The sequence below is a fragment of the Shinella sp. genome (genome assembly GCF_035998705.1).
GTDB lineage: Bacteria > Pseudomonadota > Alphaproteobacteria > Rhizobiales > Rhizobiaceae > Shinella.
Genome location: NZ_DASYHH010000008.1, coordinates 453,840 through 509,891 on the forward strand (window position 1 = coordinate 453,840; position 56,052 = coordinate 509,891).

Annotated in this window: 56 protein-coding genes (2 of these 56 running past the window's edge); 20 read left to right on the forward strand and 36 right to left on the reverse strand. The window is 64.9% G+C overall.

Going from position 1 to position 56,052, the window contains the following annotated elements; translation table 11 throughout:
- A protein-coding gene (locus tag VGN93_RS05170) for a hypothetical protein (RefSeq protein WP_319323817.1) crosses the window boundary here: on the forward strand, positions 1-405 show its 3' portion. 192 nt of this gene lie to the left of the window's left edge; only the last 405 of its 597 coding nucleotides appear in the window; the start codon falls outside the window, past its left edge; the stop codon is at positions 403-405.
- Here VGN93_RS05170 and truA read toward each other — a convergent pair.
- Genes truA through def form a run of 3 tightly spaced genes read right to left on the reverse strand, consistent with a single transcriptional unit; the run spans position 402 to position 2,661 of the window.
- Positions 402-1,145, reverse strand: a complete 744-nt coding sequence (gene truA, locus VGN93_RS05175; protein WP_327506612.1) for a tRNA pseudouridine(38-40) synthase TruA — start codon at positions 1,143-1,145, stop codon at positions 402-404. The two genes, VGN93_RS05170 and truA, sit on opposite strands and share 4 nt — an antisense overlap.
- Complete coding sequence (gene fmt, locus VGN93_RS05180) at positions 1,145-2,089, reverse strand: methionyl-tRNA formyltransferase (RefSeq protein WP_327506613.1); 945 nt, start codon at positions 2,087-2,089, stop codon at positions 1,145-1,147. The genes truA and fmt overlap by 1 nt, the downstream gene beginning before the upstream one ends.
- Positions 2,090-2,136: 47 nt before the next feature.
- On the reverse strand, positions 2,137-2,661 hold the full coding sequence (gene def / locus VGN93_RS05185; protein ID WP_327506614.1) for a peptide deformylase: 525 nt from the start codon (positions 2,659-2,661) through the stop codon (positions 2,137-2,139).
- Between the two features lie 123 nt (positions 2,662-2,784).
- Here def and VGN93_RS05190 point away from each other — a divergent pair, with 123 nt between their 5' ends.
- From VGN93_RS05190 to VGN93_RS05200, 3 genes are all read left to right on the forward strand, one after another.
- Positions 2,785-3,978, forward strand: a complete 1,194-nt coding sequence (locus tag VGN93_RS05190) for a DNA recombination protein RmuC (RefSeq protein ID WP_414714021.1) — start codon at positions 2,785-2,787, stop codon at positions 3,976-3,978.
- Positions 3,979-4,022: 44 nt separating this feature from the next.
- Positions 4,023-4,922 (forward strand): ribokinase, encoded by a 900-nt coding sequence (locus VGN93_RS05195; protein WP_327506615.1) that lies wholly within the window; start codon positions 4,023-4,025, stop codon positions 4,920-4,922.
- A 367-nt stretch (positions 4,923-5,289) separates the two neighbouring features.
- The gene (locus VGN93_RS05200) at positions 5,290-7,629 is read left to right on the forward strand and encodes a methyl-accepting chemotaxis protein (RefSeq protein ID WP_327506616.1); all 2,340 of its coding nucleotides are present in this window, start codon (positions 5,290-5,292) and stop codon (positions 7,627-7,629) included.
- Between the two features lie 57 nt (positions 7,630-7,686).
- Here VGN93_RS05200 and VGN93_RS05205 read toward each other — a convergent pair whose 3' ends face one another.
- Both VGN93_RS05205 and VGN93_RS05210 read right to left on the reverse strand, forming a co-directional pair.
- Positions 7,687-8,046: a hypothetical protein gene (locus tag VGN93_RS05205; RefSeq protein WP_327506617.1), complete on the reverse strand. Its 360-nt coding sequence runs from the start codon at positions 8,044-8,046 to the stop codon at positions 7,687-7,689.
- Positions 8,046-8,987, reverse strand: coding sequence for a nucleoside hydrolase (locus VGN93_RS05210; RefSeq protein ID WP_327506618.1), 942 nt, complete (start codon positions 8,985-8,987; stop codon positions 8,046-8,048). Before VGN93_RS05210 ends, VGN93_RS05205 begins: the two co-directional genes overlap by 1 nt.
- Positions 8,988-9,166: 179 nt before the next feature.
- Between VGN93_RS05210 and VGN93_RS05215 the strand changes: the two genes are divergently transcribed.
- Positions 9,167-9,598, forward strand: coding sequence for an Hsp20 family protein (locus VGN93_RS05215; RefSeq protein WP_327506619.1), 432 nt, complete (start codon positions 9,167-9,169; stop codon positions 9,596-9,598).
- Between the two features lie 133 nt (positions 9,599-9,731).
- Positions 9,732-9,989 carry a DUF1150 family protein gene (locus tag VGN93_RS05220; RefSeq protein WP_319323808.1) on the forward strand — a complete coding sequence of 86 codons (258 nt, stop codon included), beginning with the start codon at positions 9,732-9,734 and terminating at the stop codon, positions 9,987-9,989.
- Positions 9,990-10,010: 21 nt separating this feature from the next.
- Here VGN93_RS05220 and trmB read toward each other — a convergent pair whose 3' ends face one another.
- From trmB to trpS, 15 genes are all read right to left on the reverse strand, one after another.
- Positions 10,011-10,712, reverse strand: coding sequence for a tRNA (guanosine(46)-N7)-methyltransferase TrmB (trmB, locus tag VGN93_RS05225; protein ID WP_327506620.1), 702 nt, complete (start codon positions 10,710-10,712; stop codon positions 10,011-10,013).
- Between the two features lie 7 nt (positions 10,713-10,719).
- Positions 10,720-11,958, reverse strand: a complete 1,239-nt coding sequence (gene metK, locus VGN93_RS05230) for a methionine adenosyltransferase (RefSeq protein WP_319323806.1) — start codon at positions 11,956-11,958, stop codon at positions 10,720-10,722.
- Between the two features lie 204 nt (positions 11,959-12,162).
- Entirely contained in the window at positions 12,163-12,582 is a 420-nt protein-coding gene (locus VGN93_RS05235) for a helix-turn-helix domain-containing protein (RefSeq protein ID WP_319323805.1), read from the reverse strand.
- A gap of 152 nt (positions 12,583-12,734) precedes the next feature.
- Complete coding sequence (lnt, locus tag VGN93_RS05240) at positions 12,735-14,318, reverse strand: apolipoprotein N-acyltransferase (RefSeq protein ID WP_327506621.1); 1,584 nt, start codon at positions 14,316-14,318, stop codon at positions 12,735-12,737.
- A gap of 116 nt (positions 14,319-14,434) precedes the next feature.
- The gene (locus VGN93_RS05245; RefSeq protein ID WP_327506622.1) at positions 14,435-15,583 is read right to left on the reverse strand and encodes a hemolysin family protein; all 1,149 of its coding nucleotides are present in this window, start codon (positions 15,581-15,583) and stop codon (positions 14,435-14,437) included.
- Between the two features lie 9 nt (positions 15,584-15,592).
- Complete coding sequence (ybeY, locus tag VGN93_RS05250) at positions 15,593-16,102, reverse strand: rRNA maturation RNase YbeY (RefSeq protein ID WP_319323802.1); 510 nt, start codon at positions 16,100-16,102, stop codon at positions 15,593-15,595.
- Positions 16,103-16,119: 17 nt separating this feature from the next.
- Entirely contained in the window at positions 16,120-17,172 is a 1,053-nt protein-coding gene (locus VGN93_RS05255) for a PhoH family protein (RefSeq protein WP_319323801.1), read from the reverse strand.
- Complete coding sequence (gene miaB / locus VGN93_RS05260) at positions 17,169-18,581, reverse strand: tRNA (N6-isopentenyl adenosine(37)-C2)-methylthiotransferase MiaB (RefSeq protein ID WP_327506623.1); 1,413 nt, start codon at positions 18,579-18,581, stop codon at positions 17,169-17,171. The genes VGN93_RS05255 and miaB overlap by 4 nt, the downstream gene beginning before the upstream one ends.
- A gap of 42 nt (positions 18,582-18,623) precedes the next feature.
- The gene (locus VGN93_RS05265; RefSeq protein WP_327506624.1) at positions 18,624-19,412 is read right to left on the reverse strand and encodes a lysophospholipid acyltransferase family protein; all 789 of its coding nucleotides are present in this window, start codon (positions 19,410-19,412) and stop codon (positions 18,624-18,626) included.
- 250 nt (positions 19,413-19,662) lie between these two features.
- Positions 19,663-20,088, reverse strand: coding sequence for a Fur family transcriptional regulator (locus tag VGN93_RS05270; RefSeq protein ID WP_319323798.1), 426 nt, complete (start codon positions 20,086-20,088; stop codon positions 19,663-19,665).
- 38 nt (positions 20,089-20,126) lie between these two features.
- Positions 20,127-20,621, reverse strand: coding sequence for a GNAT family N-acetyltransferase (locus tag VGN93_RS05275; RefSeq protein WP_256118071.1), 495 nt, complete (start codon positions 20,619-20,621; stop codon positions 20,127-20,129).
- A 3-nt stretch (positions 20,622-20,624) separates the two neighbouring features.
- Entirely contained in the window at positions 20,625-21,272 is a 648-nt protein-coding gene (gene tsaB, locus VGN93_RS05280) for a tRNA (adenosine(37)-N6)-threonylcarbamoyltransferase complex dimerization subunit type 1 TsaB (protein WP_327506625.1), read from the reverse strand.
- Between the two features lie 30 nt (positions 21,273-21,302).
- Positions 21,303-21,875: a NifU family protein gene (locus VGN93_RS05285; RefSeq protein ID WP_256118075.1), complete on the reverse strand. Its 573-nt coding sequence runs from the start codon at positions 21,873-21,875 to the stop codon at positions 21,303-21,305.
- A gap of 98 nt (positions 21,876-21,973) precedes the next feature.
- Positions 21,974-22,465, reverse strand: coding sequence for a universal stress protein (locus VGN93_RS05290; RefSeq protein WP_256118076.1), 492 nt, complete (start codon positions 22,463-22,465; stop codon positions 21,974-21,976).
- Positions 22,466-22,556: 91 nt separating this feature from the next.
- A complete protein-coding gene (trpS, locus tag VGN93_RS05295) occupies positions 22,557-23,624 on the reverse strand; it encodes a tryptophan--tRNA ligase (protein ID WP_319323795.1) in 1,068 nt (355 codons plus the stop codon).
- 228 nt (positions 23,625-23,852) lie between these two features.
- Between trpS and VGN93_RS05300 the strand changes: the two genes are divergently transcribed.
- On the forward strand, positions 23,853-24,329 hold the full coding sequence (locus VGN93_RS05300) for a YcbK family protein (protein ID WP_319323794.1): 477 nt from the start codon (positions 23,853-23,855) through the stop codon (positions 24,327-24,329).
- Here the strand turns inward: VGN93_RS05300 and murJ are convergent, their stop codons facing one another.
- The 3 genes from murJ to mutS form a co-directional block, all read right to left on the reverse strand.
- On the reverse strand, positions 24,330-25,925 hold the full coding sequence (murJ, locus tag VGN93_RS05305) for a murein biosynthesis integral membrane protein MurJ (RefSeq protein WP_327506626.1): 1,596 nt from the start codon (positions 25,923-25,925) through the stop codon (positions 24,330-24,332).
- A complete protein-coding gene (locus VGN93_RS05310; RefSeq protein WP_319323822.1) occupies positions 25,922-28,768 on the reverse strand; it encodes a [protein-PII] uridylyltransferase in 2,847 nt (948 codons plus the stop codon). Before VGN93_RS05310 ends, murJ begins: the two co-directional genes overlap by 4 nt.
- A 95-nt stretch (positions 28,769-28,863) precedes the next feature.
- The gene (gene mutS, locus VGN93_RS05315) at positions 28,864-31,602 is read right to left on the reverse strand and encodes a DNA mismatch repair protein MutS (protein ID WP_327506627.1); all 2,739 of its coding nucleotides are present in this window, start codon (positions 31,600-31,602) and stop codon (positions 28,864-28,866) included.
- A 113-nt stretch (positions 31,603-31,715) separates the two neighbouring features.
- Between mutS and VGN93_RS05320 the strand changes: the two genes are divergently transcribed.
- The gene (locus VGN93_RS05320; protein ID WP_327506628.1) at positions 31,716-34,001 is read left to right on the forward strand and encodes an NADP-dependent malic enzyme; all 2,286 of its coding nucleotides are present in this window, start codon (positions 31,716-31,718) and stop codon (positions 33,999-34,001) included.
- Positions 34,002-34,081: 80 nt separating this feature from the next.
- On the opposite strand, the gene VGN93_RS05325 is transcribed toward VGN93_RS05320, so the two are convergent.
- The 5 genes from VGN93_RS05325 to VGN93_RS05345 form a co-directional block, all read right to left on the reverse strand.
- Positions 34,082-34,960 (reverse strand): GNAT family N-acetyltransferase, encoded by an 879-nt coding sequence (locus VGN93_RS05325; protein ID WP_327506629.1) that lies wholly within the window; start codon positions 34,958-34,960, stop codon positions 34,082-34,084.
- A gap of 106 nt (positions 34,961-35,066) precedes the next feature.
- Positions 35,067-37,352, reverse strand: coding sequence for a hybrid sensor histidine kinase/response regulator (locus VGN93_RS05330; protein WP_327506630.1), 2,286 nt, complete (start codon positions 37,350-37,352; stop codon positions 35,067-35,069).
- A 56-nt stretch (positions 37,353-37,408) separates the two neighbouring features.
- Positions 37,409-37,903: a signal peptidase II gene (lspA, locus tag VGN93_RS05335; RefSeq protein WP_327506631.1), complete on the reverse strand. Its 495-nt coding sequence runs from the start codon at positions 37,901-37,903 to the stop codon at positions 37,409-37,411.
- Positions 37,900-38,754 (reverse strand): RNA methyltransferase, encoded by an 855-nt coding sequence (locus tag VGN93_RS05340; protein ID WP_327506632.1) that lies wholly within the window; start codon positions 38,752-38,754, stop codon positions 37,900-37,902. Before VGN93_RS05340 ends, lspA begins: the two co-directional genes overlap by 4 nt.
- A complete protein-coding gene (locus tag VGN93_RS05345; protein ID WP_327506633.1) occupies positions 38,751-39,803 on the reverse strand; it encodes a class I SAM-dependent rRNA methyltransferase in 1,053 nt (350 codons plus the stop codon). The genes VGN93_RS05340 and VGN93_RS05345 overlap by 4 nt, the downstream gene beginning before the upstream one ends.
- A gap of 135 nt (positions 39,804-39,938) precedes the next feature.
- Between VGN93_RS05345 and VGN93_RS05350 the strand changes: the two genes are divergently transcribed.
- Entirely contained in the window at positions 39,939-40,388 is a 450-nt protein-coding gene (locus VGN93_RS05350; protein ID WP_327506634.1) for a carbon monoxide dehydrogenase subunit G, read from the forward strand.
- 4 nt (positions 40,389-40,392) lie between these two features.
- Here the strand turns inward: VGN93_RS05350 and VGN93_RS05355 are convergent, their stop codons facing one another.
- The 3 genes from VGN93_RS05355 to sppA form a co-directional block, all read right to left on the reverse strand.
- Positions 40,393-40,725, reverse strand: a complete 333-nt coding sequence (locus tag VGN93_RS05355; RefSeq protein WP_256118092.1) for a DUF1049 domain-containing protein — start codon at positions 40,723-40,725, stop codon at positions 40,393-40,395.
- 106 nt (positions 40,726-40,831) lie between these two features.
- Complete coding sequence (locus VGN93_RS05360; protein WP_162911428.1) at positions 40,832-41,149, reverse strand: integration host factor subunit beta; 318 nt, start codon at positions 41,147-41,149, stop codon at positions 40,832-40,834.
- A 9-nt stretch (positions 41,150-41,158) separates the two neighbouring features.
- A complete protein-coding gene (gene sppA / locus VGN93_RS05365; RefSeq protein WP_327506635.1) occupies positions 41,159-42,109 on the reverse strand; it encodes a signal peptide peptidase SppA in 951 nt (316 codons plus the stop codon).
- A 211-nt stretch (positions 42,110-42,320) separates the two neighbouring features.
- Here sppA and lptC point away from each other — a divergent pair, with 211 nt between their 5' ends.
- From lptC to ptsN, 6 genes are all read left to right on the forward strand, one after another.
- A complete protein-coding gene (gene lptC, locus VGN93_RS05370; RefSeq protein WP_327506636.1) occupies positions 42,321-42,989 on the forward strand; it encodes an LPS export ABC transporter periplasmic protein LptC in 669 nt (222 codons plus the stop codon).
- A gap of 7 nt (positions 42,990-42,996) precedes the next feature.
- A complete protein-coding gene (locus VGN93_RS05375) occupies positions 42,997-43,560 on the forward strand; it encodes an LptA/OstA family protein (protein WP_319323783.1) in 564 nt (187 codons plus the stop codon).
- A 27-nt stretch (positions 43,561-43,587) separates the two neighbouring features.
- Positions 43,588-44,385: an LPS export ABC transporter ATP-binding protein gene (gene lptB, locus VGN93_RS05380; RefSeq protein WP_413818721.1), complete on the forward strand. Its 798-nt coding sequence runs from the start codon at positions 43,588-43,590 to the stop codon at positions 44,383-44,385.
- Positions 44,386-44,514: 129 nt separating this feature from the next.
- Positions 44,515-46,074, forward strand: a complete 1,560-nt coding sequence (gene rpoN, locus VGN93_RS05385; RefSeq protein WP_327506637.1) for an RNA polymerase factor sigma-54 — start codon at positions 44,515-44,517, stop codon at positions 46,072-46,074.
- 249 nt (positions 46,075-46,323) lie between these two features.
- Complete coding sequence (gene hpf / locus VGN93_RS05390; RefSeq protein ID WP_319323781.1) at positions 46,324-46,899, forward strand: ribosome hibernation-promoting factor, HPF/YfiA family; 576 nt, start codon at positions 46,324-46,326, stop codon at positions 46,897-46,899.
- A 74-nt stretch (positions 46,900-46,973) separates the two neighbouring features.
- Positions 46,974-47,438, forward strand: a complete 465-nt coding sequence (gene ptsN, locus VGN93_RS05395) for a PTS IIA-like nitrogen regulatory protein PtsN (RefSeq protein WP_319323780.1) — start codon at positions 46,974-46,976, stop codon at positions 47,436-47,438.
- A 71-nt stretch (positions 47,439-47,509) separates the two neighbouring features.
- On the opposite strand, the gene grpE is transcribed toward ptsN, so the two are convergent.
- On the reverse strand, positions 47,510-48,133 hold the full coding sequence (grpE, locus tag VGN93_RS05400) for a nucleotide exchange factor GrpE (RefSeq protein ID WP_319323779.1): 624 nt from the start codon (positions 48,131-48,133) through the stop codon (positions 47,510-47,512).
- A 143-nt stretch (positions 48,134-48,276) separates the two neighbouring features.
- A complete protein-coding gene (hrcA, locus tag VGN93_RS05405) occupies positions 48,277-49,353 on the reverse strand; it encodes a heat-inducible transcriptional repressor HrcA (RefSeq protein ID WP_319323778.1) in 1,077 nt (358 codons plus the stop codon).
- A 157-nt stretch (positions 49,354-49,510) separates the two neighbouring features.
- Between hrcA and rph the strand changes: the two genes are divergently transcribed.
- The 4 genes from rph to hemW are packed head-to-tail and all read left to right on the forward strand — an operon-like array spanning position 49,511 to position 52,509.
- Complete coding sequence (rph, locus tag VGN93_RS05410; RefSeq protein WP_327506638.1) at positions 49,511-50,227, forward strand: ribonuclease PH; 717 nt, start codon at positions 49,511-49,513, stop codon at positions 50,225-50,227.
- 13 nt (positions 50,228-50,240) lie between these two features.
- Positions 50,241-50,657, forward strand: coding sequence for a VOC family protein (locus tag VGN93_RS05415; RefSeq protein ID WP_327506639.1), 417 nt, complete (start codon positions 50,241-50,243; stop codon positions 50,655-50,657).
- 7 nt (positions 50,658-50,664) lie between these two features.
- Positions 50,665-51,309 (forward strand): RdgB/HAM1 family non-canonical purine NTP pyrophosphatase, encoded by a 645-nt coding sequence (gene rdgB / locus VGN93_RS05420; RefSeq protein WP_327506640.1) that lies wholly within the window; start codon positions 50,665-50,667, stop codon positions 51,307-51,309.
- Positions 51,310-51,315: 6 nt separating this feature from the next.
- Positions 51,316-52,509: a radical SAM family heme chaperone HemW gene (hemW, locus tag VGN93_RS05425; RefSeq protein WP_327506641.1), complete on the forward strand. Its 1,194-nt coding sequence runs from the start codon at positions 51,316-51,318 to the stop codon at positions 52,507-52,509.
- Here hemW and VGN93_RS05430 read toward each other — a convergent pair whose 3' ends face one another.
- A complete protein-coding gene (locus VGN93_RS05430) occupies positions 52,510-53,451 on the reverse strand; it encodes a DMT family transporter (protein WP_327506642.1) in 942 nt (313 codons plus the stop codon).
- A gap of 136 nt (positions 53,452-53,587) precedes the next feature.
- Between VGN93_RS05430 and gcvA the strand changes: the two genes are divergently transcribed.
- Positions 53,588-54,481 (forward strand): transcriptional regulator GcvA, encoded by an 894-nt coding sequence (gene gcvA / locus VGN93_RS05435; protein ID WP_319323772.1) that lies wholly within the window; start codon positions 53,588-53,590, stop codon positions 54,479-54,481.
- Between the two features lie 9 nt (positions 54,482-54,490).
- On the opposite strand, the gene VGN93_RS05440 is transcribed toward gcvA, so the two are convergent.
- Together VGN93_RS05440 and dnaA are read right to left on the reverse strand one after the other, a co-directional pair.
- Positions 54,491-54,991, reverse strand: coding sequence for a GNAT family N-acetyltransferase (locus VGN93_RS05440; RefSeq protein ID WP_327506643.1), 501 nt, complete (start codon positions 54,989-54,991; stop codon positions 54,491-54,493).
- A 97-nt stretch (positions 54,992-55,088) separates the two neighbouring features.
- Positions 55,089-56,052 carry the 3' portion of a chromosomal replication initiator protein DnaA gene (dnaA, locus tag VGN93_RS05445; protein ID WP_414714025.1) on the reverse strand. Its footprint extends 485 nt past the window's final position, so 964 of the gene's 1,449 nt are visible here — the last part of the coding sequence; its start codon lies off the right edge, out of view; its stop codon occupies positions 55,089-55,091.

Sequence of the window (56,052 nt, forward strand, 5' to 3'; positions counted from 1 at the left end):
CCCGGGGGAACGCCGGCGGGCGTCGCCTTCTTCGTCAAGCTGATGGTGATCGACCTCGTGGGCTGGCTGCTGCCGCTAGTGGTGCTCGCAGCCCTCGCCCGTCCGCTCGGCTACGGCAAACATCTCGGCGTCGTGGTGACGGCGAGCAACTGGATCGCCGTACCCTTCGCCTATGCCGCCGCCGTCCCCTTCGCACTGACGCTTGTGCTGCCGGACAGCGCGCCCTTTGCCGGCCTGCTGCTCTATGCCGTGTTCGGCGCGAGCGTCGTGCTGCAATTCCGCCTCGTCTGGATGTGCGTGGGCAAACAGACGCTGCTCGCCGCCGCGATGACGGCGCTCTTCGTGCTGCCGCCGATGATCGTCGGGCAGGAGCTTCAGCGCATCTTAGGAACGCTGCCGGCTTAGTAGTCCACGGCCATGAAATAGAGCCCGTCCGGCGGCGCCACGGGGCCGCAGGCCTTGCGGTCGCGCGCTTCGAGCGCTGCGCGCACATCGTCCACCGACCACTTGCCCTCGCCGACGAGCTTCAGCGTGCCGGCGAAGGAGCGGATCTGGTTGTGCAGGAAGCTCTGCGCCGAGACACGCATTTCGATGAGCTCGCCGGTGCGCGTCACGTCCAGCCGGTCGATCGTGCGCACCGGGCTGTTCGCCTGGCACTTGATCGCCCGGAAGGTGGTGAAGTCGTGCCGCCCGACCAGCACCTGCCCTGCAGCATGCATTGCCGCATGGTCGAGTTCCCGGGTGACGAACCACGCCCTGTTCGCCTCCAGCGCCAGCGGCGCGCGGCGCGAAATGATGCGGTAGAGATAGTGCCGCTTGGTGGCCGAGAAGCGGGCGTTGAAATCGTCCGGCACCTGCGCCGCATCGAGGATCACCACCCGTTCCCGGGCCGTGCCCAGATAAGCGTTGAGGGCATTCCTCAGCGTATGCGCCGGCCATGCACGCGAAAGGTCCGTATGGGCGACCTGGCCCATGGCATGCACGCCCGAATCCGTGCGCCCCGCACCGTGAACCGAGGCGCTCTCGCCGGTCAGCGACAGGATCGCGGCCTCGATGGCACCCTGCACGGAATGACCGTTCGTCTGCCGCTGCCAGCCGACATAGGGCGTGCCGTCATATTCGACCAGGAGCCGGAAGCGCGGCATCAGGCAATGACCTGGCCGGCGGCGACCGCCGTGCCGCGCAGGAAATCGGCCGCATCGAGCGGCTTGCCGCCCGCCTTCTGCAGGCGCACGAGCCGCACCGCGCCGCCATCGCCGCAAACGATCGTCAGCCGGTCGTCAAACACCGTACCGGCGGCCTCGGTGGAGGTTTCGTCCGCCCGCTCGCTCGCCAGAACCTTGACGCGCTCCGGCTTGCCGGCAACGGGCAGCTCGAACCAGGCGCCGGGAAACGGCGAGAGGCCGCGGATGTGGTTGTGCACCTCGCGCGCGGCGCGCGAAAAATCGACGCGCGTCTCGGCCTTGTCGATCTTGGCGGCATAGAGCACGCCATTCTCCGCCTGCGGCGTCAAAGGCAGGTCGCCGGCTTCCAGCTTCGCCATGGCTTCGGCCATCAGCGCCCCGCCCGCCTTCATCAGCGCATCGTGCAATTCGCCGGCGGTCATCGTGTCGCCGATCGCGATACGGGCGGTCAGCGCGACAGGGCCGGTATCGAGGCCCTTGTCCATCTTCATGACCATCATGCCGGTCTCGTCGTCACCCGCCATGATCGCGCGCTGGATGGGGGCCGCACCCCGCCAGCGCGGCAGCAGCGAGGCATGGCCGTTGTAGCAGCCGAGCCGCGTGCCGTTGAGGATCGCCTCCGGCAGCAGCAGACCATAGGCGACGACGACGGCCACATCCGCATTCAGCGCGCGAAAAGCAGCGCGATCGGCCTCCTCGCGAAAATTGACCGGCGTGAACACGGGGATGCCGAGCCGTTCGGCGGCCTGATGGACAGGCGACTTCACCAGTTCGAGGCCGCGGCGGCCCGCGGGGCGTGGCGGTTGCGAATAGACGGCGACGATCTCGTGGCCGGCTTCCGCCAGCGCCTCGAGCGTGGCGACGGAGAAACCCGGCGTGCCCATGAAAATGATGCGTAGGGCCATCGGTCAGCCTCCGTGAGAAATGGTGCGGACCGGACCGGTTTGCCCGGTCAGATCGCCTTGCTGCCGCGCAGTTTCGCCGCCTTGGTGAACCTGCGGATCACGATCTCGCGCTTCAGCTTGGAAATATGATCGATGAACAGCACGCCGTTCAGGTGGTCGATCTCGTGTTGCAGGCAGGTGGCGAGCAGGCCGTCCGCCTCCACGATCTGCTGTTTGCCGTCCCGGTCGAGATATTTCACGGTGATCGCCGCGGGGCGCTCGACCTCGGCATAATAATCCGGGATCGACAGGCAGCCTTCCTCGTAGACCGAGCGCGCGTCGGAGGCGGAAACGACTTCCGGATTGATGAAGACGAGCGGCTGCTTGTCCTCGCCGTCCTTCGACACGTCCAGCACGAGCATGCGGCGCGCGACGCCGATCTGGATGGCGGCAAGCCCGATGCCCGGTGCATCGTACATGGTCTCCAGCATGTCGTCGGCGAGCTTCTTCACCTCGCTGTCCACTGTCTCGATAGGCTTCGAGACCTGGCGGAGGATCGGATCGGGGAGGATAATCAGCGGCTTGATGGTCATGCGCCTCCTTAGCGCGGTTTTTTTGCGCTTTCAATCGGATTTGGTCCCCTGTACGCGCGCGACGCCGCCAATTTGTTCACGGTATGATCTGGTTTTCGCCGGAAAGCATGCTATGGTCCGGGCATGATCGACCCCGCCTTTGACACGATGCTGACCTCCTTCCTTGCCCGGCTCGGCGGCCCTGGGCCGGCGCTCGTGCTGCTGGCAGCGGTTCTTCTCGCCGTCTTCGGCCTCGTCTCAGCCCGCCGCAGCCAGGCGCGCCAGCGGGAAGCGGCGGTGATGGCGGAGTTGCGCTTCGCAGAACTCATGAAGGCCCAGACGGAGATGCAGGGCCGCGTGGCGGCCATGGCGGAAGTCTTCGGCAGCAAGCAGTCCGAGACGAACCAGGCGATCAATACCCGCCTCGACGGGCTGACGCAGCGCCTCGGCCAGTCGATTTCCGAACAGACGCGGTCGACCCATGAAAACCTGCGGCGCCTGCAGGAGCGCCTCGCCGTCATCGACACGGCGCAGACCAACATCCAGTCGCTCGCCAAGGACGTGGTCGGCCTGCAGGCGATCCTCTCCAACAAGCAGACGCGCGGCGCCTTCGGCCAGTCGCGCATGGAGACGATCGTCGCGGACGCCATGCCGCTCGGCGCCTACCAGTTCCAGGCGCAGCTTTCCAACGGCATGCGCCCGGACTGCGCCATCCGCATGCCGAACGGCCAGCCGCCGCTCGTCGTCGATGCGAAATTCCCGCTTGAAGCCTGGAACGCCATGTCGGACGGACGACCGCCGGAGGCGGCGAAGATCGCCGCCCAGCAGTTTCGCCGGGACATGGAAACCCATATCCGCGATATCGCCGAAAAATACCTCGTCGCCGGCGAGACTCAGGACACGGCCTTCCTCTTCGTGCCGTCGGAATCGATCTTTGCCGGCATCCACGAGAATTTCGAGGGCGTCGTGCAGCGGGCGCACCGCGCGCGCATCGTCATCGTCTCGCCGTCGCTTCTCATGCTCTCCGTGCAGGTGCTCCAGGCACTCCTCAAGGACCAGCGCATGCGCGAGCAGGCCCATGTCATCCAGGGCGAGGTCGTCCGCCTGATGGACGACCTGACGCGGCTCGACGACCGGGTGCGCAAGCTGCATGGCCACTTCACCTCCGCCCAGAAGGATGTCGACCTGATCCTCACCTCGACGGAGAAGCTCGCGCGGCGCGGCGCCCGCATCGGCGAGATGGAGTTCGAGGCGGTTTCGACCGTTTCCCAGCCGGCGGAGAAGACTGTCGAGAGCCGAACGGGGCAACTGCGCCTGAGAGTAGTTGACGAGGACTGACCGCCTCGGGCAGTGTCCGGCGGAAACGATAAGGGGCACCTCTCATGATCACCGTCTTCGGCTCCATCAACATGGACCTCATCGCCACACCGGACCGCCTGCCGAAGCCCGGCGAGACGGTGATGGGCTCGAGCTTCACCACGGCGGCCGGCGGCAAGGGCGCCAACCAGGCACTCGCCGCACGGCGCGCCGGCGCCATCGTGCGCATGGCCGGCGCCATCGGCGACGACCGGCTGGCGAGCCAGGCGCTCGCACTGCTCGCCGATGCCGCGGTGGACCTCAACGGCGTGCGCTCCGCCGCGGAAGCGACCGGCACGGCCCATATCCTGGTTGCCGCCGATGGCGAGAACGTCATCGTCGTCGTGCCCGGCGCCAACGGCACGGTCAGTGGCGAGGACGCCAAGCGGACGATCGGCGCCATGTCGCGCGGCGATTACCTGATGCTGCAATTCGAGATCCCCAATGCCGCCATCGAGGCGGCACTCGTCAGCGCCAGGCAGAAGGGCGTCACCTCGGTCGTCAACATCGCGCCCTTCAGCGCCGAGGCACGACGCCTTGGCGCGATGGCGGATATCCTCGTCGCCAACGAAACGGAATTCGACCTTTTCGTCGGCAAGGGCGAACTTTCCGACGACGACCGCGAGGCCATGATGCGGGCGCTGCACGCAGAAAGCGGCCAGACGATCATCGTCACGCTCGGCGCCGACGGCGTCATCGCCATCCGCAAGAACGATATTTTTCGCGCGCACGGGCTCAAGATCGAGCCCGTCGATACGGTCGGTGCGGGCGATACGTTCTGCGGCTATCTCGCAGCCTCGCTCGATGCCGGGCTCGGCTTCAAGGAGGCGCTGCGCCGCGCGGCGGTCGCCGGCTCGCTGGCCTGCCTGAAACCCGGCGCGCAGCCGTCCATTCCCTTCGCCGGCGCCGTCGACGCGGTGATCTAGGGCTTGTCAGGGAAAAGTGGGAACCGGTTTTCCCGAAAAGACAAACGAAAGCAAAAGAAACCAGAGCATGTCTGGTTCAGTCGGAACCAGACATGCTCCAGGGCGGAATTTCGCAAATGGGAAAGCAGGCGTCGCATCCTGGCGATGCCTGCAAATTCAGCCGGTTGAGCCGATTTGTAGCGGCGAAACTTGGCTCTTTATTAATGTTTTACGGGTTACTGAAATCTTAGACATCGTGCCTTGAAAGGGCCCGGTCCGTCTGTGGCGCTGGTGTCGCGCCCCGCCCTCCATGATGGAGACCACCCCGCTTCGAATGTGCCCCTTCGCGGCCGCCCACGCCGCGGACGTTTCTGCTCGTGAGGATTTCATGTTCAAGTTCAAGGCCAAGTCGCTCGCGACCAAGCTCATCGCCGTCACCGGCGGCACCATTGCCCTGGTGATGCTCGCCTCCAACACCGTGCTCATCAGCGAGACCCAGAGCCGCGTCGCCGCTCTCGTCTATTCCGAAGCCGACACCCAGGCAAAGGCGATCGCCGCCGACATCGCGAGCGATATCGGCCAGCTTGCGAGTGCTGCACGCTCTATGGCCGGTGTCATCGAACAGGGGCATTCCGGCGGCCATTTCGACCGCAAGGAAGTGGTCGACATCATCAAGGCGAATGCCGAGAAGAACAGCTTCGCGCTTGGCAGCTGGTTTGCGGAAGAGCCGAACGCGTTTGACGGCAAGTCACGCGAAACGGCCGAGCAGCTGGAAACCGGCACCTTCAAGGACGGCTCGTTCAATCCCTACTGGACGAAGCGCAAGGACGGCTCGATCGGGCTCTCCACCTTCGAATCCGACTACAAGGCGGAGTGGTACGCACTCGCCGCCGACAGCGGCAAGGGCGCCATGAGCCAGCCCTACAAGGAAAGCTCGACCGGCGAAGGCTTCACCATGGCCTCGATCGCCTATCCCGTCATCTCCGGCGGCAAGCGCATCGGCGTCACCGGCGTCGACGTTTCGCTGAAGACGCTCTACGAAAAGCTGAGCCAGTTGAAGCCCTTCGGCGAAGGCCGCGTCATGCTGCTGTCACAGACCGGCAACTGGATCGTCGCACCCAACGCCGATCTGCTCATGAAGCCCTATGACGGCGAGGGCGCCGAAATCGTCAAGGAGGCCCTTGCCACCGGCAAGGTCGGCCGCATCGAGAACCTCTCCTTCGACGAACTCGCTTCCTTCGACCGCCTGGTCTACCCGTTCGCGCTTCCCGACATCAACACGACCTGGCTCGTGTTGCTCGACGTGCCCCGCGCGGCGATCAATGCGCCGGTCAACGACCAGACCTACATGATGATCCTCGGTGGCCTGATCGTTCTGGGCGCCGTGCTGCTCGGCCTCTACTTCGCCGTCCGCCTCTTCGTGCAGAAGCCGCTTGCCGGCCTCGTCTCGGACGTCGCGACGCTCAGCAACGGCATCTATACGCAGCCGATCACCGGTCAGGACCGCTCGGACGAAACCGGTTCCGTCGCCAAGGCGCTCGAAGGGTTCCGTCATCAGCTCGCCGATACCAAGCGCCTCGAGGCGGAAGCCGACAGCCAGCGCCAGCTGACGGAAGCCGAGCGCGGCCGTTCGGAAGCCGAGCGCGCCGAATCGAGCGCTCTCCAGCGCGAAATCGTCGCCCGCCTCGCCGATGGCCTCGCCCAGCTTTCGTCGGGCAACCTCAACTTCCGCCTCTCCGGCGATTTCCCGGGCGAGTACGGCAAGCTCAAGACCGACTTCAACTCGGCGATCGCCAGCCTCGAAGAGACGATCCAGACGGTCAACGCCTCGGTCGGCAATATCGGCGGCGGCACCAGCGAAATCTCCAAGGGCGCAGGTGATCTCTCGCAGCGCACGGAGCAGCAGGCGGCAAGCCTGGAGGAAACCGCAGCGGCGCTCGACCAGCTCACCTCGCAGGTCAATTCGAGTGCTGAAAACGCCCGCGTGGCCGCAAAGTCGGTCGAAACCGCGAGCAGCGACGCCAACAAGTCCGGCGAGGTCGTCCAGAAGGCCATCGACGCCATGCGCGGCATCGAAAAGTCCTCGACGGAGATTTCCAACATCATCGGCGTCATCGACGACATCGCCTTCCAGACCAACCTGCTGGCGCTGAACGCAGGCGTGGAAGCGGCGCGCGCCGGTGAAGCCGGCAAGGGTTTTGCCGTCGTCGCCCAGGAAGTGCGCGAGCTCGCCCAGCGCTCGGCCAATGCGGCCAAGGAGATCAAGACGCTGATCAATACCTCCGAGGTACAGGTCCGCGAGGGTGTCGATCTCGTCGGCAAGGCCGGCGGTGCCCTTGAAAACATCGCCGAGCAGGTCATCCAGATCAACGGCCTCATCCGCCAGATCTCGCAGTCCGCCTCCGAACAGGCCGTCGGCCTCAAGGAGATCAACTCAGCCGTCAACCAGATGGACCAGGTGACCCAGCAGAACGCCGCGATGGTGGAAGAGACCACGGCCGCCAGCATGGCGCTGAACGACGAGGCCCAGACGCTGAAGTCGCTCGTCGCGCGCTTCCGTGCCGGCAACGGCGGCATGGCCGCCAGCCAGCCAGCGCAGCAGCCTTCGGTCCGACGCGACGGCCAGCCGCAGCGTGCCGCCTACCAGGCCCCGCGCACGACGGGTCGCGCGATCCCGCAGGTCGCCGGCAACACGGCGCTTGCCAAGGACAACTGGGAAGAATTCTGAGGCTTGCGACAGTCAGTAAAAGGCCGGCGGAGACGCCGGCCTTTTTCGTTCAGGGACCTATTTTCGCTCCGTCGGCTGCGCTTGCAGCCTTCCGCGGGACCGCGAGCGGCTGGCGCTTGCGAGGCGCTGCGTGGCTTCCTTGAGTTCCAGCTCGGAAAAGAGGCCCTGGTATTCCGGCCGCAGCATCATCGCCTCCATCGAGAGCTCCGCCTTGCCGGCATCGAGCAGGCGCTCCAGACCGGTCGTGCCGGGCTTGAAGACGAGCTCCTTCGCCGCCGCCACGCCGCCGTTGAGCAGCACGAAGCGGCGCAGCAGCACCGGGCGGAAGCCTAGATCGGCGAAGCGGTCGTAGAGGCCCATCATCTCCTTGTGGAAACGACCCTCGGCACCCGGCGCCGCATTGCGGGGGCCGGGCATCAGAGGCGACCGACGCGCTCGGCCAGAAGCGTGAAGAAGCCATCGGCATCGACATCCTTCATGACCCGGGCATTGTGCTTGCGGCCGGTGACCTGCCACCAGTCCACGACGGTCATGCCGACGGTCAAGGGCGAGGCCGTTTCCACCTCGACATTGCAGTCGCGGCCGGAGAACAGGTCCGGCTTCAAGAGATAGGCGACGACCGTCGGATCGTGCAGCGGGCCGCCGTCGGAGCCGTATTTCTCGACGTCGAAGCGCTCGAAGAAATCGAGCATCTCGACCAGGGCTACGGCCGGACGACTGCCGATGGCGCGCAGTTTCGCCACCCGGCTCTTCAGCGTCAGCACCTTGTGGGTCACGTCGAGCGGCATCATGACGATCGGAATGCCGGATTTGAAGACCGCAGCGGCCGCTTCCGGATCGACATAGATGTTGAACTCGGCAGCCGGCGTGATGTTGCCGCCCTCGAAGAAGCCACCGCCCATCATGACAAGTTCGCGCACGCGGCCGGCGATCTCCGGCGCCCGCTCAAGCGCGGTCGCGATGTTCGTCAGCGGCCCGAGCGTGCAGAGCGTCACGGAGCCTGCGGGCTCGCGCTTCAGCGTCTCGATGAGGAAGTCGACGGCATGCTGGTCCTGCAGCGGCATTTGCGGCTCGTGCAGTTCCGGGCCGTCGAGGCCGGTCTTGCCATGCACGTGCTCGGCGGTGACGAGCGGGCGGGCGATCGGCTTGTCGGCGCCGGCGAAAACCTTGATGTCGGTGCGCGCGCAGAATTCAAGGATGATACGGGCATTGGCGGAGGTCCGCGACAGCGGCACGTTGCCGGCGACGGTGGTAATGCCGAGAATCTCGAGTTCGGGGCTGCCGAGCGCCAGCATGATCGCGGCGGCATCGTCCTGGCCGGGATCCGTGTCGATGATGATTTTGCGTGGCTCAGACATGCCCTTGCGTTCCTTGTTTCCTACCTTGCCGCCGACGTTCGGCGGGCGAAGCGGCGACTATATTTGCGAAATCGCCGATCGCAAGCGTCTTGCGCCCCCGCGCCGCAATCACCATATTGCACCCGAAGGGATGCCGAGGTCGGGTCCCCTCACGGTCGCTTGAAGCCAAGGACTAGACGATGTCACGCATGACCCCTTTCACGAGCCCGCTGCTGTTGGGTTTCGACGCCATGGAAAAGACCCTGGAGCGTATCGCCAAGGGTAACGATGGCTATCCCCCCTACAATATCGAGCGGCTGCGGCCGAACGGCGACACGGGCGCGCCCGAACTGCTGCGCATCACGCTCGCCGTCGCGGGTTTTTCGGAAGAAGAGCTCGACGTGACGACGGAGGAAAACCAGCTCGTCATCCGCGGCCGCCAGGTCGACAGCGGCGAGCGGGATTATCTTTACCGCGGCATTGCGGCCCGCCAGTTCCAGCGCACCTTCGTGCTTGCCGATGGCATGCGCGTTTCGGGCGCCGAGCTGAAGAACGGCCTGCTCTCGGTCGATCTCGTGCGGCCGGAACCTATACGAATGGTAAAGAAAATTAACATTTCCGTATCAGACTAGATCATGAGCCGTTCCCGCGGGAACACCCGCCGGATCGTCTCGAGCGTAACCTGATCGCCTGACGCACCGATGGGCCATTGTGGCCGTGGGCGTCCGGTGGCCGGCAAGTGCCGGTATTGCCATGGAGGCAAAGATGGGACTGAAGACTGTAACCCCCAGTGTTTCGAAGGCAGATCTTGCGCATCTCGGCGCAGGCGAAGTCGGCTATATCCGCAAGATGAAGGCGGACGAAGTGTCGCGCGTCTTCCCGGAAGCCCCCGAAATCGACCCGAGCCTTGACCTCTGGGCGCTGTTCGGCGCCGACGGCACGCCGATCCTCTTGACCGACAACCGTTCGAGCACCTTCTACAAGGCGGCCGAGGACGACCTGCGCACCGTCAGCCTGCACTGATACCGGGATTGAAACCTTCCGTCAGGACCGACGGAAGGTGAGATAGGCCGATCCGCGGCCCTCGCGCTTGGCTTTCGCCTCGTAGCGCGTGCCCGGCCAGCCGACAAACGGCGTCAGCCAGTCGACCGCGTTTTCGGCGGTCCATGCGAAAGCGGAATGCGCCCCGCAATGCATCAGCGTCCAGTTGACATAGGTGTCGATGTCGGACGCGAAGCAGAAGAGCCCGCCGGGTTTCAGCACCCGGGCAAAGCGGTCCAGATTGACCCTGGACACGAAGCGCCGCTTCCAATGTTTCTTCTTCGGCCACGGGTCCGGATAGAGCAGGTCGATCTGGTCGATCGAGGCCGCCGGCAGCCAATCCAGAAGCACCGTCGCATCGTCATCATAGAGCCGGATGTTTTTCGCGCCCGTGTCCTCGACGCGGCCGATCAGCTTGGCCATGGAATTGACGAAGGGCTCGACGCCGATGAAGCCCGTCTCCGGCTGCTCCTGCGCGCGACGGATGAGGTGCTCCCCGCCACCGAAACCGATTTCGAGGCGCATGCGGGTCGGCTTGAAATCGTAAAGCGTCGTGATGTCCGCCGGAGCCGGGGTCGAAAGATCGACCTTCAGCTCCGGCAGCAATGTTTCGAGATGCTGCGCCTGCCGCTCCCGCAACGGTTTGCCCTTGCGGCGACCGAAGAAGGCTTCGCTCGCGCGGCTGGGGCGCTCTGCATCGCTCATGGTCGCCTCAGTGCTTCAGCGCGTCCTTGAGGGCCTTGACGAGGTCGAGGCGCTCCCAGGAGAAGGAACCGTCGCGGCCGGCCTTGCGGCCGAAATGCCCATAGGCCGACGTGCGGGCGTAGATCGGCTTGTTGAGGTCGAGATGACGGCGGATGCCCGACGGCGACAGGTCCATGACCTTGCGGATCGCGTCCTCGACGGCGTCTTCGCTGATCTTGCCCGTGCCGTGCAGGTCGACATAGACCGAGAGCGGCTGGGCGACGCCGATGGCATAGGACAGCTGGATCGTGCAGCGATCGGCAAGGCCGGCGGCAACGACGTTCTTGGCGAGGTAGCGTGCGGCATAGGCGGCCGAACGGTCGACCTTGGTCGTGTCCTTGCCGGAAAAGGCGCCGCCGCCGTGGGGTGCCGCACCGCCATAGGTGTCGACGATGATCTTGCGGCCGGTGAGACCGGCGTCGCCATCCGGGCCGCCGATGACGAATTTTCCCGTCGGGTTGATGTACCAGACGCAATCGTCGGCAATCTTCAGGTCGTGCAGCGCTTCGCGGATATAGGGTTCGACGACCGCGCGCACCTTCTTCGAATCCCAGCTTTCATCGAGATGCTGGGTGGACAGAACGATGGAGGCGACGTCGGCCGGCTTGCCGTCGACGTAACGCACGGTCACCTGGCTCTTGGCGTCCGGGCCGAGCTTGGCGGCATCGCCCTCGCCCTTCTTGCGGGCGGTCGCGAGAAGCTGGAGGATGCGGTGCGAATAATAGAGCGGCGCCGGCATCAGTTCCGACGTTTCGCGGCAGGCGTAGCCGAACATGATGCCCTGGTCGCCGGCACCCTCGTCGCCCTGCCTGTCGGAAGCGTTGTCGACGCCCTGGGCGATGTCGGCGGACTGGGAGTGCAGCAGCACCTCGATCTTCGCCGTCTTCCAGTGGAAGCCGTCCTGCTCGTAGCCGATGTCGCGGATCGCCTTGCGGGCGGCCGACTTGAACTTCGAGGGATTGATGACGTCGTTGCCGTCCTTGTCCTTCTTGAGCAGGCTCGGCGGCAGGCGCACTTCGCCGGCGATCACCACGCGGTTGGTCGTCGCAAGCGTCTCGCAGGCAATGCGGACCGACCACGGATCGACCTTCGACTTCACGGCTTCGCGGTAGACCAGATCGACGATTTCGTCGGAGATACGGTCGCACACCTTGTCCGGATGCCCCTCGGCGACGGACTCGCTGGTGAACAGATAGCTGCTGCGCATGCGGGAATTCCCCTCAAAGAAAATGGACTTCGATGTTGTTATTCAGTTCGCGGGGGAAAAACAAGCACAGAAGGACATAAGAATATGTTTATGTCCTTAGCTTTTCGGCGTTTTTACGCCCTTTTCACCACAATAAGAGGGATATGCGCATGCAAAAAGCGGCCCCAGAGGACCGCTCTTTCATCCGTCGCCAGGAAGGATGGACTATTCGATTTCGGCTTCGGCGGCGAGCGCCTTGACGAGATCGACAAGCTTGCGGCGCACCTTGGGATCGCCGATCTTGACGAAGGCCCGGTTGAGCTGCAGGCCCTCGGAGGACGACAGGAAGTCGACCACGTAGTTGGAACTCGAGGCTTCGGCAAAGCCGACCTGCGTGTTCGCGTGATCGCCCGGCGCATCCTCGAAGAAGAACGCGACCGGCACGTTGAGGATGCTGGAAATGTTCTGCAGGCGGCTGGCGCCGACCCGGTTCGTGCCCTTCTCGTATTTCTGGATCTGCTGGAAGGTGATGCCGAGGCTTTCGCCCAGCTTCTCCTGGCTCATGCCGAGCATGGTCCTGCGAAGCCTGATCCGGCTGCCGACATGAATATCGATCGGATTCGGCTTCTTTTTGTTTTCCATCATCACTGTGTGTCCTAACGCGCGGAAATGGCCCCACCCCTTGCCGGCAACCTTAACGAAAACTTAACGTCACGTTGTATGCGCAACCCCTGAAGGTCGCCACAATACAGGAAAACCGCCGGCGGCGTGCACTATGCTATTTTAGGGGTTTTGGGTCAATTCACCCTATTTCTAAAACCAATGCGAGAAATGCTCGCCGCCGCAAAGAGAATAGCCATCACAACCAGAAACCACCAGTTCTGCCACTTTGCCCCCTCGCCGGCGGCAAACCTGCCCGGCAAAGTTGCGTCGACGAAGCCCGGGATATCATGGGCCAGGCCCGAAAGCACCTGCCCCTTGGCATCGACGACGGCCGAAATGCCGTTATTGGCGGCGCGAATCAGTGGCAGCCCCCGCTCGACGGCGCGAAGACGGGCCTGGTGAAAATGCTGGTAAGGGCCCGGCGAGTTACCGAACCAGCCGTCATTCGTGACGTTGAGCAGGGCGGCGGCCATATCGGCCGAGCCGTTGATCTCCGACGGGAAGATCGCCTCGTAGCAGATCAGCGGATAAAAACCCTTGCCGAGCGCGTTCAGAAGCGGGTGCTCGCGAGCGGCGGAAAAGCCGCCCGGCATGGCGACGGCACTCACGCCGAGGCTTTCGAAAAACGCGGCATAGGGCATGTACTCGCCGAAGGGCACGAGATGCACCTTGTCGGCCGCGCCGATGATCTGCCCCTTGCCGTCGATCGTGTAGATGGAATTGTAGTAGCGCGGCGCCTTGCCCGTACCGGCACTTTCCGTGCGCACCGCACCGGCGATCAGCACCTGGTCGTCTGCCAGCACATCGGCGATGCGCACCAGCGCGTCCGGATTGTCCGTCAGGATGAAAGGGATCGAGGTTTCGGGCCAGACGATGATGTCGGGCCGCTTGCCGTCTCCCTCGGGTGCCGCGGCACTCAGCGACAGATGGCGCTCGAAGATTTGCGCGCGTGCCGAATCATCGAGCTTCATCGCCTGGTCGATCACCGGCTGGACGAGGCGGATGACGGTCGTCTCGCTCTCCGGCGTCGGCACCAGGTTGAGGGCGTAGTAGCCATAGCCGACATGGGCCGTGAAGAGCAGCGTGGCGAGCGTCAGGCCGACGCCGCGGCCACGACGGGTGCCGATGAGCGCCGGGGCGGCGAAGACGAAGACGGCGAGCGCATTGATGCCCGCGATGCCGAGCACACCGGCGGACTGCATGAGGAGCGGCACGGGCATGGCGCCATAACCGACGGCGTTCCAGGGAAAGCCGGTGAAGAGCGTGCCGCGCAGCCACTCGCCGATGCCGAAGGCGAAGGCGAGTGCCGCGATGCGACCCATGCCGTCCGACCAGAACAGCCGGGCGAGCGCCGTGGCGAAACCGTAATAGAGCGCGAGGAAGGCCGGCAGGCCGAAGACTGCGAGCGGCAGGGCCCAGGCGAAATCGTCCGCCTCGACGAGCAGCGCATTGCCGAGCCACCACAGGCCGCCGACGAAATAGCCGAAGCCGAAGAACCAGCCGATGCGGAAGGCGGGCGCGAGCCGCCGCAGGAAGCCTGCGCCGGGGGCCGCGGTCGCGCCATCGAGCAGCCAGACGAGCAGCGTGAAGGACACGAAAAGGGCGGCGAAGAAACCGAAGGGCGGCAGCGCCAGAACCCCGATCAAGCCCGCAAGAAATGCCGCAAGCGCCCGTCTCGTTCCAGACAGGAGCATGACCGTGCCCGCGAGCCGCTCCATGCCGTCCCCTTTTTTCCCCGAATCAGCCGGCGCCAGTCTTCCAAAAAACCAACGCCTTGTCCCGCTTTACGGCGGAGCAAGGCGTGGGTCACTTCAAAAGACAGGATCGGGGCGGCCTATTCGGCATTCGCCCCGTCATTTTGTTGCTCCGGCACCTTCGGCCGATCGGCGGCAAGGCCGGGCGCTTCGCCTTCCGCCTTGCGCTCGCGGCGGCGGACGGAGCCGGCGCGCTTGCGCGTGACGCGCACCCGCTTGACGCGGCGCGGATCGGCATCGAGCACGTGGAATTCGAAGCCCGGCACCGCCTGCACCACCTCGCCGCGCACCGGAATACGCCCCAGCGAGGCGAAGATCAGGCCGCCCAGCGTATCGGCATCCTCAAGCTGGTCGCGGATGTCGAAATCCGGGCCGATCACCTCGGCAAGCTCTTCGAGCTCGACACGGGCATCGGCGATGAAAACATCGTCGCTGACGCGCTGGATCATCGCCTCGTCGTCGTCGTGTTCGTCCTCGATATCGCCGACGACCATCTCGACGATGTCCTCCAGCGAGGCGAGGCCATCCGTGCCGCCATATTCGTCGATGACCAGCGCCATCTGCGTGCGATCGGCCTGCATGCGCGCCATCAGGTCGGCGGCGAGCATGGAGGGCGGCACGAAGAGAACCTGGCGGATGATGCCGGCCTCGGCAACCGTCTTCGACAGATCGACGCGGCCGAGGTCGAATTCCGCCTTCGGCGCACGCGCCGGCTTTTCGCCATTGGCGGGAGCAGCCTTCGCGCTGGTGCGGCGCTTGTTGCGGGCCTGTTTGGTGACATAGGCGAGGAGGTCGCGGATATGGACCATGCCGCGCGGATCGTCGAGGCTCTCATTGTAGACCGGCATGCGCGAGCGGCCGGAATCCTCGAAGATCACCATCAGTTCGGCGATCGTGATGTCCTGGTCGACGGCCTCGATATCGGCACGCGGCACCATGACGTCCTCGACCCGCACCTCGCGGAAACGAAGAATGTTGTGCAGCATCGCGCGCTCTTCGGGCGCGAAGGCAGGCTCGCCGCCCTCGTCCTCCGTCATCAGGGCCGCTGCAAGGTCCTTGCGCAGGCTGGAGGCGCCCGTCATGCGCCAAAGGCGGGCGGCGCGGGACCATAAGGATGATCGGCCCCCGCTTTCCTGCCTCGACGCGCTGCTACTACTGCCCGCCTCGTCACTTGAGGCGTCAGCCTCGCTCTTTTCCGTCGCTACCGACTGGTTTCTGAAGTCGCTCATTGGTCCAAACTATTCATCGGGGCCATCCCCGTACGGGTCAGATAGGCCAAGCTCGGCAAGAATGCGAGTCTCGAGCCCCTCCATTTTTTCCGCTTCGTCGTCTTCCATGTGATCATAGCCGAAGAGATGCAGAAATCCATGCACCAGGAGATGCGTGAGATGATCGTCGAAAGATTTGCCGAGTTCGACCGCCTCGCGGCTCAGCGTCTCCTGCGCAAAGATGATATCACCGAGCATCGGTCCCGGCATTTTGCCGGGCGTCAGCGGGAAGGCAGGGAAGGACAAAACGTTGGTCGGCTTGTCCTGGCTGCGCCATTCGGCATTGACGCCGCGGATTTCGGCGTCGCTGGTGAAGACCAGCGAGACTTCCGGCGCGCCCGCCTTCGGGAAAGGCTGCTTTTCCTCGCGCACGAGAAATTTCGCCGCAGCGCCGAGAACCTGCTCGCTCAACGCGCGCAAAACCTCTTCAGAGGGCCATGTGCCCTCTTCTATGGAAATCTGGATGTCGAGTTCGCTCATCGGACTTTTGAACCGCCTCAGCGGTCCATCTGCTCGCTTTCGTCGTGCACGGCCGTCTGGGCTTCATAGGCCCGGACGATGCGCGCGACCATCGGATGGCGCACGACATCGGCATCCTTGAAGCGGACAACCGAGACACCCTCGACATCCTTGAGGATCTGCAGGGCCTCGACGAGGCCGGACTTGACGCCGCGCGGCAGGTCGACCTGGCTCGGATCGCCGGTGACGATCATGCGGCCGTTTTCGCCGAGACGCGTCAGGAACATCTTCATCTGCATCGCGGTCGTGTTCTGCGCCTCGTCGAGGATGACCGCTGCATTGGCGAGCGTGCGGCCGCGCATGAAGGCGAGCGGCGCGATTTCGATGACGCCGGCGGTGATGGCGCGCTCGACCTTGTCGCCCGGCATCATGTCGTAGAGCGCGTCGTAGAGCGGCCTCAGATACGGATCGACCTTCTCCTTCATGTCGCCAGGCAGGAAGCCGAGGCGCTCGCCGGCTTCGACGGCCGGACGGGAGAGGACGATGCGGTCGACGGCGCCGCGCTCCAGAAGCTGGGCGGCATGCGCCACGGCGAGATAGGTCTTGCCGGTGCCGGCCGGGCCGACGCCGAAGACCAGCTCCGACCGCTCCAGCGCGCGGATATAGGCATCCTGCATCGGCGTGCGGGCGGCGATCGTCTTCTTGCGGGTGGAAATCTGCGCCATGGTCAGCTTGGCCTTGCGCTCCATGGTGGGCAGCGAAAGCTGGTCGTCGGCTGCGATCGCCATGCGGATCGCGCCTTCGACATCGGAAAGCTCGATCGAACCGCCGCCTTGCAGGCGTCCGTAGAGGTAATCGAGCGCGCGGCGGGCCTGGCTGGTCGCCACCACGTCGCCGGAGATCGAGACGGAATTGCCGCGGGCGCGGGCATCGATGCCGAGGCGCTGCTCGATGAGCTTGAGATGCTGGTCGAACTGGCCGAAGAGCTCGCTTGCGTATCGGTTGTTCTCGAAAGTCAGCACGAAGTGATTGGCGTCGGTCTGGGTCTTCGACTGGCGCGGCGATGACGTCATCAACTCGTGTCCGTTCAAGCGGTCGTGCTCCTTGCGGTTAAGCCCGTCACCTCGATCGCTTCGGCGAAGAGGCTGTTGGGGCCGGCATCCGTGATTCGTACCCTGATAATGTCACCGATTTCCGACGCTTTTGCATCAACATTCACAGGCTGCAGCCAGGGCGACCGGCCGACGAGCTGTCCGGGCATGCGTCCGGGCTTCTCCAGGAGCAGGTCGATCTCCTTGCCGATGCAGGTGCGCGCGAATTCGCGTTGCTGGCGAAACAGCAAAGCCTGCAATCTTTCAAGGCGTTCCGACTTCACATCCTCCGCGACATGCCCGTCCATCTCCGCACCCGGCGTGCCGGGACGGATCGAATATTTGAACGAAAATGCCTGTGCATAACCGACCGTCTCGATGAGGCGCATCGTGTCTTCGAAGTCCTGGTCGGTCTCGCCGGGGAAGCCGACGATGAAATCGCCCGAGATCGCAAGCTCCGGCTGGATGGCGCGGATGCGTTCGATGAGGGCGATGTATTCGGCCGCCGTGTGCCGCCGGTTCATGGCTTTGAGGATGCGGTCGGAGCCGGACTGCACCGGCAGATGCAGGTAGGGCATCAGCTTCGGCAGGTCGCGGTGCGCCTCGACGAGGCGGTCATCCATGTCGCGCGGGTGGCTGGTCGTATAGCGCAGGCGCGCGAGGCCCTCGATTTCGGCGAGGCGATAGAGCAGGTCGCCAAGCCCCCATTCAGCGCCGTCCGGGCCGAGGCCGTGCCAGGCATTGACGTTCTGGCCGAGCAGCGTGATTTCGCGCACGCCGCCATCCACCAGCCGTTCGGCTTCCGCGACGATCTGCGAAACGGGGCGGGAGACTTCGGAGCCGCGCGTATAGGGCACCACGCAGAAGGTACAGAACTTGTCGCAGCCCTCCTGCACGGTGAGGAAGGCGGTGACGCCGCGGGCGCGGGTCTTGGCCTTTTCCGGTGCCGGCAGGTGCTCGAACTTGTCCTCGATCGCATAATCCGTCTCGACGACGCGTTCGCCGCCCTTGGCGCGGCGTAGCGCGTCCGGCAGGCGGTGATAGGTCTGCGGCCCGATGACGAGATCGACGGCGGGCGCGCGGCGCAGGATTTCCTTGCCCTCGGCCTGGGCGACGCAGCCGGTGACGCCGATCACCATCTCGCGGCCGTCCTTGGCGCGCGCCTTCTTCATGTCGCGCAGGCGGCCGAGCTCGGAATAGACCTTTTCCGCCGCCTTCTCGCGGATATGACAGGTGTTGAGGAGGATGAGGTCCGCCTCCTCCAGCACGTCCGTCGCCTCGTAGCCGTCCTTCGAGAGCGCATCCGTCATGCGCTCGCTGTCATAGACGTTCATCTGACAGCCATAGGTCTTCACGAAGACCTTGCGGGTGTTGCTCATGACAGGCGGGGAAAGGGTTTGTTCGCTCATGGCCGCTTCCATAGGGCAAAAAGCCCGGAAAATGAAGCCCCGTTAGCGACCACGCAGGCGCGCGCCCAGCATGGAGCGGATGCGCGCCTCGACGTCGCGGCTGACCTGCTTGCGGTTGCTTGCGCGTGTGTAGTCGACGCGCTCGCCGAAATCGACATCGACGTCCACCGCGCCTTCCCGCGCCACGCCGAGCAGATGCGGCAGGAGCTCGATATCGCCCGGCCAGGCGGCGAGCGGCCGGTGGAAGCGGCCCATCGCCATGCCGTGCACGCCGGTATAGGCGATGGAGACGGGCTGGATATGCACGACGCCATCGGGTGCATGGGGCACGGCGGAGGCGGCGGCGCCGAACAGCGAGGTCTTGATCTCCATCAGCCGATTGCCGTCCGAAGTCGTGCCCTCCGGGAAGAGCACGACGATTTCGCCATCCGTCAGGCGGCGGGCGATCTCGTTCACCTGGTCGCCGGTCTTCTGGCGCTGCTCGCGCTCGACGAAGATCGTCGCCTGAAGGCGCGCGAGCACGCCGAAGACCGGCCAGTCGCGCACTTCGGCTTTCGCGATATAGACGACGTCGGCGACCGAACCGAGCACCATGATGTCCTTCCACGAGGCGTGGTTTGCGGCGATCAGCAGCGGACGGCTGGGCTCCATCACACCATGAACCCGGACCTTCAGACCGAGCACACGGCAGGCGACGCGATGCCAGAGGCGCGGGATGCGGCGGCGGATCTTCAGGTTGAAGCGCAGGCCGACGAGCTGGATCGGCAGCAGGACCAGCGTGACCACGACAAGGGTGACAAGCGCGATGGCGAGGCGGAGCCAGGTGATCAAAGGATCACCGGCGGGTGGACGAAAATCTCGCCTGGCGCAAGACGGCTACCCCTCTCTGCCCTGCCGGGCATCTCCCCCTCAAGGGGGGAGATTGCGTGGAGCAGCGTTCCACGCATCTTGAACGATTCAGGTTTGTCGAGGTTCTGGCGCCTTGCCGATCTCCCCCCTTGAGGGGGAGATGCCCGGCAGGGCAGAGGGGGGTGCAGCGGCACGGAACGAAGCGACCCGGGACGAGTGGTTAGGGCTCGCCTCACTCGCCCTCCTTGAGAGGAACGCCGTAGAGTTCCAGGCGGTGATCGACGAGGCGGAAACCGTGCTCGCGCGCGATGCGCTCCTGCAAGGCCTCGATTTCCGGCGAATGGAACTCGATCACCTGGCCATTCTTGAGGTCGATCAGGTGGTCGTGGTGTTCGTCCGGCACCGTCTCGTAGCGCGAGCGGCCATCACGAAAATCATGCCGCTCGATGATGCCGGCATCCTCGAACAGCTTCACCGTGCGGTAGACGGTCGAGATGGAGATGCGTGCATCGACCGCGGACGAGCGGCGATACAGCTCTTCCACATCCGGATGGTCGGCCGAGCCCTCGAGCACGCGCGCGATGACGCGGCGCTGCTCGGTCATGCGCATGCCGCGCTCGACACAAAGGTCTTCCAGCGATTTCTCGACTTCCGTCATCGGACCCGCCCTCGTTCGTTCAGCCGTCGATACGGGAACTAGCGAAGATCGCGCCGCAAGACAAGCGCCGTGGACCGGCGGCCATCGGCCGCGGCATAATAGGCCTTGCGCTCGCCGACCTTGGCGAAGCCGAGCTTGGCATAGAGCCCGCGGGCAGCGACATTGCCCTCGTCGACCTCCAGGAAAATATCCTCCGCGCCGCGCATCTTCGCCTCGCGCAGCGCCGCCTGCATCAGCCGCCAGCCGAGCCCGGCGCGCTCGAAGCGCTGGTCGACGCCGATGGTCAGGATTTCCGCCTCGCCGGCCGTGGCGCGCACCAGCACGAAGCCTCCGGCCACGCGGCCGAGCGCGCCTTCCTTCAGCGCCAGGAAGCCGAAGACCGGCTCCTGCGACAGCAGGGAATGGAACTCGCCATCATTCCACGGCTGGGAAAACCGGGCGCGGTGCAGCACCGCGGCAAGGCCGGCATCGGCCGTTTCCAGCGGAAAGATATCGAAGGCAGGCTTGCGGGTGAAATAGTCGGTGAGCGCCATGGCTCACGCCCTCCGGATCGCGAAGCCCGCCTGCGGCTTGGCATCGGGACCGCGCAGATAAAGTGGCTTCGGCAGGTGTTCCGCCGGGTCGAGACGGGCGCCGAGCCGGGCAACGGTGGCGATGGACACGCTGTCGGTCCCCTGCTCGGCGCCGTCGCGCAGCAGGGCGGCGGCGGAGCCGACAATCGCGCCGTCATGGCCGACCGCCAGGCGACGCGCCTCCTCCACGGAGGCGATCGACGGCGGCGACAGCGCGGCGCCGTCGGCGGCGAAGGCTTGCCAGTAGACCTCGTCGCGCTTGGCATCCATCGCGACCAGCAGGGGCGTTCCCGCTCCCCGGTCGGCGGCAAGCGCCGCAAGGGTCGAGACGCCGACCGCAGGCACGCCGAGCGCCAGCGCCAGGCCGCGCGCGGCGGCGACACCGACGCGGATGCCGGTGAAGGAGCCGGGGCCGACGGTGACTGCGATCCGGTCGATGTCCTGCAAGGTGATGCCGGCGGCATCGAGCGTCGTATCGACGAAATCCATCAGCCGCTCGGCATGGCCGCGGCCGATATCGGCGCCGGCGGCGCCGAGGATCCTGTCCTCATCGGAATGATAAAGCGCCGCGTAACAACCGGTGCCCGCCGTATCGATCGCCAGAACGATCATGCCGGGCATCCAGGATTCGCGGGGCAGGCCTTACATGACGGCTTCAACTTCCTGCACTTCCGGTACGAAATGGCGGAGAAGGTTCTGCACGCCGTGCTTCAACGTCGCCGTCGATGACGGGCAACCCGAGCAGGCACCCTTCATGTTGAGGTAGACGACGCCATCGCGGAAGCCCTTGAAGGTGATGTCGCCGCCATCCTGCGCCACGGCCGGGCGCACGCGGGTGTCGAGCAGTTCCTTGATCGTCGCGACGATCGTCTCGTCGCCCGCCTCGAAGAACTCGCCCTCTTCCGGATCATCGCTGGCACCGAGCGCGCCGCTCGCCACGACCGGCTGGCCGGACATGAAATGTTCCATGATGTTGCCGAGGATGGCCGGCTTCATATGCTGCCAGTCGGCGTCGTCCTTGGTGACGGTGATGAAATCATAGCCGAGGAACACGCCCTTGACGCCCGGAACGCCGAACAGCCGGGCGGCAAGCGGCGACGCGGCGCGCGCTTCCGTCTCGTCGCGGAACTCGGCCGTGCCGCTCTCCAGCACCACCTTGCCCGGCAGAAACTTCAGGGTCGACGGGTTCGGCGTCGCTTCGGTCTGGATGAACATCTTTCTCTCCGTGCGGCCAGGCACTTCGGTCGGCCAGAATACTTAGAATGGTTCAAAAGAAGATAGGCGTTTCCACGCCACTCTTCAAGACCAAAGGATCAGCTCAAAGCGTCCAGTTCCTCGTCGGAAAGCTGGTCCGGGATGACCGTTACCGGGATCGGGAAAGCCTGTCCGCGGCTTGCCAGCGACGAGACCAGCGGCCCCGGCCCTTCCTTGGCGGATCCTGCGGCCAGAACGAGGATCGCTATGTCGCGGTCCTCCTCGATCAGCCCGTTGATGGCTTCGCTCGCGACACCCTCGCGAATAACCATTTCCGGCTCGATGCCGATCGATTCGCGCAGCGCCTGCGCCGCCTTGGTGAGGACAGATTCCGCTTCCTCGCGCGCTTCCGCCCGCATGATCTCCTCGACACCCAGCCATTGCTGGAAGTCGCCGTTGGCGATCACATAGAGCAGGACCACGCCGCCATTGGAATTCTTCGCCCGGCTTCCCGCATAGTGGACGGCGCGCTGGCATTCCGGCGTGTCGTCGATGACCGCCAGAAACTTCCGGCGGTGGCCTTCAAGGCGGGAAAGTCGTCGAGAAACCATGCGGCCCCTATTCTTTGATTCCTACGCAATTCCGGACGCAAAACCGCTTCACACTTTTGCTGGAATTGCTTCACGACGTTTCAGGGCGACCTTACTGCACAAAACCGATGATGTCGCGAACTTCCTTCATCGTCTTTTCGGCGCGCGCACGGGCCCGTTCGCCGCCATCGCGCAGGATGCCGTCGATATGGGTCGTGTCGTCCATCAGGCGGCGCATCTCGTCGGTGATCGGCGAGAGCACGGCGACCGAGAGATCGATGAGCGCCGGCTTGAAAACGGAAAACTGCTGGCCGCCATACTCGGCAAGCACGTCCGCCTTGCTCTTGTCGGAGAGCGCGGCATAGATGCCGACGAGGTTGTCCGCCTCCGGGCGGCCCTTCAGGCCTTCGACCTCGCTTGGAAGCGCGTCCGGGTCGGTCTTCGCCTTGCGGACCTTCTTGGTGATCGTGTCGGCATCGTCGGTGAGGTTGATGCGCGAGAGATCGGAGGCATCCGACTTCGACATCTTCTTCGTGCCGTCGCGCAGGCTCATGACGCGGGGCGCGGGGCCACCGATCAGGGGCTCGACCATCGGGAAATAGGCGTGCACCGGCTCGTCGCCGACGAGGGTGTCGACACCGGTGCCGGCCCGGCGGATATGGTCGCCGAAGTCGATGTTGAACTTTTGGGCGATGTCGCGAGTCAGTTCCAGGTGCTGCTTCTGGTCGTCGCCGACAGGCACATGAGTGGCGCGGTAGACGAGGATGTCGGCGGCCATCAGGCTCGGATAGGCGAGCAGGCCGAGCGAGACCTGTTCGGCATTCTTGCCGCCGGTCTTGTCCTTGAACTGCGTCATGCGCTCCATCCAGCCGATGCGCGCCACGCAGTTGAAGATCCAGGCGAGTTCGGAATGCTGCGGCACGGCCGACTGGTTGAAGACGATGTGCTTCGTCGGGTCGATGCCGGACGCGATGAAGGCGGCGGCGATCGAGCGGATCTGGCCGCGCATGTCCTCATGCACGAGCTGCGCCGTCAGCGCATGCAGGTCGACGACGCAGTAGATGCAGTCGTTATCGGCCTGCAGCGCCACGAACTTGCGGATCGCGCCAAGATAGTTGCCGAGGTGGAGATTGCCGGTCGGCTGGACGCCGGAGAAGACGAGAGGCTTGAATGCGCTCATGACGGTGTTCCTTCAGGCGGGTGGAGGGCCTGATCCTGTTGCTGATCTGGTGGCGCTTATGCACGCCACCGCGGCATGGATCAAGAGGGGGAAAGCCGCGCGCCCGCGCTCATCAGAAAGTCCTTATAAAAGACATGTTCCGGTCGTTCTGTCCCTGCGGGGATTTGAGGGGAGGCCGGTCCCGACCGGCCGTTTTGTGACGAAGGGGCGCAAAACGGGGAGAGCACCGTGCAAAAGAACGGTTCCATTCTGCTTGCCTGCGTGGTCGCGCTGACATCGATCTTCGCGACCGAGACCCTGGCCAGCCGCATCCAGAAACATGTCCTGCGAAACGACAAGGGGAGCGTGGCGAAGATCTACACGGTCCAGACCACGCGCGTGCGGCACCGATGTTTTCCAGGCAAGCTGAGAGCGGTTCTATCCCATATCGCCCGCCAGGTCGGACGACGGCCGCTCGTCACGTCAGGCCACCGTTCGAACGGGCGCCGCGGCTCCTATCATCGCAAGTGCCTCGCCGCCGATATCCGCGTCCCCGGTGTCTCCGTGAAACGGATCATCGCCGCCGCACGGTCGGCGCCGGCCATCGGCGGCATCGGCACCTATTGCAACGGCATCGTCCATGTCGACGTGGGACCGCGGCGCAGCTGGCACTATTGCGGCGGGCTCGCGCGGCTCACGAAACGGGCGCGGCTCGCCGTGCGCTGATTATTCCGGCGAGCTTTCTTCCGGCGGTGCGGCTTTCGCCTTGCGCTTGAGATTGCGCCGAAGCATGCCGAGATCCGCGCCGCCGATCAGGAAGGCGACCGAGAAATAGACCACCATGGCAAAGACCACGAGCAGGCCGAGCGCCGAAACCTGCTCGTAGAGCGGCGAGGCCGGCGCAAGGCGGTCGGCGAGATAGAGCGAGGCGTAGTTGAGCGCGACCGCCATGACGACGGTGGCGATCAGCAGCCGCGCGATGCGCCAGGCGAGCGCCTTTTCCAGCGGCCAGTGGCCGCGGCGCACCAGCGTCACGAAGAGCAGCAGCGCGGTCACCCAGCCGGAGACGGCTTCCGCGGTGGCGATGCCGCGCTCGTGGAACAGCGGAAAGAGCGTGACGGCGAGGATGCAGTTGAGCACGACCGAAAACAGCGTGATGCGCATCGGCGTCTTGGTGTCCTCGCGGGCGAAGAAGCCGGGGTTCAGCGCCTTGATCATCACGAAGCCCGGCAGGCCGAGGCCGTAGATGGCGAGCGTACCCGCCACGATCGCCGTCGTCTCGGTGCCGAAGGCGCCGCGCTCGTAGAGCACGCGCACGATCTCGTCGGAAATCACCCAGATGGCGCCGGCGGCCGGCAGCGTCAGGAACAGCACGAATTCCATCGAGCGGTTCTGCAGGTTACCCGCCTCGCGCTCCTGCCCGCCCTTCAGCGCGCGCGCCAGTTCCGGCAGCAGCACCACGCCGACGGCGATGCCGACGACGCCGAGGGGCAGCTGGTAGACGCGGTCGGCATATTGCAGCACGGAGATCGCGCCATCCTTGGTGGAGGCGATCATCTGGCCGATGATCTGGTTGATCTGGGTGATGCCGCCCGTTACCGCCGCGGGAAAGGCGAGCCACAGCAGGCGCTTGACGTTGGGCGTCATGCGGGGGCGGCGAAAGCCGATCCTGATGCCGGCGTGACGCACACCGGCATAGAGCACGGCCATCTGAAGGAGGCCCGCGCCCAGCACGCCCCAGGAGAGATACCACGCCGTATCAAGCGGCGAGGCGCCCTGCCAGAGCGCGAGCCCCAGCGCGCCGATCAGCATGACATTGAGGAAGACGGGCGCCACGGCGGCGGCGAAATAGTGGTGCAGCGAGTTCAGCATGCCCGACAGCATCGCCGTCAGCGACATACACATGAGATAGGGGAACATGACGACGGCAAGCTTGACCGTGACGTCGAATTTTTCCGCGTCGCCGACGAAACCCGGTGCGATAACCCAGGCGACGATGAGCGGCATCAGGAGCTCCATCGCGATGGTCAGCAAAAGCAGCACGGAGAACAGCACGCCGAAAACTTCTTCGGAGAAGCGCTTGGCGCCCTCGATGCCGCCGGCCTCGATCTCCTTGGCGAAGAGCGGCACGAAGGCGGCGTTGAAGGCGCCCTCGGCGAAGAGCCGGCGAAACAGGTTCGGGAAGCGGAAGGCGGCGTAGAAGGCATCGGCCATCGGCCCGGTGCCCAATGCGGCCGCCATCAGCGTTTCACGGGCGAAACCGAGCACGCGGCTGCCGAGCGTCGCGCCGCCCACGGTCGCGAATTTCCTGACGAGACTCATTGTTCTGCCCTGATCCTTTTCGGCGTGGCCGCGGCGGCGGGCGCGATCATGCCGGGCGGCATGCGATCGCGCACTTCATCCGCCTCGTCGGCCATCACGGCCTTCAGCCGCGCGGCGACATTGGCATGCCGGTTGTCATTGGTGACCTTCTGGCCAACCAGGTCGGTGACGTAGAAGGTGTCGATGACCTTCTCGCCGAAGGTGGTGATATGCGCCGAGGCGATGTCGAGCGAGAGGTCGGAAAGCACCGCCGTCACCTCGGAGAGCAGGCCCGGACGGTCGAGGCACTCGATCTCGATGACGGTGAACTTGTTCGACAGCGTGTTGGAGATGGTGACGGCCGGCGACACGGTGAAGGTGCGGTTGCGCTTGCGGCTCTTGGTCCGCGTGGCGATGACTTCCGGCAGGCGCTTGCGGCCGGACAGCACGTCCTCGATCATCCGGCCGATCGTGCCGGCGCGTCGCGTCTCGTCCGCGTCGTTCGGGAATTCGCGGGTGACGAGGATGGTGTCGAGCGCGCGGCCGTCCGAGGTGGTGAAGATCTGCGCGTCGACGATGTTGGCGCCGGCTGCGGCACAGGCGCCGGCAATCACCGTCAAAAGGCGCGGATGGTCGGGCGAGAGCACGGTGATTTCGGTGATGGCGTGGAAGGAGTGCGTGCGCACCATGGTGGCGAGCGGCTGCCCGGCCTTGTCCGCCTCTCGGATGAAGGCCGCATGGCGCACCTGATCCTCCAGCGACACCGTCAGCAGGTAGGGGTCATAGTGCAGCTTGGTGGAGGCCTTGCGGTCCTTCTGGCTCCATTCGGCGGGCAGCGCGTTGAACAGGATGTCGCGCGCCGCCTGGGCGCGCTCCTTGCGCGACAGTTCGGAGAAGCCGCCGGAGATCAGCAGTTCGGTCTCATAGTACAGCGTGCGCAGCAGCTGGCCCTTCCAGCCGTTCCACACGCCGGGGCCGACGGCGCGGATATCGCAGACCGTCAGCACCAGAAGCATCTTCAGCCGTTCCATCGACTGCACCTTCTCGGCGAAATCGACGATGGTCTTGCGGTCGTTGAGGTCGCGGGTCTGGGCGACCATCGACATGGTGAGATGTTCCTCGATCAGCCAGACGACAAGCTCCGTCTGCTTCGGCGAAAGGCCGAAGCGCGGGCAGAGTTTTCGCGCAACCTTGGCGCCTGCCTCGGAATGGTCCTCCGGCCGGCCCTTGGCGATATCGTGCAGCAGCACCGCGACATAGAGCGGGATGCGGTCCTCGATGCCCGGCATGATCTGGTAGCTCAGCGGGTGGGCGTCCTTCTCGCGGCCCTGGTCGATATTCGCGAGAACGCCCACGGCGCGGATCAGGTGTTCGTCGACCGTGTAGTGATGATACATGTTGAACTGCATCATCGCGACGATCTTGCCGAATTCCGGGATGAAGCGGCCGAGCACGCCCGCCTCGTTCATGCGGCGCAGAATCAGCGCCGGGTCGCGCGGCGAGGTCAGGATCGACAGGAAAAGCCGGTTCGCTTCCTCGTTTTCACGCAGCGCCGCATTGATCAGCTTCAGCGAGCGCGTCACCTGCTTCAGCGCGTCGGGATGGAATTCCAGGCCATTGATATCGGCGATGTGGAAGAGCCGGATGAGGTTCACCGGATCGCGCTTGAACACATCCGGATCGGCAATGGTGATGCGGCCCCGGTCTTCGAGAAAATCCAGCGTGCCGGCGATCTTGCGGGTGCGGCGGGTGAAGCGGCTGATGACGGCGGAAATGCCCGGCGCTTCCTTGGCCTGCTGGTCCTCCAGCGTGGCGCAGAAGATGCGCGTCAGGTCGCCGACATCCTTCGCGACGAGGAAATAGTGCTTCATGAAGCGTTCGACGGCGGAGAGGCCGGGATGCGGCTGGTAGCCGAGGCATTCGGCGATTTCGCGCTGGATGTCGAAGGACAGCCGCTCCTCCGCCTTGCCCGTCAGGAAGTGCATGTGGCAGCGCACGGCCCAGAGAAAATCGTCCGCCTTCTGGAACAGCTTGTATTCCTGGCGCGACAGCACGCCGAGCTTCACCAGTTCGGCCGGGTCGCGGATGTGGTAGAAATATTTGGCGATCCAGAACAGCGTGTGCAGGTCGCGAAGCCCGCCCTTGCCTTCCTTGACGTTCGGCTCGACGAGGTAGCGCGTGTCGCCCGCCTTGCGGTGGCGCTCGTCGCGCTCGGCAAGTTTCGCGGCAATGAATTCCGGGCCGGTGCCGCGAACGATCTCGCGGTCGAAGCGCACCGCGAGTTCCTCGAACAGCGCGACCGAGCCGCAGATATAGCGCGCCTCGAGGATCGCCGTGCGGATGGTCATGTCGCCCTTGGAGAGCTGGATGCACTCTTCCAGATTGCGGGTCGCGTGGCCGACCTTGAAGCCGAGATCCCACAGGATGTAGAGCATGAACTCGATGGCCGGCTCGCTCCAGGCCGCCGGTTTTGCCGGCAGCAGGAAGAGCAGGTCGATATCCGAGCCCGGCGCCAGCGTGCCACGGCCATAACCGCCGACGGCCGTCACCGTAATGCGGGCACCGGGCGGCGCCTGGCCGGCGCTGAAGACGTGGTTCAGCGCAAAATCGTGCAGCACGGCGATGAGCTGGTCCTGCAGCCAGGAAATGCGCGCGGCGCATTGCAGGCCGCTGCCATCGGCAAAGAGCAGTTCGCGGGCGCGTTCGCGACCGGCGGCATTGGCCGCCTTGAACTCGGCGAGCAGCGCGCCGCGCAGGCGATCGCGGTAATCGGCATTGGTGCTGGCGATGAATTCGCATTTGGCGCGCAACGCCGGCACGTCGAGAAGGCCGGAATCGGCCGGTGCCAAAAGCTTGTGTTCCATCGGATGCCGGCCTGCGTCCCGCTTGTCCTCGATCGCCCGTTCGGTTCGCATGCGCTATAGACCCTTTCAGCGCGAGAAGACAGCCATCCTACACGCTAGCGATTGCCAAGTTCTTTCTTCAGCGCGTAGAGCGCATCGAGCGCCTCGCGCGGTGTCATATCGTCCGGGTTGAGGTCCTTCACAAGCCCCTCGACCTTCGACGGGGCGGCGCTGCGCTGGACCTCCTCGCGGCGCACCGCGACCTGGAAGAGCGGCAGATCATCTATCAGCTGGCTTGCCGGATTCTTGCGGTCCGCATCCTCCAGCTTGGCAAGCACGTCTTTTGCACGCGCCACCACCGAGGCCGGCAGGCCGGCGAGCCGCGCCACCTGGATGCCGTAGGAGCGATCCGCAGCCCCGGGGCCGACCTCGTGCAGGAAGATCACGTCGCCGTCCCACTCCTTGACGCGCATTGTGGCGTTGGAAAGGCGGCCGAGCTTCTCCGAAAGCACCGTCAATTCATGGAAATGCGTGGCGAAAAGCCCGCGGCAGCGGTTGGCCTCATGCAGGTGCTCGACGGCGGCCCAGGCAATGGAAAGGCCGTCAAAGGTCGCGGTGCCGCGGCCGATTTCGTCGAGAATGACGAGCGAGCGTTCGGTCGCCTGGTTGAGGATCGCCGCCGTCTCGACCATCTCGACCATGAAGGTGGAGCGGCCGCGGGCGAGATCGTCCGACGCGCCGACACGGGAGAACAGCCGGTCGACGATGCCGATATGCGCGCTTTCGGCGGGCACATAGGCGCCCATCTGCGCGAGGATGGCGATGAGGGCGTTCTGGCGCAGGAAGGTCGACTTACCGCCCATGTTCGGGCCGGTGAGCAGCCAGATCGCGCCATGGCCTTTGCCGTCCGCCGGCGAGAGATCGCAGGAATTGGCGACGAAGGCGGCGGCCTGCTGGCGGCGCAGCGCCTGTTCGACGACCGGATGCCGCCCGCCGACGATGGCGAACATGGTCGAGCGGTCGACGATCGGCCGGCAATAGGCCTGTTCCTCTGCAAGCGCCGCAAGCCCGACCGACACATCGACCACCGCGAGCGCCCGTGCGGCGGCCTTGATGGGCTCGGCTTCCGCCACGACCGCCTCGACAAGGTCGTCGAAGGCGGCAAGCTCGATGGCGAGCGCCCGGTCGGCGGCGTTGGCGATCTTGGTTTCCAGCTCGGACAGCACCGTCGTGGTGAAGCGCATGGCGCCAGCCATGGTCTGGCGGTGGATGAAGCGCGCCTTCGCCTCGTCGCCCTCGGTCAGCGCAGCGGCGTTGATGGCTGAAACCTCGATGAAATAGCCGAGCACGTTGTTGTGCTTGATCTTCAGCGACTTGACGCCCGTTTCCTCGGCATATTGCAGCTGGAGCCCGGCGATGACGCGGCGAGACTGGTCGCGCAGCGCCCGCATCTCGTCGAGTTCGGCATTCGCCCCCTCGCGGATGAAGCCGCCGTCGCGCTTCAAGAGCGGCAGTTCGTCGGCGAGCATGACGGCGAGGCGGTGCGAGAGATCGAGCGGCAGGTCGGCAACGGCCGTGCGGGCGGTGGCAAGTTCGCCGTCGAGTTCCTCCACCGCCATCGTCCGGGCGATTTCCGCGGAGGTGGACAGGCCTTGCAGGATCGCGCCGAGATCGCGCGGGCCGCCGCGGCCGAGCGCAATACGCGACAGCGCGCGCGGCATGTCGGGAAGCCGCTTCAGCGTGGAGCGGAGGTCCTCGCAAAAGGATGGGCGGCCGGCGAGCGTCGCAATCGAATCGAGCCGGGCGTTGATCGTGTCCGGATCGGTCAGCGGCGACATCAGCCGTTCGGCAAGCAGCCGCGCACCGCCGCTCGTCACCGTGCGGTCGATGGCCTTCAGCAGCGTGCCGCTGCGCTCGCCGGACAGCGTGCGCACCAGTTCGAGATTGGCGCGGGTGGCGGGGTCGATGAAGAGGGTGGAGGCGGAGCTCTCGCGCTCCGGCCGGCCGAGCGGCGGGCGTTCGGCGATCTGCGTCTTTTCCACATAGGCGACGGCGGCGGAGGCCGCCGCCAGTTCGGCGCGTGAAAACGTACCGAAGCCATCGAGCGTCGAGACGCCGAAATAGCGGGCGATGCGGCCTTCCGCCGTCGCACTGTCGAACAGCACCGCCGGCTGCGGCACCGCCACACGGCCGACGACATCCAATACAGGCCGGAATTCCGGATCGTGGAACAGCGTGTCCGGCACGATCAGCTCGCGCGGATCTATGCGCAGGATATCGGCGAGAAGCTGGCCCTGGGCGGTCTCCGAAAGACGGAAAATGCCGGTCGAAATATCGATCCAGGCGAGTGCCATGGCGGGCTCCGCTCCGCCACGGATGCGGGCGACGGCCATCAGGTAATTGGCGTCCGACGGCGAGAGCAGCTTTTCTTCCGTCAGCGTGCCGGGCGTCACCAGCCGCACGACATCGCGCCGCACGACGGATTTGGAGCCGCGCTTCTTCGCCTCGGCCGGATCCTCGACCTGCTCGCAGACGGCGACGCGGAAGCCGAGTGCGATCAGCCGTTGCAGGTAGTCGTCGGCAGCGTGGACCGGCACGCCGCACATGGGGATATCGAACCCCATATGCTGGCCGCGCTTGGTCAGCGTAATGCCCAGCGCGCGGGATGCTTCCACGGCGTCCTGGAAGAACAGCTCGTAGAAATCGCCCATGCGATAGAACAGCACGCTGTCGGGGTTGGCCGCCTTGATTTCGATATACTGCTCCATCATCGGCGTGGCCGATGCGCGGCTTTGGTCGGTGGCAAGGTCGGCCGTCGACAGGATATCGTTCTGGCGCGCGATCTGATCGTTCACGGAGAGTCTGTTCTTCCTAAAAAAGAGGTGTCACCCTAGCCATGCAGCGATATAGAAAACAACAGCTGTGAGCAGCTATGGGTCTATCGCCCACAGGAGTGTAAGGGGGGAGCATGCCGGGTACCGACAAAACCGATCGCCAGAGGGCAAGTGTCACGGACCAGGAGGCACTGGATTTCCACTCGTCCGGACGTCCGGGCAAGCTGGAAATCACGCCGACCAAGCCGATGGCGACGCAACGCGACCTTTCGCTCGCCTATTCGCCCGGCGTCGCGGTGCCGGTGAAGGCCATCGCCGCCGATCCCTCGACCGCCTATGACTATACGACGCGCGGCAACATGGTCGCCGTGATCTCGAACGGCACCGCCATCCTCGGCCTCGGCAATCTGGGCGCACTCGCCTCCAAGCCGGTGATGGAAGGCAAGTCCGTGCTCTTCAAGCGCTTCGCCGACGTCGATTCGATCGATCTCGAAGTCGACACGGAAAATGTCGACGAATTCATCAACTGCGTGCGCTACCTCGGCCCCTCCTTCGGCGGCATCAACCTCGAGGACATCAAGGCGCCCGACTGTTTCATCATCGAAAGCCGCCTGCGCGAGCTGATGGACATTCCCGTCTTCCACGACGACCAGCACGGCACCGCCATCATCGCCGCCGCCGGCCTGATCAACGCGCTGGCGCTGACGGGCCGCGACTTCAAGACGACCAAGCTCGTCTGCAATGGTGCCGGTGCCGCCGCCATCGCCTGCATCGAGCTCATCAAGTCGATGGGCTTTTCACCGGAAAACGTCATCCTCTGCGACACCAAGGGCGTCATCTTCCAGGGCCGCGAGGAGGGCATGAACCAGTGGAAATCGGCCCACGCGGTGAAGACCGACCGCCGCACGCTGACCGAGGCGATGGACGGCGCCGACGTGGTCTTCGGCCTTTCGGCCAAGGGCGCGCTTTCGGAAGAGATGATCCGCTCCATGGCGCCGCGGCCGATCATCTTCGCCATGGCCAATCCCGATCCGGAAATCACCCCGGAAGAGGTCGCCCGCATCCGTGACGATGCGATCGTCGCGACCGGCCGTTCGGACTATCCGAACCAGGTCAACAACGTGCTCGGCTTCCCCTATATCTTCCGCGGCGCGCTCGACGTGCGGGCCTCGACGATCAACGACGCGATGAAGATCGCGGCGGCCGAAGCGCTCGCTCACCTCGCCAAGGAAGACGTGCCGGACGACGTGGCGGCCGCCTATCAGGGCGTGCGCCCACGCTTCGGCGCGCAATACATCATCCCCGTACCGTTCGATCCGCGGCTGATCTCGGCGATCCCGGTCGCCGTCGCCAAGGCGGCGATGGAGACGGGCGTCGCGCGCAAGCAGATTCCGGATCTCGACGCCTATGCCCGCGATCTTCGCGCCCGCCGCGACCCGATCGCCTCGACGCTCCAGCAGATCTATGCCCGGGTGCGCCGCCAGCCGAAGCGCGTCGTCTTCGCCGAGGGCGAAGAAGAGCAGATGATGCGCGCCGCCGTTTCCTACGCCAACCAGCAGCTCGGCACCGCCATCCTGCTCGGCCGCGAGGAAACCATCCGCGAAACGGCGGAACGGGCCGGCATCGACATCGATCGCGCCGGCATCGAGGTGCTGAATGCCCGCATCTCGAAGCGCAACAACGTCTATATCGACTATCTCTACGCCCGGCTTCAGCGGAAGGGTTTCCTCTTCCGCGACGCCCAGCGCCTGATCCACAACGACCGCAACCACTTTGCGGCCTGCATGGTGGCGCTCGGCGATGCGGACGGCATGGTGACGGGTCTGACCCGCAACTATTCCACCGCGCTGGAAGACGTGCGCCGCTGCATCGACGCCAAGCCCGGCCACCGGGTCATCGGCGCCTCGCTGGCGCTCTGCCGCGGCCGCGCCGTGCTGGTCGCCGATACCGCCGTGCACGACATGCCCTCCTCGGAGGAACTGGCGGATATCGCCGAAGAAGCGGCCGGCCTTGCGCGGCGCCTCGGCTACGAGCCGCGCGTCGCCATGCTCGCCTATTCGACCTTCGGCCATCCCTCGGGCGAGCGCTCCGAGCGGGTGCGCGAAGCGGTCAAGATCCTCGACCGCCGCCGTGTCGATTTCGAATATGACGGCGAGATGGCTGCCGATGTGGCGCTCAACCCCCGCATCATGGAGCAATATCCGTTCTGCCGCCTTTCCGGCCCCGGCAACGTGCTCGTCATGCCGGCCTTCCACTCGGCCGCGATCTCGACCAAGATGCTGCAGGAACTTGGCGGCGCCATGGTCATCGGCCCGCTGCTCGTCGGCCTCGACAAGTCGGTGCAGATCGTCTCGATGGGCGCGAAGGATTCCGACATCGTCAACATGGCGGCCCTCGCCGCCTACAATTCCGGCGTCTGACCGGAACGTGAAAAAGCCGCCCGTCCCGGAGGTCGGGAACGGGCGGCAAATCAGACTATGCTGATCTTCATCAAAATTGTTTAGCTGGCGAAACGCCCCGCATCCGCACCGTAGTAGTTGAGGTAGCGGCCGGAAATCTTGCCGATCGGCAGCACGATCAGCACGTCCGTCGTGTTGAAGCCGTGATCGACGACGGCGCCCTCGCCGACCGTCGCACCGAGGCGCAGGTAACCCTTGATCAGCGGCGGCATGGCGGAAAGCGCCTTGCGCGCATCGATGCCTTCCGACGGCATCAGGTCCATGGTGCGGAACAGTTCCGGCCGGGCGAGCACGCTCCACTCCTCCTTCGCCAGCACATTGTGGTGCAGGAAGGAAAGGGCCAGCGCATGTTCCTCCGGCACCGTGCCATGGAACGAGGCGCAGCCGAACATCACGTCGATGCGATGCCTCAGCGAATAGGCCCAGTTGCCCTGCCAGAGCAGCTCCACCGTGCGCTTGGTGCGGTAGGCGGGCAGCACGCAGGAGCGGCCGAGCTCCATGAAGCGTTTACCGGGATGACGGGCGATCAGCGAATCGACGTCGAACTCCGACTGGGAATAGAAGCCGCCCGAGACGGCGGCGACATCCTGGCGCAGCAGGCGGTAGGTGCCGACGATCTGCTCTTCCGCATCGCCCTCGATCGCGGTGTCGAGCACGAGAAGGTGGTCGCAGACCATGTCCCAGGCATCGATATCGCGCTTGCGGCGCACGGCATCCGGCGAGAGCTTGGCGTTCATCTCTTCCGCGAAGACCCGGTAGCGCACGGCCTGCGCCGCGTCGATTTCGGTGACCGAGCGGGCGATGCGCGTCTCGAGATTGCCGATGCGGCCGAGTATGTCCGTTCCCGAGCGACCGGCGACTGTCACGGTCTTCTGCGGGATCTCTGCCGGAGTGATGGTCTGGGCGAGGTCGAGCGTCATGGCAGCGTATCCGTTAGCGAAACTTCTGGGTTTTAACCACGATTCTGCAACAGGATAATGACGTAAGGCCCGCTTGGATAGATACCCGGGCCGCGGCACGGTGACGTTAAGCGGGCGCGCTCAGCGCAAGCCGGGCGATTTCCGCAATCAGAACAACGGGATCGGCAGGTTTCGCCAGAACCGCGTCGGCACCGGCCGAAAGCAGCTCCTCGCGCAGGCCGGTGCGGCTGTCGGCGGTCAATACGACGACCGGCAGGCGGGCATTGCCATAGTCGCGCTGGACGATGCGGGCGATCATCTCCCGTCCGTCGCCGCCGGGCATGCCGAGGTCGGTGACGAGGAGATCGGCCGCGAAGGGTCCGGCATCCGTGGCGCCGGATAGCGCGGAAACGAGGCTCGGATAATCGTGCACATGGCGCACCGTATGGCCCGCGCGCTCCAGCACGGAACGCACCAGCATGGCATTCACCGGGTCATCTTCGGCGAGCAGAATGCGCGCACCCGTCGCGGCGGCCGGCGTCGGCTCGGAGGCTGGCTGCGGTGGTTCTTTTAGGATCGGGCGGTTGTCGTTGATCGCGTCGCGCACTTCGATGCCCTTCATGCGGCCGCGCAGCACCTCGACCAGCGAGCGCTCGCGCAGCGGCCGGATAAGCCAGGAATCATAGCCTTCGCCATTGCCGATCGCCCTGCCGCTGCGCTCTTCCGGATTGACGAGATAGATGCGGCGCGCACGGCTGTCGCGGAAATAACCGAGATCGGCGAGTTCACGGCGGAAGATGCCCGCGAGACGGTTGTCGACGATGATGTCGGTGAGTTCGGCCTTGCGGCCGGCGAGCCCCTGCGCGAGATCGAGCGCTTCGTCCACGGAGGTCGCGAGATGGCAAGCGCCGCCCAGGGCATCGATGGTGCGCACCAGCGCCTTCGATGCCGGGCCGGCCGGCGCCAGCAGGAAGACGAGGCTGCCCTTCAGCACGCCCTTGCGCGAGCCGCCATTGCCCGCCGTCTTGCGCGGATCGCCCGGCATGCGGATGGTGAATGTGCTGCCCTTGCCCTGCGTGCTTTCGAGCGTCAGCCCGCCGCCGGCCTCGTTGAGGATGCGGGCGGAGATGGCAAGGCCGAGGCCGGTGCCGCCGCTGCGCTGTGCCGCGCTGCCCGTCTGTTCGAATTCCTGGAAGATGCGCGCCTGTTCTTCCGCGTTCATGCCGGGCCCGCTATCGGTGACGCGGATGACGATGGCACCGCGATCCATCGTGGTTTCCAGCGAGACGCCGCCCGTATGGGTGAATTTCACGGCATTGCCGACGACATTGTAGAGCACCTGGCGCAGGCGCGGCGCATCGTAGAGCATCAGGCCCGGCACGTCCGGCGAGACGAAGGAGCCGATCTCGATGCCCTTTTCGTGCGCGCGCGGCGAGAGCATTTCGACGACGCTTTCCAGCATCGGCCGCACCGGCTCCTCCGAGGGGCGCAGCTGGAAGCGGCCGGCCTCGATGGTCGAGAAATCGAGCAGGTCGTCGACGAGCTGCACCAGCGCATGGCCGGACTGGCGCATGCCCGAGAGATAGTTCTTCTGCTCGGCCGTCAGCCGCGTCTGGCCGATCAGGTGCGACATGCCGAGAATGCCGGAGAGCGGCGTGCGGATCTCGTGGCTGACGGTGGCGAGCAGGCGGGATTTGGCCGCACTCGCCTCCTCGGCGCGCAGCCGGGCGCGCTCGCGCTCGCCTTCGGCGCGGCGCTCTTCCGTCACGTCGCGGGCGATGGAATGCACCACGAGTTCGCCGGAGGCCGGATCACGCACGGTGACGTCGTGCCAGGAATAGATGCGCTTGCCCGCCGGGCGCTCCACATCGACATCGTAGCGATGCGCCATCGCCTGCGAGCGGAAGGTGAGGCCGAGCGCCTCGCAGGTCCTGCCTTCGACATCGTCGACGCCGGTCAACTCGCCGAGCACGGCATTGGCGCGCAGGATGCGGCCGTCGAGCGCGCGCATCACGACGATGTCGCCGAGCACGTCGTGGATGGCGGAGAGGATTTCGGAGGTCTCGCTGCGCTCCCAGCTGCGGTCGCGATCGGCCTCGATGCCGGACGCCGGACGGCGCGACCAGAGGAGGAAGGCAGCACCCGCAATGCCGGCAAGGCCGAGGCCGATGGCGGCGATATAGAACCCGGCCGCAATGCCCGTCGCCAGCACCAGCGCGCCCAGGAGCAGGCCGACACCGCCGATCACGCTGCGGATCATCGCGTGGTTTTCCGGCTCGGCGCGCGGTGCGGGGGCCTCCGGCCGAAGAAGATCGTGCGCCGCGTCCCCATCAGAACGGGCGTCGGCGGACCGGCGCGGGGCATCGGCAAATTCGGCCTTGAGCCGATCTTGTAGCTTGACGGGTTCGCTCATGAGGAACCGCTTACCACACGGACCGTTCAAATCGGCTTCAGCAAGTCGTTCGAATTTTAACGTTTCGCGCGGCGCAGCAGCAGGAGCTCGTCCAGGATGACCAAAGCGGCGCCGATGGTGATGAAACTGTCGGCGAGGTTGAACACCGCGAAGGACCAGGTCTCCGTATAGAACAGGACATAGTCGATCACGTAGCCGAAGAGCGCCCGGTCGATGAGGTTGCCGAAGGCGCCGGCGATGATGAAGGCGTAACCGGCATGGGCGAAGCCGCGCGCCTTGGGCGTCTGCCGCCAAAGCCAGACGACGAAGCCGACGACGAAGAGCCGGAGCGTGACGATGAACCAGCCCTCCATGCCCGACAGCATGGAGAAGGCAACGCCGTAATTGTAGGTGCGGTAGAGCGCCAGCATCGGCACGACCGGCACCGCCTCCTGGAAGGGCAACCACGCCTCGACGGCGAATTTCACCGCCTGGTCGAGTAGCAGCGCCAGCACGATGACGACAATCACCGGCACAGGCCGGGACATCAGCGGAATGCGTTCTTCATTCATGCGCGCGCGTCCAGCGTCAGCAGATGGCGGCGCGCCTCGAAGAGCATCACGCCCGTGGCAATGGCGAGATTCAGCGAGTCGGCGCGGCCGGCCTGCGGGATGCGGGCAAGCGCATCGGCCTCGCGGGCAAGCTCTTCCGGCAGGCCGGATTGCTCGTTGCCCATCAGGAGCACGACGGGTTTCTTCTTGTAATCGATGGTGCGGTAGTCGACGGCGCCGGCCAGATGGGTCGCGACGACCTGGACGCCGGCCGTCTTCTTCCAGGCGAGGAAATCGGCCGGGCTGGCTTTCACCAGCGGCACGGCGAAGACCGAGCCCATGGTCGCCCGCACGGTTTCCATCGAGAAGGGATCGGTGCTCTCGCCGACGAGGATGACGCCGCTGGCGCCGGCCGCATCCGCCGTGCGGATGATCGTGCCGAGATTGCCGGGGTCGCGCACCCGGTCGAGCGCGATATAGGTCTCGCCGCTCTGCGGCTTCAGGTCGCGCAGGCTCGTCCAGCGCTGGGTGAAGATGCCGACGACCATCTGCGGATTGTCGCGTCTTGTGATCGAGGACAGCACCTTTTCGCTGACTTCCAGCACCAGCCCGCCGCGTGTCACCGTCTTCGACGCGACCTGCACGACCTGCGGCTTGTCCTTGACGTTCTTGGCATAGACCAGCGTCTTGATCTCGAAGCCGAGCTCCAGCGCGTCGATGACGAGTTTCAGGCCTTCCGCCATGAAGCTCCGCGTTTCGTCGCGGTCCTTCTTGTTGGCGAGCGCCTTGATGTCCTTGATGATCGGGTTTGCGAGGCTCGTGACCTCCTTCACCTGCCCGACGCGGCGCGTTCCATGCTGTTCGTGGCTCATGCGCTGATCCATCGGCTGAAAAGGGAGGTGGAGAGCGCGCGGCCGTCGATCTTGCCGTCCGTGCCGCTCTCGCGGATGACGAGTTCGCCGGATTCCACCGTGCCGCCGGCGCCGCGCATCGTCTCGCGCATCAGCTCGTGGATGGAATAGAAACTCGCGCGGATCGAATAGGCGGTCAGGACGAGGCCGATCGCCCTGGGGGAGAGGATCTCGCGGCAGACGTCGAGCATCAGCGGCAGGTGGTCGAAGAGATGCCAGACCTCGCCGTTCGGGCCGCGGCCGAACTTCGGCGGATCCGTCAGGATCATGTCGTATTTGCTGCCGCGGCGCTCCTCGCGCTGGATGAACTTCATCGCGTCTTCGCAGATCCAGCGGATCGGCAGCTTTTCCATGCGCCCGAGCGCCTGGTTTTCCCGCCCCCAGCCGATCGCCTTCTTCGATGCGTCGACATGGGTGACTTCCGCGCCGGCGCTCGCGGCAATCAGCGAGGCGACGCCGGTATAGCCGAAGAGGTTCAGCACCTTCACCGGCCGGCCGGCTTTCTCGACCTTCTCCTTCATCCAGCTCCAGTGGGCGAGCTGTTCCGGAAAGACGCCGACATGGCGGAAGGCGGTGAAGCGGCCGTGGAAATCGACGTCGAGCAGCTTCATCGGCCAGGTCTCGCCGAGTGCTGCCTTGGGGAACCTCCAGCGCCCCATGCCGTCCTCCTCCGTGTCGCCGGTAAAGAGCGCGTCGGCCTTGTCCCATACGCTGTCCGGAAGACTGCGCTGCCAGAGCGCCTGCGCTTCCGGCCGCACGATGCGGTAGGGGCCGTATTGTTCGAGCTTTTCGCCGGTACCACTGTCGATCAGGCGGTACTGGTCGGAGCCCGCGGTCTCCAGGATGACGGGCAGGCGCTCGGCCGGCTTCTCGCCCTCGCGGCGCATCAACGGGCGCGCGGGTGCTTCCGGTGCCGGGCGCGGCTCTTTCTTCGGGGCCGAGGCCCTTTGCGCCTGCACCTTGACGGGCGCGGCGGAGCCGATCTTCGGCCGGCGGTGTCTGTCCTTCACGATGGATCGTCCGTCGTCGGTTGATTACTTGCCGGCAGCGCCGGAAAACGAGCGGTCCCCATACCATCCCTCCCCCACTTGGCAAAGCGCTTTCCGATCTGCGATAAGTTGAGGCTATTCCTGGGAGGATCGATCATGGACATGTCCGGCGAAGAACGCATTGCTGCACCGCGCGACGCCGTCTGGGCGGCGCTGAACGACCCGGAAATCCTGAAGGCCTGCATTCCGGGCTGTCAGTCGCTCACCATGAAATCGCCGACCGAACTGGAAGCGACCGTCAAGATCAAGATCGGCCCGGTCTCGGCGACCTTCAGCGGCGAAGTGACGCTTTCCAACCTCAACCCGCCGATGGGCTATACGATTTCCGGCGAGGGCAAGGGCGGCATTGCGGGGTTTGCCAAGGGCGGCGCCGACGTGCGGCTCACCGAAGACGGCGACGGCACGATTCTTTCCTATGACGTGAAGGCGCAGATCGGCGGCAAGCTCGCCCAGCTCGGCTCGCGGCTGATCGATTCGACGTCGAAGAAGCTCGCGACGCAGTTCTTCGCCGATCTCGTCGAGAAGCTGAACGGCGGCGCAGCCTAATTAATTATTTCCCGGAAACCGGCACCACGGCCTGCGCGGCGATCGCCTTGTGCTTTTCCGCCTCGCTGTGCCACTTCACGGCTTCGCTCGCCTCGATGCGGGCGCGTTTGCGGTATTTGCCCTGGGTGAACCAGGTGGCGAACGAGCCGATCACCAGGCCCAGGATCACCGCGAGGAAGAGGTAGACGAAGAACGGCGCGGTGACGGAGAGCACGCTGTCCTCGGGCCGGAACGGATTGAGTGCCAGCGTCACCGCTTGCCGGTTCGCCACCGACAGCACGATCAGCACGATGGCGATCGGGATGAGGACGAGGATGTTGACTACTCTTTTGATCATCATGGCTTTACCTGCTTGGCGCGCGGCGCCGATCAGGCGCCTGCGCTTTTAGAGTGTTTCCGCAATTCCTGACGCAAAATCGCGGCACTCTTTTGCCGGAATCGCTTTAATCGTCCTGATCGGCCTGGCCGGGATTGAGCCGCTCGCGCAGCTCCTTGCCGGTCTTGAAGAAGGGAACCCACTTCTCCTCGACGAAGACCGCGTCGCCCGTGCGCGGGTTGCGTCCCGAACGCGAGGGGCGGTTCTTGACGGAGAAGGCGCCGAAGCCGCGCAACTCCACCCGGTTTCCGCCGGCCAGCGCATCGGTGATCTCATCGAGCACCGCGTTGACGATGTTCTCGACGTCACGGTGGTAGAGGTGGGGATTGCGCGCGGCGACAATCTGAACCAATTCCGACTTGATCACTGTGTCCCCCTTAAAAATTCTTGTTTTTCAATCGTGATCAACCTGCCAAACCGAGACAAGACCGTCAAGAAACAACTTTTCGCCGGTCAGCTTTTCGATCGTCGGTTGAAGATCGAGCGGCAGGCCGAAGACGGAACGTGCAAAATCGCGCGCACTGCTGCCGATCCATGAAATTCCCGACCGCTTCTCTGCCTCGTAGTCGACGAAGGGCAGGTCGGCGGGCACCTTGCGCTCGTCGAGATAGGCGCGGATTTCCTCCGGGCCGCCGAGTTTGTCGACCAGCTTGGCGGCGAGCGCCTGGCGGCCGGTGAAGATGCTGCCGTCGGCAAGGCGCAGCACCTCGTCGCGGGGCAATTTGCGGCGCTCCACGACGAGATCGACGAACCAGTCGTAGCTGTCCATCACCATGGCGCGGATCATGGTCTTCGCTTCCTCGCTGGCCGGGTGGAACGGCGAAGGCTCGGCTTTCAGCGGCGCGGATTTGATTTCCTCAAGCGAGACCCCGATCTTGTCCATCAATTCCTTCATCTGCGGATACTGGAAAAGCACGCCGATCGAGCCGGTGATCGAGCTTTCGCCGGCGATGATCGTGTCGCCGGCGGTCGCGATCATGTAGCCGGCGGAGGCGGCGAGCGTGCGCACGTCGGAGACGACGGGTTTCTTTTCCGCCACCTTGCGCAGCGCCTTGAAGATGACCTCGCCGCCATAGGTGGTGCCGCCCGGCGACGAAATCGTCACGACGAGCGCCTTCGCCCGGTCGTTGCGGGCGATGCGGTCGAGGCGCTCCAGAAGCTCGGTATCGTCCTGGATGATGCCGGAAATGCTGATCCGCGCAATATGGTCGCGCGCGCCGCCCCCCGGCCAGCGCCAGGCGGCGGCCGCCAGGATGACGATGAGCGCGATCAGCACGGCGACGACCCGCCAGAAGGTGAGCTTGCGGCGCAGTTGCCGGCGGTCGGCGATGGCGGAGTGATCCATTCCCTGTCCTCGATGCTGGTGCCCCCAGACGTTCAGGTGGCTTGCCGAAGGCCCTATCGATATGGCATTCCAGACGCAAATGGCAATTCGTCGCTGAACTTTCTTGGACAGACATTGTTTGTTCAGGAATAATCGCCATATGCGCCCCGTTATCCGTGGGTTCCGTCGTTTCGCGGCGAGGGCCATCCCGGCAAGATATTTAGCAGGCACAATGCTGGACAGCGTGACAGAAGCACCGATGGGTGCACCGGGCTTCATTGCCGCCGCCGAGGCTTACCGCCTCGCGAAGCGGCATTCCGCCCGTGTGCGCTTCCTGAAGGTCGCGCTGCCGGTCGCCGCCATCATCGTCGCCGTGATCTTCGTCATCGTCTCGATCGTGCGCACCTACCTGCCCACGGAATTGCAGGTCGAGAGCGCCTCGATCGAGGACGGCAAGATCGTCATGCGCAATCCGGCGATCTCCGGGCGCAACGAGGACGGCATCAGCTATTCCATGAAGGCCGAGCGCGCGCTGCAGGACATGAAGCAGCCGGACGTGCTGACGTTGGAAAACATCAAGGCGAAGGTGCCGGTCAACGAGAGCACGATTGCCGAGGTCGTGGCCGCCACCGGCGTCTACGATCGCGGCAAGAACCTGCTCGACATGATCGCCCCCTTCACCATCAGCCTCAACACCGGCCTCGAAGCCGCCTTCCGCTCCGCCCATCTCGATATAGACGGCGGCAACATGTCGACGCAGGAGCCGGTTTCCATCCGCTCGCGCGAAGCATCCATTGTTGCGCAGTCGCTGAGAATGACGGATAAAGGCCGGATCGTCGTCTTTGAAGGCAAGGTCGTCGTCGACGTCGATCCCGCCGCCATCCGCAACCGAGAAAAGTAAGAGCGCCATGTTCGCCACTCTCTCCGCCCCGCTCAGGGCCGCCAGCATATCCGTTCTTGCCGCAAGCCTTGCGCTGATCTCGGTTCCCGCGGGCGCCCAGCAGACGTCGAGCCGCATGAAGGGCATGCAACTGTCGAACGACCAGCCGATCCAGATCCAGAGCGACAAGCTGGAGATCCGGGACCAAGAGAACAAGGCCGAATTTTCCGGCAATGTGAAGGTCGTGCAGGGCACGACGACGCTCCAGGCTGGCAAGATGATCGTCTATTACGCAGCCGGCGGACAAGGGTCCGTGGCCAGCGGCGATGCGGATATCGAGAAGATCGACGTTTCGGAAAAGGTCTATCTCAAGTCCGGCACGCAGGAAGCGACCGCCGATACCGGCACGTTCAACCTCGTCAACGAGACGCTGCTGCTGAAGGGCGAGAAGGTCGTGCTGTCGGAGGGCAAGAACGTCTTCGTCGGCTGCCAGCTCACCGTCACCATGCGCACCGGCGAGGCCAAGCTCGATGCCTGCGGCGGCCGCGTCATGATCCAGCTCGACCCGAAGTCGCGCAAGACCACGAACTGATATAGCGCCCTGCCCGTGTCCTCATCCTTGCTCACCCGCCTGACGCGCCGCCCCAAGAAGGCCGCGCAGGAGCCCCAGCGTACCGCCGATCTCTCGCGCTACGAAGGGACCCTCATTGCCCGCGGGCTGACCAAGGCCTATCGCGACCGACGCGTCGTCAACGGCGTGTCGCTGGTCGTGCGCCGCGGCGAGGCCGTCGGCCTGCTCGGGCCGAACGGTGCCGGCAAGACGACCTGTTTCTACATGATCACCGGCCTCGTGCCGGTGGACGAAGGCTCGATCGAGATCAACGGCAACGACGTCACGACCATGCCGATGTATCGCCGCGCCCGGCTTGGCGTCGGCTACCTGCCGCAGGAAGCCTCGATCTTCCGCGGGCTGACCGTCGAGGAAAACATCCGCGCCGTGCTGGAAGTGCACGACCGGGACAAGGTGCAGCGCGAGCAGAAGCTCGACAGCCTGCTTGCCGAATTCTCGATCTCGCATCTGAGAAAGGCGCCGGCGATCTCGCTGTCCGGCGGTGAACGCCGCCGGCTCGAAATCGCCCGCGCGCTCGCCACCGACCCGACCTTCATGCTGCTCGACGAACCCTTTGCCGGCGTCGATCCGATCTCGGTCGCCGACATCCAGGCGCTGGTGCGCCACCTGACCTCCCGCGGCATCGGCGTCCTGATCACCGATCACAATGTGCGCGAGACGCTCGGCCTCATCGACCGGGCCTATATCATCCATGCCGGCGAGGTGCTGACCCATGGCCGGGCGAACGACATCGTCGCCAATCCGGATGTGCGCCGCCTCTATCTCGGTGACAATTTCAGCCTCTGAGGCCTGATCGCCACGATTTTCACCAAGTTCGCCACTGCCGCTTGACCAAACGGATCAAAAAAGCAATTTTTGGGCCAGTTGGATTTTGCACCCGTCCAGGACGGGTTTCCCCGGGAGTAGAGCGTCCGCATGGCACTCGCAGCCAGCCTTTTTCTGCGCCAAAGCCAATCGCTGGTGATGACACCGCAGCTGATGCAGTCGATCCAGCTGTTGCAGATGACGCATCTGGAGCTGAACCAGTTCATCGAGCAGGAGCTGGAGAAAAATCCGCTGCTCGAAGTGGTTTCCGGCGACGAGGGTGCGCGCGACGACGAACGCGGCACCGATGCCTATTCCCTGCCCAGCGAAGACCGCGCCCGTGCCGAAGATGTAAGCAGCGAGGAGGGCTTTCAGCCGGACCTCTACGATTCCGCCACGATGAGTGCCGGAAGCGCGTCCGAGACGAGCGACGGCGGTCTCGACAACATGTTTCCCGACGATGCCGGACCCCGCGCGGCCGACGCGCCGGAACTCATCGACCAGTGGAAATCCATGCCCGGCGGCGAGGGCGGCGAAAACTACGACCTCGACGACTTCGTGGCGGGCCGCGAGACGTTGCGCGACGTTCTCGGCGCGCAGCTTCCCTTTCTGCTCTCCGACCCCATCGATCGGCTGGTCGCCCAGCATCTGATCGACCAGCTCGACGAGGCCGGCTACCTGCAGGGCAGCACCGCCGAGACGGCGCTCAGGCTCGGCAAGCCCGTCGCCGAGGTCGACCGCGTGCTCTACAGGCTCCAGGAGCTCGATCCGCCGGGCGTCTTCGCCCGCTCGCTCGGCGAATGCCTCGCCATCCAACTGCGCGCCCGCGACCGGTTCGATCCGGCCATGGCCACGCTGATCGACAATCTCGAGCTTCTCGCCCGGCGCGACTTCGCGACGCTGAAGAAACTCTGCGGCGTCAACGAGGAAGATCTGCTCGACATGCTGGCGGAAATCCGCAAGCTCGATCCGAAGCCCGGCACGCGCTACGAGACGAGCCTCTCGGAGGCCGTGGTGCCGGACATCGTCGTGCGCGCTGCCCAGGACGGCAGCTGGCATGTCGAGCTCAATGCCGACACCCTGCCGCGCGTGCTCGTCAACCGCGACTACTATGCCTCCGTCTCCAGCCGCACGCGCCGCGACAGCGAGGACCAGGGTTTTCTCAACGAGTGCCTCCAGACGGCCAACTGGCTGACGCGCAGCCTGGACCAGCGCGCCCGCACCATCATGAAGGTGGCCAGCGAGATCGTGCGCCAGCAGGATGCCTTCCTGCTGCACGGCGTCGACCACCTGCGGCCCTTGAACCTGAAAACAATCGCCGAGGCGATCAAGATGCACGAATCGACGGTGAGCCGCGTCACCTCGAACAAATTCATGCTGACGCCGCGCGGCCTGTTCGAGCTCAAATACTTCTTCACCGTGTCGATCGGCTCGGCGGAGGGGGGCGATTCCCATTCGGCCGAGAGTGTCCGCCACCGCATCCGCACCATGATCACCCAGGAGCAGCCGGATGCCGTGCTGTCGGACGACGATATCGTCGATATCCTGCGCAAGGGCGGCGTCGATCTCGCCCGCCGCACGGTCGCGAAATATCGCGAGGCGATGAACATTCCCTCCTCCGTGCAGCGCCGGCGCGAAAAACGGGCGCATGCCAAAGCGGCCGCGTCATGAAACAAAGCCGGGAGAACCGGCGTTTCAGAGCATGAGAAGTTAAGAATGCCTGAATCCGCCAATTGACTTCGCCGCCGGAACGGGCTACTGCGCGCCCCAATTCTGAAGAGAAGAAGGCCGGAATTCCAGACATATCCCCACTTTTCTGCGGCATGCGACGCAAATTCCATCGCATGCGTGAAACGCTTGGAACGTGCGTAAGGTTGGAATAGACTGTTGCACGCAAATCACGAAAGAGAGGAAACCTCCATGAGTGTGCGTGTATCCGGTAAACATATGGAAATCGGCGAAACTTTCCGTCAGCGAATTGAAGTCCAGGTCGGAGAGGCCGTAACCAAATATTTCGACGGAGGATATTCGAGCCAGGTCACCGTTGAAAAAGCGGGATCGCGGTACAGCGCGGACTGCAAGATCCACCTCGATACGGGGATGGCCTTGCAGGCGAACGGCGAAGCAAACGACCCCTTGGTGGCCTTTCAAACGGCCTCCGAACGGATCGAGAAACGCCTGCGCAGGTACAAGCGCAAACTCAAGGCACACCACAACGGCAATGGTCACGATGCCTTTGCAGAAGTGGCCTACACGGTGATGGATTCGGTCCCCGACGAAGAAGACGAGCTTCCCGAGGACTACGCCCCGACAATCGTGGCGGAAAGCACGAAGAAACTGCGGACGATGTCCGTCGCAAGCGCCGTCATGGCGCTCGACATGACGGACGAACCGGTTCTTCTCTTCCGCAGCGCCGGTTCGGAGCAGCTCAATATCGTCTACCGACGCAACGACGGAAATATTGGCTGGATCGACGCAGCCAATATCAAAGGCTGAGTGACGGGAGCGTGGTGCCGGAAACCGGCACCACGTTTCTTCAACCCCTTCACCCGCCTCACGAGGACAAAAGCATGGCATTGGCAGGTTTGCTGCAGCAAAGTGCGATTATTCCGGCGATGAAGGCCAATTCCAAGAAGCAGCTGCTTCAGGAACTGGCGACAAAAGCGGCAAAGATCACCGGGATTCCGGAACGCGAGATCTTCGACGTCATCCTTCAGCGCGAGCGGCTCGGCTCGACCGGCGTGGGCAATGGCATTGCCATTCCGCACGGCAAGCTGAAGGAGCTTTCGCAGATCACCGGTCTCTTCGCGCGGCTCGAGACCCCCGTGGATTTCGAGGCGCTCGACGACCAGCCGGTCGACCTCGTCTTCCTGCTTCTGGCCCCGGAAGGCGCCGGTGCGGACCATCTGAAGGCGCTGTCGCGCATCGCCCGCGTGCTGCGCGATCCGGCGATGGTGGCGAAGCTGCGCGCCTCCGACAACGAGAGCGCCATCTACGCCTGCCTGAGCGAGGAACAGGCGTCGAACGCCGCCTGACCATCTCCAATTCGCATGAAAAAACCGGCGGTTTTGCGACCGCCGGTTTTTCTTTGTCCCGATAATGACGATCAGGCCTGGGCGGCACTCGCCTCGCCGGCGGGGGCCTTGGGGCCGCCCTTGGAGACGCCGACCATGGCGGGGCGCAGCACGCGCTCACCGATGACGTAGCCCGCCTGCACGACCTGCACGACCGTGTTGTTGGTGATCTCCGGGTTCGGCACTTCGAACATGGCCTGGTGGAAGTTCGGGTCGAACTTCTCGCCGACCGGCTCGAGCTTGCGCACGCCGTGGCGTTCGAGGGCGGAGAGCATGGAGCGCTCGGTCATCTCGACGCCTTCCGCCAGCGCCTTGAAACCGGCATCGCCGCTTTCCAGCGCATCGGCCGGAATGGCATCCAGCGCGCGGCGCAGGTTGTCGGACACGGCCAGCATGTCGCGCGCAAAACCGGCGACGGAATAGGACTTGGCGTCCTTCACGTCGCGCTCGGTACGGCGGCGCAGGTTGTCCATCTCGGCGGCGAGGCGGAGATACCGGTCCCTGAGGTCGGCATTTTCTGCGCGCAGAACATCCACCGGGTCCGGCTCCGCCACGGCTTCGGCCTCGATGGTCAGATCTTCCGGGGCGGACGTTTCTGCGGCGACGTTGTCTTCTGCCGCTTCGTCAGGTCCGTGTTTCTTGTTCTCGTCGGTCATGACGTACTCCGAATTGTATTTTTAGGTTTGCGCCCGATATCGAGCTTTGAGCCCGAAAAATCAAGGGCCGATGGCCGGATTGCCGGGCAGATATGCCGCATGCCGTTCTCGCAAAACCGCCGCACGCTTTTGCGCGGCATGCTTTAACGCGAAAGCCGCGACATGAGCTGGGCCGTATAGTCCACCATGGGCACGATACGGGAATAGTTGAGCCGCGTCGGCCCGATGACGCCGACGGCGCCGACGATCTTTTCGTCGCTGTCGCGATAGGGCGCGACGATCAGCGAGGAGCCGGAAAGCGAGAACAGCTTGTTCTCCGAGCCGATGAAGATGCGCACGCCCGGCCCGGTCTCCGCCAGGTTGAGCAGCTCGATCAGGCTGTCCTTGCGCTCCAGGTCGTCGAACAGCATGCGCAGCCGATCGACATCCTCCGCGCCCGCAAGCCCCTCCAGGAGGTTCGCCCGGCCGCGCACGATGAGCCGCGTCGGCTTGCCCTCGTCGAAACCGCCGGACCAGACCATGAGCCCGCGCTCGACGAGATCCTGCGACAGCTTGTCGAGTTCGGTGCTGATTTCTCCGCGCAACCGTTCCAGCTGGGCGCGCGCCTCGAACAGGGTGTTGCCGGCGAGATGAGCGTTGAGGAAATTGGCGGCTTCGGTGAGCTGCGAGCTCGTCACGCCCGCCGGCAGCTCGATGATGCGGTTTTCCACCTGGTCGTGATCGCCGACGAGCACGACGAGCGCCTTGGTCGGCTCCAGCCGGATGAACTCGACATGTTTCAGGATGGCGTCGTTCTTGGAGGTGATGACGAGGCCGGCGCCGCGCGACATGCCGGACAGTGCCTGGCTCGCCTCGTTCATCAGGGTCTCGACGGCCGAATGTTTCTGGCCGTGCGGGCGCACATGGCGCTCGATCGAAGCGCGATCCTCGGCCGAAATATTGCCCACCTGCATGAAGGCGTCGACGAAGAAGCGCAGGCCGAGCTGCGTCGGCAGGCGCCCGGCGCTGGTATGCGGCGAATAGATGAGGCCGAGCTCTTCCAGATCGCTCATCACATTGCGCACGGAGGCGGGCGAGAGCGACATGGGAAGAATACGCGACAGGTTGCGCGAGCCGAGCGGCTCGCCGCTTTCCAGATAGCTTTCGACGATGCGACGGAAGATCTCACCCGAACGCTCGTCGAGCGCCGCCTGACTTTCAGGACCCGGAGATCTATTCAAAACCATCTTCTCGCTGCAAACCCTGTTATCCGACTGGAATATAGTGATTTCGCGGGTAAGCGCAAAACGGATTTTCCCTGGCGTCGCGGCATCGGCATTCCCTCGCCTGGAGAACTGGTCTAAAGCAATTCCCACATATCTCAATGAGGAGTTCGCAATGCGGCCGTCCGGCAGAAAAACCGATCAGATGCGCAAGGTTTCCTTCGAGCGCAACATCTCCAAACATGCCGAAGGCTCCTGTCTCGTCAAGTTCGGCGACACGCATGTGCTCGTTACCGCCAGCCTCGAAGACAAGACGCCGCCGTGGCTGCGCAACAGCGGCAAGGGCTGGGTCACCGCCGAATACGGCATGCTGCCGCGCGCCACGGGCGACCGCATGCGCCGCGAAGCCGCCAGCGGCAAGCAGGGTGGCCGCACGCAGGAGATCCAGCGCCTCATCGGCCGCTCGCTGCGCGCCATCGTCGATCTCGAAGCGCTGGGCGAACGCCAGATCACCGTCGACTGCGACGTCATCCAGGCCGACGGCGGCACGCGCACGGCGTCCATCACCGGCGCCTTCATCGCGCTGCACGACTGCCTGAAGTGGATGGAAGCGCGCAACATGATCAAGGTCGAGAAGGTCCTGAAGGACCATGTCGCCGCGATCTCCTGCGGCATCTTCGCCGCCCAGTCGGTGATTGACCTCGACTATATCGAGGACTCCGCCGCCGAGACCGACGCCAACTTCGTCATGACCGGCTCGGGCGGCATCGTCGAGATCCAGGGCACCGCCGAGCGCAAGCCGTTCACGGAGGAAGAGTTCTCCGGCCTGATGGCGCTGGCGCGCAACGGCATTGCCGAACTGGTCGAGATGCAGAAGCAGGCGATCGCCTGAGATAGGTTTGCCCATGGCCGCCGCGATCGAAGGGATACTCGAAACCGCGCTCTATGCGGAGGACCTCGACGCGGCGGAAGCCTTTTACGGCGGCCTTCTCGGACTGGAAAAGATCACGCGGCAGGCAAACCGCCACGTCTTCTTCCGCTGCGGCCCCGGCGTTCTCTTGATCTTCAATCCGCAGGAGACCTTCGTTCCGCCGCCGCCCCATGCCTTTCCCGTGCCGGTGCACGGGGCGGCGGGACCGGGCCATGTCTGCTTCCGCGTTGCCGGGCCGGAGCTTGATTTCTGGGTGGAAAAGCTCGTAGAAGCCGGCATCACCATCGAAGCGGATTTCTGTTGGCCGAACGGCGCCCGCTCCATCTATTTCCGCGACCCCGCCGGCAACAGCCTCGAATGTGCCGAGCCCGGCCTCTGGAACATCGCTTAGGACCCTTATGCGCAAGCTCGACACCAAGACAATCGTCGTCGCCAGCCACAATGCGGGAAAGATCCGCGAGATCGAGGACCTGATCGCCCCCTTTGGCTTCTCCGCCAAGTCGGCCGCCGAACTGAACTTCGAGGAGCCGGACGAGACCGGCACGACCTTCGAGGAAAACGCCACGATCAAGGCGCTCGCCTCGGCGAAGGCCTCCGGCCTGCCGGCCCTTTCGGATGATTCCGGTCTCGTGGTCGATGCACTCGACGGCGCGCCGGGCGTCTACACGGCGAACTGGGCGGAGACGGCGAACGGTACCCGCGACTTCGCCATGGCCATGGAGAAGGTGGAGAAGGCGCTGGCCGAAAAGGGCGTGAGCGAGGCCAAGGACCGCACGGCGCGTTTCGTCTCCGTGCTCTGCCTCGCCTGGCCGGACGGCCATACGGAACTCTTCCGCGGCGAGGTCGAAGGCCAGGTCGTCTGGCCGCCGCGCGGGACGCAGGGTTTCGGCTATGACCCGGTCTTCCAGCCCGAGGGTTACGAGACGACCTTCGGCGAGATGAGCGCTGAGCAAAAACACGGCTGGAAACCGGGCGATGCGGCAGCGCTGTCGCACCGCGCCCGCGCCTTCAAGATCTTCGTCGAAACCTGCCTGACGGCCTGAGGCGGGATGACGGCGGTGCCCCTCGACATCAGGCAGAGCTTTGGGCCGGACCTCGCCGAGCCAGGCTTCGGCATCTATGTGCACTGGCCGTTCTGTGCCGCCAAATGCCCCTATTGCGACTTCAACAGCCATGTGCGCCATCAGCCGGTCGACCAGCCGCGTTTCGTGCAGGCGTTCCTGACCGAAATGGCGACGATGCGCCGCCTCACCGGCTCGCGCAGCGTCACCAGCATCTTCATGGGCGGCGGCACGCCCTCGCTGATGGCGCCGGAGACGGTCGATGCGATCCTCAACGGCATCGCCCGCCACTGGCATGTGCCCGATGGCATCGAGATCACCATGGAGGCCAACCCGTCGAGCGTCGAGGCCGAGCGTTTTCGCGGCTATCGCGCCGCGGGCGTCAATCGCGTCTCGCTCGGCGTGCAGGCGCTGAACGACAGGGATCTCAAATTCCTCGGCCGGCTGCATGACGTCGCCGATGCGCTGAAGGCGATCCGGCTGGCGCGCGACATCTTCCCGCGCATGTCCTTCGACCTCATCTATGCCCGCCCGAACCAGACGGTGGAGGAATGGGACCGCGAGCTCAGGGAGGCCGTCTCCTACGCTGTCGACCACCTCTCGCTTTACCAGCTGACCATCGAGGAGGGCACGCCCTTCTACGGCCTGCACAAAGCCGGCAAGCTGGTGGTGCCGGACGGCGAACAGTCGGCGGTGCTCTATGAGGCGACGCAGGAGATCACCGAGCGCGAAGGCATGCCGGCCTACGAGGTCTCCAACCATGCCCGCCCCGGCTGCGAAAGCCGCCATAACCTCACCTACTGGCGTTATGGCGACTATGTCGGCATCGGCCCCGGCGCGCATGGCCGCCTGACGACCGGCGGCTCGAAGATCGCGACCGCGACGGAACGCAAGCCGGAAGCCTGGCTGTCCCTGGTCGATGCCGGAGGCCACGGCATGGTCGATCAGGAATTGCTGGAGCGCGAGGCGCAGTCGGACGAACTGCTGCTGATGGGCCTGCGCCTGAAGGAGGGTGTCGACCTTGCCCGCTGGCAGAGCCTTTCCGGCCGCGAGCTGGACCCGGACCGCGAACAGTTCCTCATCGAGCACGGCTTCATCGAGCGGCTCGGCAATTCGCGGCTGCGCTGTACGCCGGCCGGCATGCTGATCCTCGACGCCGTCGTCGCCGATCTCGCCTGCTGATCAGTTGCCGGCATCCGAGCCGAGCGGCCGGCGCTTTTCCATGAAGAAACGAAAGAGACGTCCGTCGATCGCCGCAAGGCCGACGGCGATCAGCGCCATGCCGGCAAAGTGTTTTGGCGCCAGCATCTCGCCCAGCACCAGCGCGCCGAGCAGGATGGCGCTCACCGGAATGAGGAAGGTGACGAGCATCAGGTTCGTCGCGCCTGCGGTGGCAAGAATGCGGAAGAAGATGACATAAGCGAGCGCCGTGGCAAGGAAGGCAAGGCCGAACAGCGCCATCCAGGCTTCCGCCGAGGGCATGGCGAGCGTCCATGGCCGATCAACGATCAAGGCGACCGGCAGCATCAGAGCCGCCGATGTGGTGACCTGCCCGGCTGCCGGCAGCAGCGGCGGCAGGCCCATGCGGCGGAAGCGGCGGCCGAAAATGCCGGCGATCGAATAGGAGACGGCGCCGCCGAGCACGGCAAGCTGTGCCAGCACATTGGTGCCGAGATCGGAGAGCACAGACGGTCCGATCATCAGGGCCACGCCCGCGAAGCCGACGAGCACGCCGATGAGCCGGCTACCGGTCATCTTCTCGTCCTGCGTCAGGAGATGGGCGGCGATCACCGCGAAGAGCGGGGTCGTGGCGTTGAGGATCGAGGCGAGGCCGCTGGCAATATGCGTCTGGCCCCAGACGATCAGCGAGAAGGGGATGATGTTGTTGAGCACGCCCATGCCGAGAAAGGCGAGCCAGACCTCGCGGCTTTTCGGAACGGCATGGCCGGAGAGGCGCACGATCGTCCAGAGCGCTATTGCCGCAAGCGCTACGCGGAGCGCGACGATGGTGAGCGTCGGCAGTTCGCGCACGAGAATGCCGTTGAACAGGAACGAGCCGCCCCAGAGCAGCGACAGGGCGATGAGCAAGGCCCATTCGCGGGCGGACATTTGATGGCTAGCCATGGCGGCCTCCTACGGATTTTTTCTAAACCGAATGATCGGACCGGATGCAAGAACCCGGCAGTTGCGCTATCATTCCGGTTATTCCCGTCCCGCACAAACGATCATATTTCGGCATATCAGCGAGGAAAACTAAACCATGAACGGTCGCCTCCCTTCCTTGTCCGGCCTGCGCGCCTTCGAGGCGGCGGCACGCCACCTGAGCGTCACGCTTGCCGCCGGCGAGCTCAATGTCACGCCGGGTGCGGTGAGCCTGCAGATCCGCGACCTGGAACAATCGCTCAGCGTGCGCCTGTTCGATCGCCTGCCACGGCAACTGAGGCTGACGGAGGATGGCGAGGGTTATTTCAAGGCGATGCGCTCGGCCTTCCGGCTGATGCGCGAGGCGACCGACGAACTGTTGGCCCGCGCAAGACCGACGACGCTTTCGATCAGCTGCACGCCGACCTTCGCCGCGCAGTGGCTGGTGCCGCGGCTGCCGAATTTCGAGGAACGGCTACCCGGCGTCGACATCCGCATCAGCGCGTCGAACCGCCTGGTCGATTTCGTCCGTGACGGCGTGGATATCGCGATCCGGCACGGCTTCGGGCGCTATGAGGGCCTGGTCAGCGAGCGGCTGCTCGACGACAACCTCGTGCCCGTCATCGCGCCGGCATTGCGCGAAACCCAGCCGCTCGACGAACCCGCCGATCTCGCCAACCATATATTGATCCACGACGTGCACCGGCAGGATTGGCGGCTCTGGCTGGAGGCGATGGGGGTCACCGGCATCGATGCGATGCGCGGCCCCGTCTTCACCGACAGCAATGGCGCGATCGAGGCGGCCAAGGCCGGCGATGGCGTCGCGCTGGTGCGGCTTTCGCTGGTGGCGCGGGAAATCCAGGAGCGGCGGCTGGTCGCGCCCTTTTCGCGCGGCGTGTCGACGGGGCTTGCCTATTACATCGTCTATCCGCCGGGCGCGCTGGACCGGCCGGCCGTCACGGCTTTACGCCAATGGCTCACCGATGAGGCGCGCGCGGTGCGCGGAAGCTGACCCGCGGCGTCAATCGGCAAAGGTTTCCATCCGTTGCAGGTAGGGCGTGAAGCCCGCCCGCGCATAGGTGGCCTGCGCCTTCGCGTGGTCGTTCGTATCGGTGTGCAGCCAGATGCGCCGCGTCGCCGTCTGCCATGCTGCCCTGAGCGCCGTATCCAGCAGGAAGGGGCCGAGCCGTCGGCCATAGGCCGCCGGAATCAGGCCGAAATGCACGAGTTCGATGTCCTGCTCGTTGGCGGCATCGAACTCACAAAGACCAACCGGCTCCTCCTCCTCCCGCAGAACGAAGATGATCGCCGATGGGGCGGACAGCAGCTGCGCCAACGCGTCCTGCGGCATGTGCAGCCGCTGGTCCCAGGTCAACGGCTCGCCGACCGCCTGATAAAGTGACAGGTAGTCCTCCGGGGAAAGGCGCGCCGCGCGGATTTCCAGATCGGCGCTTGGGGCCGGCAGCGCGGGCCGGTCCAAAGGCGGCGTGCAGAGTTCCATATAGGTGACGAGCAGGTCCATGCCGGCGGTCTCATCCGTTCTGCCAAAAGCGGAACGCCGTGCGCGACCCGGAGGACGGCACAGCGTTCAAAGCTGTCGAAGGGGCGTGAAGAACGCGCTATTCGTTGATCAGGCGCTTCAGGAGCTCGATCTCGTGGCTGAGCTTGGTGTCACCCGAGATCAGTTCCTCGATCTTGCGCACGGCGTGCAGCACGGTCGTGTGGTCGCGACCGCCGAAACGCCGGCCGATTTCCGGGAAGGAGCGCGGCGTCAGCGTCTTGGACAGATACATGGCGATCTGGCGCGGCTTGACGATGACGCGCGTGCGGCGGTTGGAGACCAGTTCCTGGCGCGAGACGTTGTAGTGTTTCGCCACCACGCGCTGGATGTCCTCGATGCGCACGCGGCGCGGCTCGCCGGCGGCGACCAGATGGCCGAGCAATTCGTCGACGCGTTCGATCGACAGGTTGGGCTCGAAGGAACGGCGGAAAAGCAGCTGGTTGAAGGCGCCTTCCAGCTCGCGGCCGCTGGCCGTGATGTTGCGCGCGACGTGGCTCAGGATCTCGACCGGGATATCGAGCGACTGGTCTTCCTGCTGCGCAGCCGCAAGACGGCGCTTCAGGATTTCGAGACGCATTTCGTAATCCGGCCCTTCCATTTCGATGGCGACACCGCCCTGGAGGCGCGAGCGAACCCGCGGATCGAGCGATTCCAGTTCCCAGGGCGCGCGGTCGGCGGCGACCACGACCTGCTTGGCGGAATCGAGCAGCATGTTGAGCAGATGGCAGAACTCGTTCTGGATCGAATTGCCCTGCAGGAACTGCATGTCGTCGATGATCAGCAGGTCGATGTTGCGCAGCGTTTCCTTCAGCGACAGCGCGTCGTTGTCGCGGATGGCGGTTGCGAAGCGCCACATGAAATATTCGGCCGTCAGGTAGACGACGCGCGGGTTGCGGGCGCTCGCCAGGGCGCCGAGCGCGATCGCCTGGAGAAGGTGCGTCTTTCCGAGGCCGACGCTCGAATGCACGAAGAGCGGGTTGAAGCGCACGGCGCCGGCACCGGCTTCCGCAATCGTGCGGGCT

Excerpts from the sequence above, each read along its gene's own strand:
- VGN93_RS05290 (WP_256118076.1), bottom strand. The coding sequence starts at position 22,465 with ATGGTTTCTCGACGACTTTCCCGCCTTGAAGGCCACCGCCGGAAGTTT.
- rpoN (WP_327506637.1), top strand. The coding sequence starts at position 44,515 with ATGGCACTCGCAGCCAGCCTTTTTCTGCGCCAAAGCCAATCGCTGGTG.
- VGN93_RS05415 (WP_327506639.1), top strand. The coding sequence starts at position 50,241 with ATGGCCGCCGCGATCGAAGGGATACTCGAAACCGCGCTCTATGCGGAG.
- VGN93_RS05320 (WP_327506628.1), top strand. The coding sequence starts at position 31,716 with ATGCCGGGTACCGACAAAACCGATCGCCAGAGGGCAAGTGTCACGGAC.
- VGN93_RS05350 (WP_327506634.1), top strand. The coding sequence starts at position 39,939 with ATGGACATGTCCGGCGAAGAACGCATTGCTGCACCGCGCGACGCCGTC.
- ybeY (WP_319323802.1), bottom strand. The coding sequence starts at position 16,102 with ATGAGCGAACTCGACATCCAGATTTCCATAGAAGAGGGCACATGGCCC.
- lnt (WP_327506621.1), bottom strand. The coding sequence starts at position 14,318 with ATGGAGCGGCTCGCGGGCACGGTCATGCTCCTGTCTGGAACGAGACGG.
- miaB (WP_327506623.1), bottom strand. The coding sequence starts at position 18,581 with ATGAGCGAACAAACCCTTTCCCCGCCTGTCATGAGCAACACCCGCAAG.
- VGN93_RS05325 (WP_327506629.1), bottom strand. The coding sequence starts at position 34,960 with ATGACGCTCGACCTCGCCCAGACCATCACTCCGGCAGAGATCCCGCAG.
- VGN93_RS05235 (WP_319323805.1), bottom strand. The coding sequence starts at position 12,582 with ATGATGGAAAACAAAAAGAAGCCGAATCCGATCGATATTCATGTCGGC.
- VGN93_RS05330 (WP_327506630.1), bottom strand. The coding sequence starts at position 37,352 with ATGAGCGAACCCGTCAAGCTACAAGATCGGCTCAAGGCCGAATTTGCC.
- hemW (WP_327506641.1), top strand. The coding sequence starts at position 51,316 with ATGACGGCGGTGCCCCTCGACATCAGGCAGAGCTTTGGGCCGGACCTC.
- ptsN (WP_319323780.1), top strand. The coding sequence starts at position 46,974 with ATGGCATTGGCAGGTTTGCTGCAGCAAAGTGCGATTATTCCGGCGATG.
- VGN93_RS05215 (WP_327506619.1), top strand. The coding sequence starts at position 9,167 with ATGTCACGCATGACCCCTTTCACGAGCCCGCTGCTGTTGGGTTTCGAC.
- fmt (WP_327506613.1), bottom strand. The coding sequence starts at position 2,089 with ATGGCCCTACGCATCATTTTCATGGGCACGCCGGGTTTCTCCGTCGCC.
- lspA (WP_327506631.1), bottom strand. The coding sequence starts at position 37,903 with ATGAATGAAGAACGCATTCCGCTGATGTCCCGGCCTGTGCCGGTGATT.
- grpE (WP_319323779.1), bottom strand. The coding sequence starts at position 48,133 with ATGACCGACGAGAACAAGAAACACGGACCTGACGAAGCGGCAGAAGAC.
- VGN93_RS05440 (WP_327506643.1), bottom strand. The coding sequence starts at position 54,991 with ATGGACCTGCTCGTCACCTATATGGAACTCTGCACGCCGCCTTTGGAC.
- VGN93_RS05220 (WP_319323808.1), top strand. The coding sequence starts at position 9,732 with ATGGGACTGAAGACTGTAACCCCCAGTGTTTCGAAGGCAGATCTTGCG.
- tsaB (WP_327506625.1), bottom strand. The coding sequence starts at position 21,272 with ATGATCGTTCTGGCGATCGATACGGCGGGCACCGGTTGTTACGCGGCG.
- VGN93_RS05245 (WP_327506622.1), bottom strand. The coding sequence starts at position 15,583 with ATGAGCGACTTCAGAAACCAGTCGGTAGCGACGGAAAAGAGCGAGGCT.
- def (WP_327506614.1), bottom strand. The coding sequence starts at position 2,661 with ATGACCATCAAGCCGCTGATTATCCTCCCCGATCCGATCCTCCGCCAG.
- truA (WP_327506612.1), bottom strand. The coding sequence starts at position 1,145 with ATGCCGCGCTTCCGGCTCCTGGTCGAATATGACGGCACGCCCTATGTC.
- VGN93_RS05355 (WP_256118092.1), bottom strand. The coding sequence starts at position 40,725 with ATGATCAAAAGAGTAGTCAACATCCTCGTCCTCATCCCGATCGCCATC.
- VGN93_RS05205 (WP_327506617.1), bottom strand. The coding sequence starts at position 8,046 with ATGCCCGGCCCCCGCAATGCGGCGCCGGGTGCCGAGGGTCGTTTCCAC.
- gcvA (WP_319323772.1), top strand. The coding sequence starts at position 53,588 with ATGAACGGTCGCCTCCCTTCCTTGTCCGGCCTGCGCGCCTTCGAGGCG.
- VGN93_RS05430 (WP_327506642.1), bottom strand. The coding sequence starts at position 53,451 with ATGGCTAGCCATCAAATGTCCGCCCGCGAATGGGCCTTGCTCATCGCC.
- hpf (WP_319323781.1), top strand. The coding sequence starts at position 46,324 with ATGAGTGTGCGTGTATCCGGTAAACATATGGAAATCGGCGAAACTTTC.
- lptC (WP_327506636.1), top strand. The coding sequence starts at position 42,321 with ATGCTGGACAGCGTGACAGAAGCACCGATGGGTGCACCGGGCTTCATT.
- VGN93_RS05200 (WP_327506616.1), top strand. The coding sequence starts at position 5,290 with ATGTTCAAGTTCAAGGCCAAGTCGCTCGCGACCAAGCTCATCGCCGTC.
- VGN93_RS05195 (WP_327506615.1), top strand. The coding sequence starts at position 4,023 with ATGATCACCGTCTTCGGCTCCATCAACATGGACCTCATCGCCACACCG.
- trpS (WP_319323795.1), bottom strand. The coding sequence starts at position 23,624 with ATGAGCGCATTCAAGCCTCTCGTCTTCTCCGGCGTCCAGCCGACCGGC.
- VGN93_RS05310 (WP_319323822.1), bottom strand. The coding sequence starts at position 28,768 with ATGGAACACAAGCTTTTGGCACCGGCCGATTCCGGCCTTCTCGACGTG.
- VGN93_RS05270 (WP_319323798.1), bottom strand. The coding sequence starts at position 20,088 with ATGACGGAAGTCGAGAAATCGCTGGAAGACCTTTGTGTCGAGCGCGGC.
- VGN93_RS05190 (WP_414714021.1), top strand. The coding sequence starts at position 2,785 with ATGATCGACCCCGCCTTTGACACGATGCTGACCTCCTTCCTTGCCCGG.
- VGN93_RS05375 (WP_319323783.1), top strand. The coding sequence starts at position 42,997 with ATGTTCGCCACTCTCTCCGCCCCGCTCAGGGCCGCCAGCATATCCGTT.
- metK (WP_319323806.1), bottom strand. The coding sequence starts at position 11,958 with ATGCGCAGCAGCTATCTGTTCACCAGCGAGTCCGTCGCCGAGGGGCAT.
- VGN93_RS05275 (WP_256118071.1), bottom strand. The coding sequence starts at position 20,621 with ATGGCGCTCACCGACTATTTCACCCGCAAGCCTGCCTTCGATATCTTT.
- rph (WP_327506638.1), top strand. The coding sequence starts at position 49,511 with ATGCGGCCGTCCGGCAGAAAAACCGATCAGATGCGCAAGGTTTCCTTC.
- VGN93_RS05210 (WP_327506618.1), bottom strand. The coding sequence starts at position 8,987 with ATGTCTGAGCCACGCAAAATCATCATCGACACGGATCCCGGCCAGGAC.
- trmB (WP_327506620.1), bottom strand. The coding sequence starts at position 10,712 with ATGAGCGATGCAGAGCGCCCCAGCCGCGCGAGCGAAGCCTTCTTCGGT.
- murJ (WP_327506626.1), bottom strand. The coding sequence starts at position 25,925 with ATGAGTCTCGTCAGGAAATTCGCGACCGTGGGCGGCGCGACGCTCGGC.
- sppA (WP_327506635.1), bottom strand. The coding sequence starts at position 42,109 with ATGGATCACTCCGCCATCGCCGACCGCCGGCAACTGCGCCGCAAGCTC.
- rdgB (WP_327506640.1), top strand. The coding sequence starts at position 50,665 with ATGCGCAAGCTCGACACCAAGACAATCGTCGTCGCCAGCCACAATGCG.
- VGN93_RS05340 (WP_327506632.1), bottom strand. The coding sequence starts at position 38,754 with ATGAGCCACGAACAGCATGGAACGCGCCGCGTCGGGCAGGTGAAGGAG.
- VGN93_RS05285 (WP_256118075.1), bottom strand. The coding sequence starts at position 21,875 with ATGTTCATCCAGACCGAAGCGACGCCGAACCCGTCGACCCTGAAGTTT.